Annotated in this window: 32 protein-coding genes and 1 pseudogene (1 of these 33 only partly in view); 21 read left to right on the top strand and 12 right to left on the bottom strand. The window is 53.5% G+C overall.

Features of this window, described 5'->3' with window-relative positions:
* Window positions 1-144: 144 nt before the first annotated feature.
* Together RJ38_RS18680 and RJ38_RS16430 are read right to left on the bottom strand one after the other, a co-directional pair.
* Window positions 145-900 (bottom strand): annotated as a pseudogene (locus RJ38_RS18680) (IS5 family transposase).
* Window positions 901-1,432: 532 nt separating this feature from the next.
* Window positions 1,433-1,624 (bottom strand): DUF1674 domain-containing protein, encoded by a 192-nt coding sequence (locus tag RJ38_RS16430; RefSeq protein ID WP_039019952.1) that lies wholly within the window; start codon window positions 1,622-1,624, stop codon window positions 1,433-1,435.
* An 82-nt stretch (window positions 1,625-1,706) separates the two neighbouring features.
* Between RJ38_RS16430 and RJ38_RS16425 the strand changes: the two genes are divergently transcribed.
* The 9 genes from RJ38_RS16425 (at window position 1,707) to RJ38_RS16385 (ending at window position 13,491) form a co-directional block, all read left to right on the top strand.
* Window positions 1,707-2,966, top strand: coding sequence for an RsmB/NOP family class I SAM-dependent RNA methyltransferase (locus RJ38_RS16425; RefSeq protein WP_039019951.1), 1,260 nt, complete (start codon window positions 1,707-1,709; stop codon window positions 2,964-2,966).
* A gap of 132 nt (window positions 2,967-3,098) precedes the next feature.
* Window positions 3,099-4,847, top strand: a complete 1,749-nt coding sequence (locus RJ38_RS16420; protein ID WP_039019950.1) for a heparinase II/III family protein — start codon at window positions 3,099-3,101, stop codon at window positions 4,845-4,847.
* Window positions 4,848-4,877: 30 nt separating this feature from the next.
* Window positions 4,878-6,467, top strand: a complete 1,590-nt coding sequence (purH, locus tag RJ38_RS16415; RefSeq protein WP_039019949.1) for a bifunctional phosphoribosylaminoimidazolecarboxamide formyltransferase/IMP cyclohydrolase — start codon at window positions 4,878-4,880, stop codon at window positions 6,465-6,467.
* 33 nt (window positions 6,468-6,500) lie between these two features.
* Window positions 6,501-6,974 (top strand): signal peptidase II, encoded by a 474-nt coding sequence (gene lspA / locus RJ38_RS16410; RefSeq protein ID WP_039019948.1) that lies wholly within the window; start codon window positions 6,501-6,503, stop codon window positions 6,972-6,974.
* 89 nt (window positions 6,975-7,063) lie between these two features.
* A complete protein-coding gene (locus tag RJ38_RS16405; protein WP_052245497.1) occupies window positions 7,064-7,606 on the top strand; it encodes a DUF3035 domain-containing protein in 543 nt (180 codons plus the stop codon).
* A gap of 76 nt (window positions 7,607-7,682) precedes the next feature.
* Window positions 7,683-9,017 carry a M16 family metallopeptidase gene (locus tag RJ38_RS16400; RefSeq protein WP_052245496.1) on the top strand — a complete coding sequence of 445 codons (1,335 nt, stop codon included), beginning with the start codon at window positions 7,683-7,685 and terminating at the stop codon, window positions 9,015-9,017.
* Window positions 9,014-10,315 carry a M16 family metallopeptidase gene (locus RJ38_RS16395; RefSeq protein ID WP_039019947.1) on the top strand — a complete coding sequence of 434 codons (1,302 nt, stop codon included), beginning with the start codon at window positions 9,014-9,016 and terminating at the stop codon, window positions 10,313-10,315. The genes RJ38_RS16400 and RJ38_RS16395 overlap by 4 nt, the downstream gene beginning before the upstream one ends.
* Window positions 10,316-10,381: 66 nt before the next feature.
* Window positions 10,382-12,271 carry a DNA mismatch repair endonuclease MutL gene (gene mutL / locus RJ38_RS16390; protein ID WP_039019970.1) on the top strand — a complete coding sequence of 630 codons (1,890 nt, stop codon included), beginning with the start codon at window positions 10,382-10,384 and terminating at the stop codon, window positions 12,269-12,271.
* Window positions 12,268-13,491 (top strand): DNA recombination protein RmuC, encoded by a 1,224-nt coding sequence (locus tag RJ38_RS16385; RefSeq protein ID WP_039019946.1) that lies wholly within the window; start codon window positions 12,268-12,270, stop codon window positions 13,489-13,491. The genes mutL and RJ38_RS16385 overlap by 4 nt, the downstream gene beginning before the upstream one ends.
* Before the next feature lie 49 nt (window positions 13,492-13,540).
* Here RJ38_RS16385 and RJ38_RS16380 read toward each other — a convergent pair whose 3' ends face one another.
* The 10 genes from RJ38_RS16380 to RJ38_RS16335 all read right to left on the bottom strand — a co-directional run bounded on the left by RJ38_RS16380 (window position 13,541) and on the right by RJ38_RS16335 (window position 31,578).
* Window positions 13,541-14,383: a DUF481 domain-containing protein gene (locus RJ38_RS16380; RefSeq protein WP_039019945.1), complete on the bottom strand. Its 843-nt coding sequence runs from the start codon at window positions 14,381-14,383 to the stop codon at window positions 13,541-13,543.
* Window positions 14,384-14,908: 525 nt separating this feature from the next.
* Complete coding sequence (locus RJ38_RS16375) at window positions 14,909-15,181, bottom strand: hypothetical protein (protein WP_039019944.1); 273 nt, start codon at window positions 15,179-15,181, stop codon at window positions 14,909-14,911.
* Window positions 15,178-15,666: a helix-turn-helix domain-containing protein gene (locus tag RJ38_RS16370; protein ID WP_039019943.1), complete on the bottom strand. Its 489-nt coding sequence runs from the start codon at window positions 15,664-15,666 to the stop codon at window positions 15,178-15,180. Before RJ38_RS16370 ends, RJ38_RS16375 begins: the two co-directional genes overlap by 4 nt.
* Window positions 15,667-15,693: 27 nt before the next feature.
* Entirely contained in the window at window positions 15,694-16,491 is a 798-nt protein-coding gene (locus RJ38_RS16365; RefSeq protein WP_039019942.1) for a helix-turn-helix domain-containing protein, read from the bottom strand.
* 469 nt (window positions 16,492-16,960) lie between these two features.
* Window positions 16,961-20,536 (bottom strand): TonB-dependent receptor, encoded by a 3,576-nt coding sequence (locus tag RJ38_RS16360; protein WP_052245495.1) that lies wholly within the window; start codon window positions 20,534-20,536, stop codon window positions 16,961-16,963.
* Between the two features lie 21 nt (window positions 20,537-20,557).
* Window positions 20,558-27,706, bottom strand: a complete 7,149-nt coding sequence (locus tag RJ38_RS16355; protein WP_082005808.1) for a DUF7507 domain-containing protein — start codon at window positions 27,704-27,706, stop codon at window positions 20,558-20,560.
* A 277-nt stretch (window positions 27,707-27,983) separates the two neighbouring features.
* Window positions 27,984-28,832: a metal ABC transporter permease gene (locus RJ38_RS16350; RefSeq protein ID WP_039019940.1), complete on the bottom strand. Its 849-nt coding sequence runs from the start codon at window positions 28,830-28,832 to the stop codon at window positions 27,984-27,986.
* The gene (locus RJ38_RS16345; RefSeq protein ID WP_039019939.1) at window positions 28,829-29,713 is read right to left on the bottom strand and encodes a metal ABC transporter permease; all 885 of its coding nucleotides are present in this window, start codon (window positions 29,711-29,713) and stop codon (window positions 28,829-28,831) included. The genes RJ38_RS16350 and RJ38_RS16345 overlap by 4 nt, the downstream gene beginning before the upstream one ends.
* Window positions 29,713-30,621, bottom strand: coding sequence for a manganese/iron ABC transporter ATP-binding protein (locus tag RJ38_RS16340; RefSeq protein ID WP_238321743.1), 909 nt, complete (start codon window positions 30,619-30,621; stop codon window positions 29,713-29,715). Before RJ38_RS16340 ends, RJ38_RS16345 begins: the two co-directional genes overlap by 1 nt.
* A 54-nt stretch (window positions 30,622-30,675) precedes the next feature.
* On the bottom strand, window positions 30,676-31,578 hold the full coding sequence (locus RJ38_RS16335) for a metal ABC transporter substrate-binding protein (protein ID WP_039019938.1): 903 nt from the start codon (window positions 31,576-31,578) through the stop codon (window positions 30,676-30,678).
* 335 nt (window positions 31,579-31,913) lie between these two features.
* Between RJ38_RS16335 and RJ38_RS16330 the strand changes: the two genes are divergently transcribed.
* The 12 genes from RJ38_RS16330 to RJ38_RS16280 all read left to right on the top strand — a co-directional run.
* Window positions 31,914-33,410 (top strand): TolC family protein, encoded by a 1,497-nt coding sequence (locus RJ38_RS16330; protein WP_039019937.1) that lies wholly within the window; start codon window positions 31,914-31,916, stop codon window positions 33,408-33,410.
* Window positions 33,411-33,423: 13 nt separating this feature from the next.
* Window positions 33,424-34,320 carry an efflux RND transporter periplasmic adaptor subunit gene (locus RJ38_RS18310; protein ID WP_156121913.1) on the top strand — a complete coding sequence of 299 codons (897 nt, stop codon included), beginning with the start codon at window positions 33,424-33,426 and terminating at the stop codon, window positions 34,318-34,320.
* A complete protein-coding gene (locus tag RJ38_RS16320; RefSeq protein WP_039019936.1) occupies window positions 34,313-35,407 on the top strand; it encodes a BamA/TamA family outer membrane protein in 1,095 nt (364 codons plus the stop codon). The genes RJ38_RS18310 and RJ38_RS16320 overlap by 8 nt, the downstream gene beginning before the upstream one ends.
* 129 nt (window positions 35,408-35,536) lie before the next feature.
* The gene (locus RJ38_RS16315) at window positions 35,537-48,118 is read left to right on the top strand and encodes a calcium-binding protein (RefSeq protein ID WP_039019935.1); all 12,582 of its coding nucleotides are present in this window, start codon (window positions 35,537-35,539) and stop codon (window positions 48,116-48,118) included.
* A gap of 35 nt (window positions 48,119-48,153) precedes the next feature.
* On the top strand, window positions 48,154-48,453 hold the full coding sequence (locus RJ38_RS16310; protein ID WP_162183587.1) for a DUF3467 domain-containing protein: 300 nt from the start codon (window positions 48,154-48,156) through the stop codon (window positions 48,451-48,453).
* Between the two features lie 54 nt (window positions 48,454-48,507).
* Window positions 48,508-50,124 carry an efflux RND transporter periplasmic adaptor subunit gene (locus RJ38_RS16305; RefSeq protein WP_156121912.1) on the top strand — a complete coding sequence of 539 codons (1,617 nt, stop codon included), beginning with the start codon at window positions 48,508-48,510 and terminating at the stop codon, window positions 50,122-50,124.
* Complete coding sequence (locus RJ38_RS16300; protein WP_039019933.1) at window positions 50,097-52,091, top strand: site-2 protease family protein; 1,995 nt, start codon at window positions 50,097-50,099, stop codon at window positions 52,089-52,091. The genes RJ38_RS16305 and RJ38_RS16300 overlap by 28 nt, the downstream gene beginning before the upstream one ends.
* Before the next feature lie 145 nt (window positions 52,092-52,236).
* Window positions 52,237-52,815, top strand: a complete 579-nt coding sequence (locus tag RJ38_RS16295; protein ID WP_052245492.1) for a DUF4178 domain-containing protein — start codon at window positions 52,237-52,239, stop codon at window positions 52,813-52,815.
* Window positions 52,812-54,113 (top strand): DUF4178 domain-containing protein, encoded by a 1,302-nt coding sequence (locus RJ38_RS16290; protein WP_039019931.1) that lies wholly within the window; start codon window positions 52,812-52,814, stop codon window positions 54,111-54,113. Before RJ38_RS16295 ends, RJ38_RS16290 begins: the two co-directional genes overlap by 4 nt.
* A 1-nt stretch (window position 54,114) precedes the next feature.
* Window positions 54,115-54,273 carry a hypothetical protein gene (locus RJ38_RS19130; protein WP_202903901.1) on the top strand — a complete coding sequence of 53 codons (159 nt, stop codon included), beginning with the start codon at window positions 54,115-54,117 and terminating at the stop codon, window positions 54,271-54,273.
* A gap of 15 nt (window positions 54,274-54,288) precedes the next feature.
* Window positions 54,289-54,513, top strand: a complete 225-nt coding sequence (locus tag RJ38_RS16285) for a DUF350 domain-containing protein (protein WP_039019930.1) — start codon at window positions 54,289-54,291, stop codon at window positions 54,511-54,513.
* Window positions 54,510-54,536: the 5' portion of a polyamine aminopropyltransferase gene (locus tag RJ38_RS16280; protein WP_039019929.1), read on the top strand. Its footprint extends 1,512 nt past the window's final position; the window shows 27 of its 1,539 coding nt (coding positions 1-27); the start codon lies at window positions 54,510-54,512; its stop codon lies beyond the right edge, outside the window. Before RJ38_RS16285 ends, RJ38_RS16280 begins: the two co-directional genes overlap by 4 nt.

The raw sequence follows: 54,536 nt of genomic DNA, 5'->3' as shown, positions 1-54,536 counted from the left end.
GCTCCAGCACATGCAGAAAGGAACTTCTATGACAGCCTGAACACTGTTACTCTCGCCGCAGAATAGGAACTCAACTGTCTCCGATAAACCCGGTCTGGTTCAGTCTGATGCTAATTTATCAGCAGATTCTTGTAGGTTCAGGACTCATAACCAAAACAGCACGGTAGCTGCGAGCGCAATTGCGGACATAAATACGTTGGGGCCGCGATCATATCGAGTGGAGATCCGCCTCCAATCTTTGAGTTTACCAAACATACGCTCAATACGGTTACGCCGTTTGTATCGACGCTTATCATATTTCACAGGTTTTTTGCGTGACTTTCGCCCTGGGATACAGGGCTTAATATCTTTATTCGACAATGCCTTACGGAACCAATCAGCATCATACCCTCGATCTGCCAGCAGAAATTCGGCTTTGGGCAATAGATCAATCAAAGCGGCTGCACCTTTGTAGTCACTGACTTGTCCTGCAGTCATGACAAATCGTATGGGCCGTCCTGCGGTGTCGGTAACTGCGTGCAGTTTTGTATTCATACCGCCATTGGTTTGGCCTCTCAGCCTTTGACGCCCCCCTTTAAAGTCGCAGACTGGAAGCCGCACGGTGTGCTTTGAGATAAGTAGCGTCCATAGAAATGGTCTTGTTGTCAGGTGCTTCGGCCGCCAGGCCATTCATGATGTTCACAAAGACCCCAAGATCACTCCAACGTTTCCAGCGATTGTACAACGTCTTTGGTGGGCCATATTCTGCAGGTGCATCGCACCATCGTAAACCATTGCGATTGATGAATATAATGCCGCTCAAAACGCGACGATCATCAACCCGAGCCTTCCTCGGCTCTTTGGGAAATACGGCCGTAACCGTGTCATTTGTTCCTCGCTTAGCCAGTAAAGATTACTCATCAGCCCCCCCAATCAATAACAGAGGTGAATCACGGCCAAGCCTAAGCTGCAAGATAATTAATGGGTCCTGAGCCTAGGCAAACGAGGCCACATACGGCAAAAACGAACTGCAAATTGTCTGCAGACCCGAACCGTACCATGAGTGCGATCACCCCTGCCACATCCGGGATAGATTGAAAACTTGGGGTCAGATGCAACGCTTACGTTCACTCAGCCCAACACCTAAATCTGATGCAACCCTTCGGTCTGGTCAGGCCGCCGCCAATTGACCGGATTGCCCAGATCGCAGCGGCCCTATGATCCATCCATCGCACGGTGTGAATATTTACGTCGCTTGGGCGGATTATATCGTTGTGAGCGAGACGGGCATGTGGTGATTGATGGGGTGCACAATCTGTTTACACAAGCGCCAATTTGCCAAAAGCTAACGGCTGTGAGATTTATATATCTCGGCTGTCCAGACCCGATCAGCTATTTTGCACCCAGCATCTGCGGTGCGTGGGCAGTGACATCGGGTTGGGGGCAAGCTGCCTTAAAAATCGACCGCAATTCCCTTCTTTTCCCAATCGCCATAGCGGATGGGTTCTGGCCCTTCGCGTCCACCCAATTCTATCGGTAGTTCGGTGCGTTCTGCGGCTTGCTTGCGCGCTGCTGCTTCGGCGAGCGCACGGCCTGCGGGGGTGGAAAGGTCAAATTCTTCGGGTGGGGTGTCGGTCTCTGACATTGTGGTAACCTTTGTGCAGCTTGTGGTGTTGGTCTCTGTCATATAGGGAAACAAGCCTGACCGGCAAGCAAAGGGCACGGATATGGCAGAACAGGGACTCGCAGCGAGACAGGCGGCCGCAGCATTGTTGCGCGGTGTGATTATTGATGGGCGCCTTTTGTCAGAGCTGCCCGCCCCAAAGTTTGCCGACCCCGCGGATCTTGCGCGCGCGCAACGGCTTGCGATTTCCACTTTGCGTTGGGTGGACCGGGCGGATCGTCTTCTTGGGCGATACCTGCGCAAAATGCCTGCCCCTGAAGCGATGGTTTTGTTGCGTTTGGGTACGGTCGAGATCTGTGTTGAAAACGGTGCAGGGCATGGCGTGGTGAATGCAATGGTAAGCCTCGCACAGAAACATAATGACACCCGCCATTTCAAAGGGCTGATCAATGGGACGCTGCGCAAAGTGGCCGCAGAAGGCCCTGAGAAATGGGACAGTCTGCCAACCCCGCAGCTTCCAAAATGGCTGCGCAAACCGTTGATCGCCGATTACACCAAGCCAGTGATTGCACAGATGGAGGCCGTCCAAGCCACGCTGCCACCGTTGGATTTGACTCCAAAGGATGGGAACAGCGCGGCGCTTGCGGAACGATTGGGCGGCGAAGTGATGCCGGGCGGTTCCGTGCGCCTGCGCGCGTTTGCGCAAGTAAGCAAAATGGATGGTTTTGCGGAAGGCGATTGGTGGGTTCAAGACATGGCAGCAGCCTTGCCCGTGCAGCTGTTACAGCTGAAGCCTGGCGAAAAAGCGCTGGACCTTTGTGCTGCACCTGGTGGAAAAACCATGCAGATGGCAGCACTTGGGGCGGATGTGACGGCGCTGGATTTGTCCGAAAAACGGATGGCGCGTGTTCAGGAAAACCTTGATCGTACCGGGCTGAAGGCAAATTTGGTCACAGGGGACGCATTGGAACATCAAGGGCAATATGATGCGATCCTTTTGGATGCGCCGTGTTCTGCAACAGGAACGATGCGCCGTCACCCGGATCTGCCGCGTGCGAAAGATGGATCTGAATTCCCTGACCTTTTCGCCCTTCAAGAGAAGATGATTGATCACGCTGTGACGTTGCTAGCACCGGGGGGGCGTTTGGTATTTTGCACCTGTTCCCTTTTGCCAGATGAGGGCGAAATTCAGATTGAGGATGCCTTGGCGCGCAATGAGGGCCTTGAGGTGGTTCCAGTCGATCTGCCAAATCTGCCGTCAGATTGGCGCAGCGCTGAGGGCGGGTTACGGCTGCGACCTGATTTTCTTGCGGATCAAGGTGGGATGGATGGTTTTTACATGGCGGTCCTACGCAAGGCGTAATGTGTTTTCCCGGTGACAGGCCGTAACCTGAGGCTTATGCTGGCATAGCGGACGACATTTAGTCCGCATGATTCATTTATATTCATCGCAAGAGGCAAAACGCCCGGCGAGCGCAGGAAGACAGGCAGGCGCGTGGCAAGAAGCGAAACACTCAGTTCCAAATTGGTTCAATTGGCGAATCGATTGCAAGCACGGCGGGCCTCTCGGTCACGTCCAGCGACGGGATTTGTCTCGCAGCCTGAACCACGCACATTGGGGTCGTTTGCCAAGGGCCGGCAACTTTGCGCCGGTAACTTTCTGTTCGCAGGGCACCTGGTGGAAGCGCGCGATACGCTTATCTGGGACCTTGAAATGCCCTCGAAAGGGTTCGAGGAACAGCTGCATGGGTTCACTTGGCTTGATGATCTTGCAGCCGTCGGCGATCTGAATGCACGTAAAAATTCGCAGGCTTGGTTGATCGCTTGGATCGAACGCTATGGCGATGGAAAAGGTGCAGGCTGGACCCCGGATCTAACCGGTCGACGCATTATTCGTTGGATCAACCACGCGCTGTTTTTGCTAAATAGCATGCCGTCTGATCAGACGGACCAGCTGTTTTCTTGTATGGGACAGCAAGTGATATTCCTGTCCAAACGCTGGAAAGCCGCAGCCCCAGGCCTGCCGCGTTTTGAAGCGCTGACCGGGCTTGTTTATGCTGGGTTGGCTCTCAGTGGAATGGATCACTTGGTGAAGCCCGCAGTTGAGGCCTTGGCGAAAGAATGCGCTGCACAGATTGATGTGCAGGGTGGCATCCCGACCCGCAATCCCGAAGAACTGCTAGAAGTTTTCACATTGTTGACTTGGGCTGCTGCTGCCTTAACCGAAGCCGGGCGTTTGGCCCCCGCAGAACATATTGCCGCGATTGAACGCATTGCCCCAACTTTGCGCAGCTTGCGCCATTCTGATGGCGGCTTGGCAAGGTTTCATGGTGGCGGGCGCGGCATGGAAGGGCGCCTGGATCACGCTTTGGCATCTTCCGGGGTGCGGGCCAAAGCGCGCAATGGCCTTGCGATGGGATATGCCCGCTTGCAAGCAGGGCGGACCAGCGTTGTGATTGATGCCTCAGCCCCACCGCAGGGTGAGTTTTCGGCCAATGCGCATGCGTCAACTTTCGCGATGGAATTGACGTCTGGTCGTCGGCCATTGATCGTGAATTGTGGCTGTGGTCAGTGTTTCGGTGACGATTGGCAGCGCGCGGGCCGTGCAACGCCGTCTCATTCGACCCTTGGGCTTGATGGGTATTCTTCGGCCCGCTTAGGGGCACCCGGTTTTGTCGGCGGGCAGCGCCGCGAGCTGCTGACACAGGGGGCAAAAGATGTGCTGCTTGAAAATGCCAGCGGCCTTGAGGCGATCCATTTTCACGGCGGTCACGACGGCTATCGCAACAGCCATGGGCTGACTCATGTGCGTCAGTTGGACCTAAGCCAAGATGGTCGTGCCTTGATTGGTGAAGACACTGTGACCACCATCACCGATAAAGATAAGCAGTGCTTCGATGCGGCGATGGATCTTGTTCAGCTGCAAGGCATCGGTTTTCATCTACGGTTTCATTTGCATCCAGAGGTCGACGCGACGCTGGACATGGGGGGGAACGCTGTTTCCCTTGCGCTGCGCAGCGGTGAAATTTGGGTGTTTCGCCAGACAGGCAGTCATGGAATCAGCCTTGAACCCTCTGTCTATTTGGAAAAAGGCAGAATTAAGCCACGTGCGACGAAACAAATCGTTCTATCTGGTCGTGTTATGGGGTATGCCGCCCGCATAAGCTGGACCTTGGCCAAAGCACAAGACACGCCTACGGGGGTGCGCGACCTGCAGCGGGACGAGGCCGACTTCGATACGTGACCTTGTTCTGACCCAAGCCAGGAAACCCTGATGACCGATCTTTCCCCTATCCGCCGCGCCCTTATTTCTGTTTCTGACAAGACCGGGCTGATCGACCTTGCCCGTGCTTTGGCTGATCGAGGTGTTGAACTTTTGTCTACGGGTGGTTCTGCCGCAGCAATTCGCGACGCGGGTATTGCTGTGAAGGACGTTGCTGACATTACCAATTTCCCGGAAATGATGGACGGTCGCGTTAAGACCCTACACCCAAAAGTGCATGGTGGTTTGCTGGCTTTGCGTGACAATGACGATCACGTCGCCGCAATGGAAGAACATGGCATTGGCGCGATTGATCTGCTGGTTGTGAATCTTTACCCGTTCGAAGCTGCATTGGCACGTGGTGCAGATTACGCTGAGATGATTGAAAACATCGACATTGGCGGCCCTGCGATGATCCGCGCCGCTGCGAAAAACCACGGTTTTGTCACAACCGTTGTGGATGTTGAAGATTACGCTGCTTTGCTGGGGGAACTGGACAACAATGACGGCGCGACGACATATGCCTTCCGTCAGCAGCAGGCCCAGATCGCTTATGCACGCACCGGCGCTTATGATGCGGCTGTGTCCACTTGGATGGCCTCTGCGATTGGCAATGAAACCCCGCGTCGCCGTGTCTTTGCAGGTGAGCTGAAGCAAAGCCTGCGTTATGGCGAAAACAGCCACCAACAAGCGGCGTTTTATACGGATGGGTCTGCGCGCCCTGGTGTTGCGACCGCCGTTCAGTTGCAGGGCAAGGAACTGTCTTACAACAACATCAATGACACGGACGCGGCCTATGAATTGGTTGCGGAATTTGACCCGGCTGAGACCGCTGCCGTGGCAATCATCAAACATGCAAACCCCTGCGGTGTAGCAAAGGGTGCAACCCTGACAGAGGCTTACCAAAAAGCATTTGATTGCGACCGCACTTCTGCTTTTGGTGGGATCGTTGCGCTGAACAAACCTCTGGATGCCGAAACTGCCGCCAAAATCGTTGAGATCTTCACCGAAGTTGTGATCGCACCGGGGGCCTCTGAGGAAGCAAAAGAAATCTTTGCCACCAAGAAAAACCTGCGCCTTTTGTTGACCGATGCTCTGCCAGCGCCGCGTGCGTCTATCACCTCATACCGTCAAGTGTCTGGTGGCATGTTGGTGCAAGACAAAGACGTAGGGTATGTCGGCATGGACGATTTGAAGGTCGTGACCGAAAAAGCCCCAACAGACGCGCAAATGCAAGATCTGCTGTTCGCGTGGAAAGTTGCGAAACATGTGAAATCTAACGCGATCATCTATGTGAAAGATGATGCGACCGTTGGTGTTGGTGCTGGCCAAATGAGCCGCCTCGATAGTGCAAATGTTGCCGCGTCCAAAGCGCAACGTATGGCCGATGAATTGGGTCTTGATGCTAGCTTGGCTAAGGGCGCTGCCGTGGCATCTGACGCGTTCTTCCCATTTGCAGACGGATTGCTGGAAGCCGCCGCCGCTGGCGCAACTTGCGTTATTCAACCAGGTGGATCCATGCGCGATGATGATGTGATCAAAGCCGCAAATGATGCGGGTTTGGCAATGGTCTTCACCGGCATGCGCCACTTCCGTCACTAAGTAATTACGATCAACGGCCAGGAGTCCGACACAATGAAACGCATGTTTATCGCCGGGTTCCTGACCTTTCTGCTGGATCAGCTGTCCAAGCAATATGTCGTCGAATGGCTGGGTCTGAAAACCATCGGCGTGATGGAAGTTTTCCCGCCTTATCTGAATTTCCATATGGCCTGGAATTACGGCATCAACTTTGGCCTGTTCAGTGGTTCAGATTCCCGCTGGCTTCTGATTGCTCTGGCGCTTGTGATTTCTGCCTGGGTGGCCTGGTGGGTGCGCAGTGAGGGTGACAAAAAATGGATGCAGATTTCCGGCGGCATCCTGATTGGCGGCGCGCTGGGCAATGTAATTGACCGGGTGATTTACGGCGCCGTTGCAGATTTTCTGAACATGTCATGTTGCGGGTTTGAAAATCCCTATTCATTCAACTTTGCAGACATCGCAATTTTCATCGGTGCATTCGGGTTGGTGATGTTTTCTGGGGAACGAAAAGTGAAAAAATCCGCCTGAACGTGCCAGTATTTGCCGATGCCGCATAACAGCAGGTGACGTGCGTTGCTGTGCAGGGTATAGAACGAGAAAGACGCCAGGAGAGATCAATGCAGACCACTTTCATCAAGACCGCCTCGATTTTGGCTTTGCTGATGCTTCCGGCCGCTTGTGGTGGGGGGCGTGGCGAAGGCCCAAACCTGATGACATTGGGTGAATCAGGGCCTGGCCCAGATGAATTTTCGGTTCTGCCAACACGGCAATTGGAAACGCCCGAAGACCTGGTCACACTGCCAACGCCGACCCCTGGTGGAACAAATGTTACAGATCCGAACCCGGTGGCAGATGCTGTTGTGGCTTTGGGTGGGAGCGTGAATGCCCTGACGCCCAACGGTACAGTTGGGGCCGATGGCGCGCTGCTGTCTCATGCGTCACGCTTTGGTTATTCCCCAGATATTCGTGCGGTGACGGCGGCTGAAGACTTGGAATTCCGAGGTCGCAATCGCGGACGTGTTTTGGAACGTGCTTTCAACGTGAATGTCTATTTCCGCAAATATCGTCGCGAAGCGCTTGATCAACACGCTGAGCTAGAACGTCTGCGTCGCGCGGGCATTCGGACCTCCTCGGCGCCTGCGACTGGACCTGAAGAATAACGTGTTCGTGAAAGCGGAGACCTTTGAATTCTGTTCGCCTGTGGTTACCTTAGTTTGACGGATATATGAGGTTTTTATGCTCAATCGGATTTTGAAAGCTCTGGGTGTGGCGGCGTTGCTGCCCATGCCCGCCTTCGCTGAAACCACCACCAGTTTCACCCTTGATAATGGCATGGATGTTGTTGTGATCGAGGATCACCGCGCGCCCGTTGTCGTGCAAATGGTCTGGTATAAAGTTGGCGCAGCGGATGAACCTGCCGGCAAATCCGGCATTGCACATTTCCTGGAACACTTGCTGTTTCGAGGCACAGAAAACCTAGCCCCCGGCGAGTTTTCGGAAACCGTTGCTGCGAACGGCGGATCTGACAATGCTTTCACCAGCTGGGATTATACCGCTTATCACCAAAGGGTTGCTGCGGATCGTCTTGGTTTGATGATGCAGATGGAAGCAGACCGGATGCGCAACCTCAAAATCACCGAAGCAGACATGCTGGTGGAACGTGATGTCGTGTTGGAAGAACGCAACCAACGTACGGACAGTGATCCTGGGTCTTTGTTCAGCGAACAACGCAACGCCGCGCAATATTTGAACCACCCTTATGGTGTTCCGGTTATCGGTTGGCGTCATGAACTTGAGAAATTGAACGCACAAGACGCGCTTGATTTTTATCAAGAGTATTATGCGCCCAACAATGCGATCTTGATCGTTGCCGGGGACGTGAACCCGGATGAAGTGCTTGCGATGGCGCAAGAACATTATGGCCCGCTTGCGCCAACAGAAGGCTTGGAAGCACGCGTGCGCCCGCAGGAACCGCCGCAACTGTCGGAACGCCGCCTGACATTGGAAGATCCGCGCATTGGTCAAAGCTATCTGTTGCGCAGCTATCTTGCGCCGGAACGCGATGCGGGGGATCAGAAGACAGCTGCTGCCCTGACGATGCTGGCTGAACTTTTGGGCGGCAGTCCAACGACATCCTACATGGCGAAGCGTTTGCAGTTTGACGAACAAATAGCGGTGTATACCTCTGCTTGGTATAATGGCATGTCCTATGACGACACGACATTCGGTATGGTCATTGTGCCAGTTCCGGGTGTTTCCTTGGATGAAGCCGAGACCGCAATGGATCGTGTGCTTGCAGAATTTATTGCGGATGGCATCGATGCGGAACATTTTGAGCGTATCAAAATGCAGTCGCGTGCCGGGCAGATTTACGCGGATGATGATGTCGCATCCTTGGCGCGTAGATATGGCCAGGCGCTGACAACGGGTTTGACACTTGCGGATATCGAAGCTTGGCCAGAGTTACTGCAATCTGTCACCGCCGAGGATGTGCTTGAAGCGGCGCAGACCGTTCTTGATCGAAACCGCGCGGTTACGGGCCGTCTTGTCAAACCGGAGATCCTGCAATGATCCGATTTTTATCTGTTATCATGGCGGTTTTGTTGAGCGCCTTGCCTCTGCGTGCCGAGATCGCGATTCAACAAGTGACATCCCCCAGCGGAATTAAAGCTTGGCTGGTGGAAGAACATTCGATCCCCTTCACGGCTCTTGAAATCAGTTTCAAAGGCGGTGCCAGTCTCGAAGCGCCTGAGAAACGCGGTGCAACCAATTTGATGATGGCGCTGCTTGAAGAGGGCACTGGTGATATGGATGCTCGCGCGTTTGCCGCGGCCCGTGAAGCGCTTGCCGCAAGTATGAGTTTTGACGCGGGAGACGACAGCGTGTCGATTTCTGCGCGCTTCTTGTCCGAAAACCGTGATGAAGCGATGGCTTTGCTGCGTGGTGCAATTGTTGCGCCTAACTTTGACCAAACTGCGATTGATCGTGTGCGCGAACAGGTCTTGTCGAATCTTCGGTCGGACGATCAAGATCCTGGTAAACTGGCTGCGGCTCGCTTTGATGCATTGGCCTTTGCGGGCCATCCATATGCGACCTCACGTGATGGCACGCAAGAAACCGTAAGCGCATTGGTGCGCGATGATCTGATCGCGGTCAAAAATGGGTCGATTGCACTTGATAGGGTCTATGTCGGCGCGGTCGGGGATATCACAGCCGAAGAACTTGGGGTGCTGCTAGATACGCTGTTGGGCGACCTTCCCGCAGTGGGCGCGTCCATGCCTGATCATGTGGATTTTGGCGCAAATGGCGGGGTCGAGATTGTCGAATTCAACACCCCGCAATCCGTTGCCGTGTTTGGTCACGCGGGTATTAAGCGTGATGATGATGATTTTTTCCCAGCCTTTGTGATGAACCGCATTCTTGGGTCGGGGGGCTTTGCCTCGCGCTTGACGGAAGAGGTGCGTGAGAAGCGTGGACTGACCTATGGCATTGGGACGTATCTGGTGCCAAAGGAACACGCTGAATTCGTGTTTGGTCAGTTCGCGTCATCCAATGATCGGATGGCAGAGGCCATTGACGTTGTGCGCAGTGAATGGGCGCGTATGGCGCAAGCTGGTGTGACAGACCAAGAACTGGAAGACGCGGTGACTTATCTGACCGGTGCCTATCCTTTGCGATTTGACGGAAATGGGCCGATTGCAAACATCCTTGTGGGCATGCAGATGCAGGGGTTGGATGTTGATTACATTGCCACCCGAAACGACAAAATTCGCGCGGTTACACGTGAAGATATTGCGCGCGTTGCGGCGGAACTTCTTGATCCCGATGCCTTGCTGTTTGTGGTCGCTGGACAACCTGAAGGCTTATAATTCTTCTGTGGATTAACCACGCTTTAACCTGGTAGAATCGCGGGTGTTCATGCTATGTCTTGTGGTATGTCTGTGTCCGACCCCAACATAAGCCCTGCTTCCGTGCAGCCTGTGATCCGTCAGCTTGATGATGCCGCAATCAACCGTATTGCGGCAGGTGAAGTGGTGGAACGCCCCGCCAGTGCCGTGAAGGAACTGGTTGAGAACGCGATTGACGCGGGTGCCACGCGCATTGAAATAGCGATTGCGGATGGGGGGAAAACCCTGATCCGTGTGACGGACAACGGCTGTGGTATCGCGCCGGATCAGCTGCCTATGGCCCTGTCGCGTCACGCCACCAGTAAGATTGATGGCTCAGATCTTTTGAACATTCATTCCTTCGGGTTTCGCGGCGAGGCCCTGCCATCCCTTGGCGCAGCGGGCCGTTTGACGATCACATCGCGCGCTAAGGATCATGATGCCGCAACCATCCGCGTGGCGGGTGGGGCGTTGGATCCGGTTAAACCCGCCGCCCTTAATCAGGGCACAGTGGTTGAATTGCGCGATCTGTTTTACGCAACCCCGGCACGTTTGAAATTTATGCGCACGGATCGTGCCGAAAGCCAGGCGATCAATGATGTGATCAAACGTTTGGCAATGGCGGAACCCTGGATTGGGTTCACCTTGCGTGACGTATCCGGTGGCGGCGAAGGCCGTATTACATTTCGCGCGGATGCGGCCAGCGGTGACCTGTTTGAAGCGCTACACACGCGTTTGACCAAGGTAATGGGCGCGGAATTTACCACCAATGCGCTGAAGATTGATGCGGAACGCGAGGGGCTGACCTTAACCGGATACGCCGCTTTGCCGACCTACTCGCGCGGCTCTGCTGTGGCGCAGTTTCTGTTTGTGAATGGGCGTCCTGTGCGGGACAAATTGCTAATCGGTGCTTTGCGCGGTGCTTATGCGGATTTTCTGTCGCGGGATCGTCATCCGGCGGCAGCTTTATTTCTAGAATGCGAACCAGATCGTGTGGATGTGAACGTGCACCCGGCAAAATCCGAAGTCCGCTTTCGCGAACCAGGCCTTGCGCGTGGCTTGATCGTATCTGCGGTACGCGCCGCGTTGACCGAGGCCGGGCATCGCGCGTCAACCACTGTGGCGCAAGCAACGCTTGGTGCGATGCGACCTGAAACGTTCCCCCCGACGGCCCAAGATCCGCGCGTTTACCAGATGGATCGCAGGTCAGGTGGATATTCATCTTACACGCCATCGCCTTTCGCCCGTGAAGCCGCATATGCTGCCCAAGCACCGATGATGGACACGCCGGGATTTGCTGAGGCATCCATGCCATCAGCGCGATTTGAACCGGTTGCAGACCAACCCCAAACAGAGGCCCTGCCCTTGGGGGCCGCGCGCGCGCAGGTGCATGAAAACTATATCGTGGCCCAGACCGAGACAGGCATGGTGATCGTTGATCAACACGCCGCACATGAACGTCTGGTCTATGAAAAGTTGAAACATCAAATGGCGGAAAATGGTGTGGCATCCCAAGCGCTTTTGATCCCTGAGATTGTTGAGCTGTCAGATGGCGACGCGGCGATGCTTTTGGCGCGCTCTGATGATTTGGCGCGTTTCGGATTGACGATCGAACCCTTCGGCCCTGGTACAATTGCCGTGCGCGAGACCCCGGCCATTCTGGGAGAAATCAACGCGGGCAATATGTTGCGTGATATCTTGGATGAATTGTCCGATCTGGGCGAAAGCCAGCTTGTACAAGAACGTTTGGAAGCGATCCTGTCGCGTGTTGCCTGTCATGGATCCATTCGATCCGGGCGCCGGATGCAAGCAGATGAGATGAACGCACTGCTGCGCGAAATGGAAGCCACCCCACATTCAGGCCAATGCAACCATGGGCGGCCAACCTATGTTGAATTAAAATTGGCAGATATTGAAAGATTGTTTGGACGCACATGATCACCATCGGCGACAATACCTATTCCATCTCTGATCCTGCTGTTTTCGGCACGGTTTTACTGCTGCTTGTGGTGATCTTACTGTTTATCATGCTGAAACGCGCTGGGCGTTCCGGCGAGATGGCTGAGCAGCTTACGCGTCAATTGATGCAAATGAACGAAGATGTACGCACGCTTGGCAGCAATCAGCAGCATCTTGGCGGGCAGTTGCAATCTGTGTCGGATGTACAAGCAAACGCCCAGCATATGTTAAACCAGAAGCTCGATACGCGCATCGCGGATATGCAGCAATATATGGCGGATCGCCTGTCAGAAAACGCCTTGAAATCAGCGAATTCCATGTCTGAAATGCAAGAACGTATGAAAGAAACACTGCATGGATCGTCGAAACAAACCACGGCATCTCTGACGCAATTGCAGGAACGTTTGGCGACGATTGATAAGGCGCAAACCAATATTGAAAAACTGTCAGGCGATGTGTTGGGCCTACAGGATATCTTGTCGAACAAACAAACACGCGGGAATTTTGGGGAAATACAGCTGAATGACATTGTAACCCGCGCCTTGCCCTCGGACGCCTATACATTTCAGGCGACGCTTTCCAATGGCAAACGGGCAGATTGTTTGGTGCATCTGCCGAACCCTCCTGGGCCAATCGTGATTGATTCGAAATTTCCCCTGGAAGCCTATGAGGCCTTAGTAAATGCCGCCGGCGATAAAGAGGCGACCCAACGTGCATTAAGTGCGCTGAAGTCTGCGGTGCGCGTCCACATCAAAGCCATCTCAGAAAAATATCTAATTGAAGGCGAAACCGCCGATGGTGCGTTGATGTTTTTGCCTTCGGAAGCTGTCTATGCAGAACTTCACGCCCGTTTGCCTGATGTCGTGCGTGAAGGGTTTTCAGCGCGCGTTTGGATCGTATCGCCGACCACCTGCATGGCAACGCTGAATACAATGCGCGCGGTTTTAAAGGATGCGCGCATGCGTGAACACGCGGGGCGTATTCGTTCTGAACTACAGGCTTTATCGAAAGATGTTGGACGTCTTGGGGATCGTGTTGTGAACCTTGACCGGCACTTTAGCCTGGCGCAAAAGGATATTTCCGAGATCAAGACATCTAGCGAAAAGGCCCAAAAGCGCGCGGTTCGTCTGGATAATTTCGACTTTGAGGAAATCGCACCTGAGGCCGAACAAACCGTTGTGCCTTTGACCCAGGGTTAAATGCAAAAGGGCGACCCGAAGGCCGCCCTTTCGTTCATCTGAGCTTAGATCAGTTGAATTTGTAAACCAGAGACACACCAAATGTGTTGCTGGTGCTTTTTTGACCAGCTGCTGGATCTGTGTGGTAATCTGTACGAACGCTTGTACGCAGGGACAGTGGGCCAGACAGGGATACGTTCACGCCAAGGTCGTTTGACACAAGCGTATCAGCTGAAGATGACAGAATGTCAGTGTCATTGGTCAAAGACACATTGTCGTTCAAGCTCCAATAGACGCGGGATGCGACAAGGCCAGCCGCTTCTTCTGCTTTGACGCCAGCTTGTGTGCGGGTCACGCGGTAGCCCGGACCAGCTTGTACGCGCCAGTTGAAGTTGTCGTTGTCAATCAGGCGGTAACCAATACCAGCACCGACAAATGCATCTTCTTCAAATGCGCCAAATTCGTCTTTGGCGTAACGCAATTTACCAAAGCCATAGAAGCGATCGTTGAAGTAACGGCTTACATCGTAGGCACCAAGGAATGTGTTGGCAGTCTTCGCGCCGTTGCTTTCGCTATAGTTCTGGCTGAGGGTGAAATCGTGATCCCAATCCTGTGTGCCATAGCCAAAACGCGCGCCGATGCCAACATCAAGGGTGTCGCTGTTGCCGCTGGTTGCATTTGCAGATGCCGCAACGGATCCGCGCCAGCCCAATGGGCGGCGGTTGTTGCTGAAGCGGTCGGCATCGCGTGAACGGTTATAATCATCGCGGATATTCGTTTCGATGTCTTTGACAGCGTCTGAAGCTGCGTCAGAGGTGATCGGAACGCCAGTTTCCTGAGCGACGGCAGCAACTGTGCTGCCTGCGAGAACCAGCGCCAAAGCGCCTGCGAATTTAACTGTTTGATGTGTCATCGTTACTAAACCTTCGTTGTTTCTGTGTGACCACTCGTTTTGAAAGCGACCGCATGAGAGACAGATGATCGTCGCACCACCATCGCAGCAGGGGAAGAAACTTGGGTTTTCCCCTTCCGTCGGCAATCGTGCAAATTCCTGCTTATGGCTTTCAAATATCGGTCAAAATCCGCTGATTTTGCGGTGAAAAATCACATTTTGTTCATAGGGCTGGAATTCGGATCAGTGCATTCCTAGGGGTCAAATACGCGCTAGTGAAAGTCGCGAATGAGACACAAGCGTTTCGCCTGTTCGCGCGGCGCGTCATCCATTGGGCGGTCAAGTTCTGTCAGGCGATGGGACATGTCCCCCCTCCCGCACATGCAAGCGTGCCCTGCTGGGCATTTGAACGAAAGACGGCATAATTGAGCCGGGCGACCGGAATTTAGGCGGGACAGGACCACATCTCAGAAAAATCGATGCCGGGTGGGCAAGGCTGGTGACGCAGTTCGGGCGCAACGGAACTCACTACAGGAAGGGTAGAGACTACGTAGCCTTTTGTTGAAGCATGTTTTGTATCAGTGGATGGATCTCTGAGAGGGGGACGTCACCGATTTGGCGCTTGGCTTTCATGATGTCTGTAAATGTGTCGGCCAGTTTCTCCCAGACGACCATGACCTGATTTTTACCACCAAAAAATACGTCACGGGGCTGTTGAATATTCACCCCAACCATCAACACGTGATTGCGTGCAGGAACCGACGAGTGATGCAGCACGCTGAAGGAAAAATCCTGCAAGGTGGCAGCATGGCGGATCACAGAAAGGGTTGATTGCCATGAAACCGGGCCGTGGTGCGGGTGCCTGGGCCGGCATCTAGGTTGTGCTTCCACTCAATTCCGGAAAAATGAGATGCTTTTTCATGATGTTGCACCCGCATGAGCGAGGCCGAAACCTTGTTCACATCCGTCGCAGAGGCGCGCCATTCCAGATAATATCCACCCGGAAGCGCCCGAGGATCTACGGTTAGGACACGTGCCGGAAGATGCAGGATGTCAGAAAACGCATGAGAGATATTTTGGCTGTCGCCTTCCAAATCTGACAGGAGCGAAAAGAGAATACGTGCATCAACGTTGAAATGTCGGGTGATCCGGTAAAGAACATCACTGCGTGGCGTCATCGCACCATCTAGGTATTTCTGCAGTTGCTGTTTGCTGATCCCCAGGGCCGCGCAGGTTTTGACCAGATCTTTATCGCCCTTGATCGTGGTCAAAGCCCGTAGATTTTCTGCAAAGATCGTTGACATATCGCAACCTCAATTAAAAACGTCTTGTTAGGCTTTCAAAGCCGCCTGCAACAGTTCCTGTATATTTATAGGAAGATCTGCTGTGTGCTTACGCCCGCATTGGCGTGCGGCGGCTAGAATGCCGGATGTTGTTTGGGAAAGTCGTTCATAGACGATGCCCACCGCACCAGATGTGACCATAGTTGAATCCGATGCTGTCGTTGTACAGACGCCAAAAAAACTGCCCTCGCTGGACCGGTATCCAAGTTCGGGACGCAAAATAGTGCAGGTCAAGTTACGACGCCGTGCCATGCTAAAAAACGCGACCACCCCGCCTGCATAATCGCATAAAACGCCGGAATGCTCGCGCAAGCTGATCAATCTAGAGTTGCTTCCGGCGTCATTGTGAAACGCGGTTGGGTCAATGCCGCGTGCCACCTTAATACCTGATTGTGAGGTCACCGTCACAAGCGAGACATTCATGGTGTCCTTGAAGGCAAATGCGGGCTTCCAGACACGGTAAAACCCATCTTCCATACTGACGTTCTTGGGTGACAGGGCTGCTGCTGGCAGGCCCAAGGCTTGATTTAAAGGGATTTCAGGCGTGTCAATGCGATCGAGAGGGTCAAATAATATGCGCGCATCGGTTCCGAAGTATGCGCAGATCTCACTTAAGCGATCAGGAATAGGGGAAGACGCACCCGACAAATATCGAGATATTTGCTGGCGGGGAATGCCCGTATCCTCGCTCAATTTGGTCGCAGTGATGCCTTCGCGCTGAATTAGAACGCGCAAATTCGCGGCGAAAACAAGCTTATCTTCGGTTGAGAATATATCTTGCTTCATCGAATACCTGCGCAACTAGAAAGTGAACCTATTCTGAATTTATCACTTCTTTTAAGTTTTTAAACAGACGTTTTAAAGCGTGTAGCATATTTTATTACAAACATTCGCCTTATTCGCAATTGCGCCACAGAAAATACGTGTCTGGTCATGTTAGCACACGTTGAAAATCAGGGGTTTACGGGGCAATTTAAATTTAGAAAACAAATTCAATCTATGGACAACATCATGCGTAGAACAGACAACAACCAGCAACTGACACCCCTACATTCTTCCTGGGAAAACGGACAACGAGACGATCAAGACCCTGATCAAGACTCAGGTGGTCGCAACTGTGACGGATATGGTTACATATCTGCCTAAACACCGCGCGCACCCGGCCAGTACGTCCCCCAACGTTTAGGCCAAAGTTGCGCTTGATGCGCTGAACGGCAATTCACAATCTCAACCCGGCTGAGATTGTGAGTGCCGATCAAAATTTGGCGATGAGGTTCAGGAAGACACCACGGTTGTTATATTCAATATCCGTCAGATCATCTGAAACATTGCCCCATTCGTACCCAATGCCGATCTTGGCGTTGTTGCCCACGTGGCGATAACCCGCCAGCAATGCGCCGGTTTCGCGTGTATCACCTTCGGTGTGTAGAATGCGGCCTTCTGCCATCACGTCCCATTTATGTACGACGTGCCATTCTAACCGCGCTATCCCAAGGTGGGCGGTGGAAGAGCTGGTAACGTCAGTGGCGCGATCCGTGATTTCCGAAGATCGGTAACCATATTTCCCGCCAAGCGTGAACTGATCGTTTAGGTCATAATTCGCATCCAAAGACAGGATGTGGCTGCGCTGTTTAGGCCCGCTGGTGGAGCCCGAGACATTCACCTGATCAACACCTGGAAGATCATGCACAAATGCGTAGCGCATCAACATATTCAAGCGGTCATTCTCAGCAGGGCGATAGGCGTATCCAAGGCTGAATTCTGCGAATTCACCATCACGAAAATCACCGTCCGCACTGTCGGAAAACAGCGCATCCAGATTCGCCAGCAAGCGCCAATCATCAGAAACGCGGTTTTCGTATCCTGCGGATAAGGCCCAGGTCTCGCGGTCTTGCTTGATGCCTTCACCGTCATCTGTGCGATATTCCAAGCGCAAGCGCGCGTTTTGGTCGTCATGTCCAGCATAGGCAACACCAGCGGAATAGGCGCGGCGTTCAAAGTTACCATTGATGCTGTCGCGCACATCCCCTGCCTCAACTGCGGCAGACAGCGTCCAGGTGCTGTCGGGCGTGTAGTTCACGCCGTAAGCCCGCGTCAAAGATCGACGTTCCCCAAAGAGATCCCAGTTGTTTTCCATATAGGTCGAAACCTGTTCGGAAACGCGGTATTTCCCACCCAGCACCACTGTGCCCCGATCCTTGCCCGCAAGGGTATAACCAGCGCCTGTGCGGGTGGGATCAAGTGTATATCCAAGGTAGATTTCATTGTCAGCGGTTGGGGCATATCGCAGCCGCAATTTCCCACCAGCCCCCTGATCGCCACCGGAAACTTCGGCCAAAAGGCCGATTTTTTCTGACAGTTGGGCATCAACCCCGACGCCAATGCGATTGTCGCGGGCAAGACCGCCTGACCGAGAAACCGCCGCTTGACCAAAGCCATAGTAGGTGAGGTCTTCGGATGCTTCATAGCTGAGACGGGCACCCAGCTGGGTCAGGTGACCTGTACGGGTAGCGTTGCCAATGGTACGACGGTCTTCGTGGTTGATCCCGGTGGAAAGGGTCCAATGTTCATCGATGTCCCATGACAGGCGCAACTCTGCCTCGGTCAGGCGGTCTCCGCCTTCTTTTGTGAATTGTTCAAATTCGGCACCAAAACTTAAGCTGTCGCTTAGATCCGTTTCAACTTCAAAGCCAATCAGTTCTTGGTTCTTTGAAATCTCTTCGTTCAGCGTGCTGAAACCTGCGTCTTTGCGTTCATACCACAGATTGGTCTGTCCCGGCCTTTTCAAGCCAAGATCTGCGAAATCAAGCTGGGCGTTGAAGCGCAAAGCGTTTGCCGGGGCGCCGGTTCCTGCGGGCAATTCATCCAAAGTTAGGCCGCCATCTGTGGACACGGTGCGCGCAAACCCAGGACCTTCAGTACGGACAATTTCGGCTTCAACGAAGCTTTGGCCAAATTCATACCGCAGATCGGCACCTGCGGTTTTTTGATCGGCAGCACCGGTTTCGTCATTGCTGGCACTTACGCCAACCCGCAGAGAATCGTTGATCCAAGTTTCTGCACGCCCCCCAAAAGAGCTGCCGTCAAGTTTGGCACCACCCGGAGTGTATTCATATAGCGCAACGAGGTTCACGTCGTAATCACCTCCAGCACCCTGCACCAAACCGCCATCGGATGCCGAGGATTGCAGTGGTTTGCTAAGGACAACAACACCTTGGATGTAATCAATTTCGTAATCTTGGCCGGCAATCAGGCGTGTCGTTTTCACAACGCGACCTGTATCAGGATCGATGATTTGAACTTGCAGGCTTTCAGAGGCACCGTTGATATCTTGGTGTGACAGGAAGTAAACGGATCCGCCTGAGCCACGCAGAATATCACGTTGGGGCAGGGTATCAGGCGATGCGGCATAGACCGTAATCTGGCTGCGAGGCGCGCCATTTTCCGTGACTGATGGCGCGGTATAGCGCAGCTCGGCCCCGTATAAGTCACGCGACTGGGCCAGCAGGCTGTCTTCGTTCAGATTGTTGCGAAAATCGCCCCAGGTGAAGCGCAGACGATCATTTTCCGCCCGAACATAGAAACGTCCAGAGGTTGGCGTATTGTCATAGGCGCTGCTGTCATCACCATAGGTCGGATAAAGATCTTCAGGATCAAGACGTTGAATAACGTGACGCGGGTCTTTGTCGTTCAAGCGGCGGAACATATCCTTCAAGTCACCTTCACCGGTATCAAGCGATGATGTCACCCGCCAACCGCTTTCAGTACGGCCATCAACATAATATGCCAGACGCCCTTCGCTATAGTTCTGCTTGAAATCGGGGTCGGCCTCGGCGGCGTCATCGCGAATTTTGTGACCGAACGTAAGATCAGCAAGGCCGACATAGAACCATTCCGACGTTGGAATTTCCACATCACGGTGGATCACCTGATTGCCAAAGCTGAGATCCACCACATGGTCGCCTGCGGGTAAAATGCGGCTGACAACGAACTTACCGCTGCCATCAACGGGTACGTTATCGCCCATCACACGCACCATAGAGCCAGGCTGAAACCCTTCGCCATTGGCAATCACGCGGCCACCTCTGAGAGGGATGTTGCGCAAGCGGGTGCGATCTTTGCCTTCGCCCGCCGCGATCACAGGGGCATTGGTCTTGTGGGTTGGAAACGCAGTGCTGGCACGCGTTACAGGCAAGGGCGCTGTTTCATCAAAGCGCCCCTGAGCATCATAAACCCTTAGGGTATATGCGAAATCTCCGCTGCCATCTGCTGGCATGGACCAGCTGACACTGTCATTCGTGCCCGCAGGAAGTGTTGCGATGATGGGGGTGCCGCGCTGGGCTGTATCACGAATTTGTATTTCGGCACGCTCAATATAGGCGGGGTAATTGGTTGACGTGCGGAAGCGCACCACATCGCCCGCTTGGAACCCAGCCCGCAGATCTGTGGTCGCGACATTCAACAGGCGCTGATGTTGCAAACCATCATAGCGCAATTGCATGTCTGCACGTGCGATGTTCAGGTCTTGATTGCGTCGTGGGTTGACCGGGGGCGGCGCCCCGATGAAGGGTTCATTGTCGATCGAGATCGCGAAACCAACGGTATCGAAATGCTTGGTGGTGTGGATTTCACCCAGTTCGATGTTGCGCCCAGCCGACTGGCGCACGACGGAATTATTGACCGAACATGTGTCACCGTTATCCACGTCGCAGGGCGTCGCGGTCTGGGCATAACCTGCAACGGCAATCAACACAGAGGCAGTTACGGCGGAACCTGTCAGAAGGCCACGCAAGCGCGGCTTTGAGAGGGGGAGTGTTGGAATATGTTTCATAGATAATCTCCGCTTTCGGCGTTATTGCGGGCGTACAATGATGTGTTCAATGAGAAGCCGGACACGTCCGGTGCGACGCCATTCGCGTCGGATATGGCGTTCAACCATGCGGCGCAGAACACGGGCTTGGCGTATTTTTTCTACGCCTGCGTCCTCTGGCAGGTGGAAAGCCAAGCGCAGATGTACCCTTTCGTCAGAAATCTGTTGCAACAACGCAGAGATCCCACGGGTCACCTCAGGTTTCATTGCGGGCTGACCATCGGCGTCATTGGTGAACGCGTTGATGTTTAGATCCACCCGCACCACCCGTGACAGAGAAGCCCCGAAATTGATTTCAGACATTTTGCCAGGGGTCAGACGGATCACGCGTGGGTTTTCAGAAGTCACCCGATATCCGCTTGGCAGAGAGGCCGTATCAAGTTTCAGAATGAAGTTCGATCCACGGTCCGCAGGCAACATGGCGCATGGCACGTGGAAGCGGCCAAATTCATCCGTGGTGATTACGGTGCCATCTACGCCAGCCACACGCGCAGCTGCGATACCGGTCTCACCATCGTTTTGATAGCCATCGCCATTGCTGTCATCAAACACACGCCCAATCACGTCACCGCAATCAAAGACAGGTTCTGGCAAAATACGCACGGTCGCCGTGGCAGGTGCCGCAAGAAGCGAGTCATTTTCTGGGTGGCGGATGGTGGCGGTGTTCACGTGCTCGCCGACATCCGCACCAGACGTGACGCGGGCGCTTAAGGTTAAGGTGACGGTGGTCAATGGGGGCACAGGAATATCTGGCCAAGTGATGACGCGCCCCTCAACAATGACATCCGCTTTCACCCCATCTAGGGTGGCAGATCCTTCGCTATAAAGGAAACCAGCAGGCAGAATATCCATTGCGTTCAGCTTACCTGAAACAACGGGGTTTTCGTTGCGGATGGTGATCGTGTAGGGCACGGTGCTGCCGCGTTCAACGGTGCTGCGCGGCGTGGTTTTATTCACCGTCAGACCCGATGGTGCAAGAGATGACTCGATCGCGAATTCTGTGCGGTCGTCGTCGGAATTTCCGTCGCTGTCATCCCCATCATCAGATACGTCGTCGACGGGTTGTGGTGTGCCTGGTACATCTGCTGCGAAGATGGGAAGTGCAGATGCGGTGGCTGAGTTAGAGGTGCCTCCACCGCTGACGGCCGCAATGGAAAAGATGAAATCAGCGGTATAAGTCGCGGTTTCGCCCATCTCAAGGCTGCCTTCAGATGATCCGGCATCGGCACTGTCAAACACCGGGGGGTGATCCAACGTCAACGCAGAACCATCAATGGCGCGGAAGTCATCCGTCACGGCGACATCTTCGACAGGTGTGTTGCCAATATTGGTGATCGCGATTGTGTAAGTGATCGTATCACCTACGCCATCCACACCATCGCCATTGTCTGTAACGTCTTGTGTTTTTACCACATCTAGTCCCGCAATCGCGGCTTGGGTTACCGTTTCAGTGGTGTCGTCACAGACTGTTGGGAAGGCAATCGCACAGATTTCATAGCTGACCAGATAGGCGCCGGCGGGCATATCTGGCGCCAAGGTGATCAGGCCCGTTGTCGGGTCCAAGGTTAGGGCTGGGTCGCTGCTTAGCACGCGAATGCTGACATTGGTCAAGTCAGCCTGTTTGTTGATCACGCTGTCTGATTTCAGAACCGTAGTTGTCACACCGCCATTGGTTTCAATCGGGGGGAAGGTCTCAGGAAGCGCCTCAATTGGGGCGACAATGGCAATGTCGGAGCTGGTGTCGGTGACTTCACCTTCCATGCCGGTGCCAACGTTATAATGACCGGTTACGGTTGCCGTATTGTCAACTTGCCCGCGATCAATATCAGCCTGTTTCAAGGCATATATGCCGGTGATATCGGTGCTGATTACGCCCGGTTCTAGGGTGGGAAGCGGATTGTTCGTCAGAACCACGCCTGGCAAAATATCTTCAATCGTTACCGTCGTGAGGGTCACATTGCCGGTGTTGGTGATGGTGAATGTGTAAGGGATTTCATCCCCAACCTGCGCAACAGTGCTGAGGAAGGCGGAATCGTCGGCTTCTTTCGCAAGTGTGATTTTAGGGTTTTGGCTGAGTGTGATCGTGTTGGGCACATCATCCGTCAGTGTAGCACCAGAGATGTCACTGACCTCGGGACCTGTTGGCGGTGTACCAAAGGCAGTGGCGCTGTTTTCGATCTTCGCGGCATTGATTGCGCTTTGTGCAACGGGGTAGCTTGCTGTGAAGTTGGTACTGTCCGTTTCACCCGGAGCGAGCGTTGCAATGGGGCTGCCTGTCAGGGTTAAACCGGGCAGCGGGTCTTCCAGGCGCACGTTTGTCAGGGTGACATTGCCCGTGTTGGTGATGCTGAAGCTATAGGCAACTTCTTGGCCGAGCACGACGGGGGATGACAAGGCCGACGCATCTGCTGTTTTGATGATGGCAAGACTTGGTTCTTGCGCCAAGACTGTGGTCAATGGCGTGTCATTGGTGACAAGCGTGCCACTTAAATCACGGGCCTCTGTGTCGTATGGATCCGTGCCTACAACACTGGCTTGGTTGACCACTTCGCCCGCATCTACATCAAGCTGAGACAGCACATATGTCGCCGTGAAGGTGGTGTTGTTCGTCGCACCAGGGGCAAGCACAGGAATGGGGGCACCGGACATTTGAATACCTGTCAACGGATCGGTGACCGTAACATCATAGAGGTTCACATCGCCGGTATTGGTCACGGCAAAATTATAGGTGATCACATCGTCTTTCGCCGGGGGCGATGACAAGGCTGCGATATCTGCAGTTTTCACCAAAGCGATTGCCGGGGTAAAGGCGGGATTGACTGGGGTTGGGTCATCTTCACCGCTGTCACGACCGCTGCCATTGTTGTCGGCGTCGGGGTTTGTGCCATTGTCAGACAGATCGCTCAGCTCAACATTCCCGCTTTCATTTTGCGCCGACAGAACACCTTCGGCGGTAACGCTGGCTTGGTTTTGGAAGCGTCCACCGTGGGCCAAAACGGGGGGCAGGGGCGATTGTGGCCGGACACGCACAGACACATCAATTGTACAAGTTGCGCCTGCGTTCAGGCCAAAGGTCGAAATCAGCGCAGTGTTGGTATCGCCGTTAAAGCCTGGGTTGGCCGTACCACAGCTGCCGGACGGGGCGGACAGCAGGGTGTAATTGCCCGTGGCCAGCGTGTCACTGGCGGGTGTGCCAAGGGTTACATGCGTGCCAAATGCGGGGGTCGCACCGCTAAGCTGATCTGTGATTTCGATATTTGTCAAAGCTTCTAGGCTGAAATTTTCGGCCAAGATACGGAAGGTTACATTAAACGACCCATCAGGATTGGGCGTTGGCCCGGCTTGCACAGCTTTCGCCAAGCCGACACGGGCTTGGGGAACCATGGTAAACAGGTATCCTGTTGCATCCGTATTGCCTCCAAGGGCGATGCCCGTGATCTGCGCGGGGGCAGACGTGACACCACCTGCTGTGCCCACTGTATCCGTGCCATCATCGAGCCAATCTTCCGAAGGATCAGCGCGGGTGATGCTATACGTGCCCTCGGGAAGAAAGGTGAAGCTGAAAGCGCCGGTTGCATCTGTTGTGGTGCTGCGCGTTACTGGACTGCCATCCTGGGCCGTACCTGTTAGGGACATCGTGCTGCCAGCAATGCCAGTATCTGTTGCGGCTTGGGTGCCATCGTCATTGAAATCCCGGTACAACACGCCACTGATCGTAGAGGCATGCACCGTGACGGATCCGGTCGCGCTGTTGTTGGATGGGTCGATGTCCAACGAGGATGTAACAATACTGGCCGTGTTGCTTACGGTTTGCGGATTGCTTGTGACAGATGTCACACGGACAGGTGCCGTAATTCGAGCCGCGCCGTTCAGGCTGAGGGTTCCCAGACTACAGCTGAAGCTGGTTCCACCTGATGTGCCAGTACAGGTCGTTGTGGAAATACTTCCAGCCGTTGCGACAACAACGGGCGTGCCTGTCAGGACCATGTTGCTTGGTAATGTATCTGAGACGACGACGTCATCGGCCTCTCGTTGGCTTGGGTTGCTGCCCATAGGGTTTGCGACTTCGATAATGAAATCAAACGTATCAGTGACATTCACTTCAGTTGGGTTCGCGGTTTTAGACGTAACTTGCACATCTGCCCGTGTCCGCACTGTGGTGGTTTCCTCGGCCGTGTCATTCAGTGTGCTGGTATCAAACCCAAGCGCATGTTCGGTTGAGGTCACACTGGCTGAATTGCGCGCGACGCCTTTGTCGGAGCCATCCGCAACCACAGTAATCTGGCGCACTTCATTGCCCTTCAAAAGAGGGAAGGTACAGGTCAAGGTGCCACCGGTCGATCCAACCGCAGGCACAGAGGAACACGTGCCATCTGAAGGGACCGTATGCGACCGATACTGGACGTTTCCAGTCGGCATGGTGTCAGTGACCACGACGTTTTCCGCATGTGACGGACCCGCATTGCGCACAGTCAATGTATAGGTTGTGCTGTCGGGGATCGCGACGGGATCAACACTGTCCGTTTTGCTGATCTGAAGGTCCACAACCGGATCGGTCACATCGCTAGACGCACTGGTGGTATTGTTCGTGCTATCCAACTCGATGCTTGTGGTCGTGACACTGGCATTGTTGACAATCTGAGTGCCGCGCTCGGATGTTGTTGGTCGCAGAACGACTGTAACCGTGCGCTGACCACCGCTGACAAAATCGCCAAGGTCACAGACGACTTGATCGTTGCCGGGCCCGGTTGTGGAATTTGGGGTCGGCGACACAGAGCAGGTTCCGCCCGACGATGGTGTCGCGGACACAAACACCATGTTAGCAGGCAAGCTGTCTGTGACTTCGACATTCCTTGCGGGGCTTAGGTTAGGGGCATTGTTTCTTGCTGTAATGACATAGCGCAATTCTTGACCTGCAGGAACGCTTAGGCGTGACGCTTGCTTTGAAACAGTGACGTCGGCGCGTTCGGCGACGTCAAAAGAAACGCTGGCGCTGTTGTTGGTGAGATCTGGGTCTGCCACGCTGTTCGAAATGATCTCTGCGGTATTGGTGCGTGAGGTCGCGCCATGTCCCAGATGAACAGAAAAGGTGATGGTTGGACAATCAGTGCCGGGAGTACAGGTGGGTAGGCTGGCGATTGTACATCCCAGAAGTACACCGTTTCCTCCGCGCGCTGATGTGCTGCAATTGACGCCTGATGCGCTATTTTCCACAATGGTATAACCGGTGAAACCCGAGGTCGGCGTGCCTTGCGTGCTTGCCAACAGGTTCTGTATATTATCCGTCACGCTGATATTTGTAGATGTCGTCGCACTACTGTTGCTGATTTCAAGGGTGAAAGTCTGCAAGTCGCCCACGGCCAAGGATGCGATGTCACGGGTCTTCTGAATGGAAATATCAGCCGAGTCACCGCCAACGCTACCTGTGACTGGCACAACTGCAGTGTCATTCCCCGGGTTAACATCAGGAAGGTTTGGATCAATCAGGCTGACCGTCATGCTGTTCTCAATTTGCCCTGCATTTGTGACCGTAGTATTGATGACCACGGGGGGGGCGGATTGATTGGGCCGCAATGGGCTGCTTTCTTCATAAACCAATGTGCAAGTTAGCTCAGCAGGCCCCACCAAGGGGCCCGCAGGGTTACAGGTCCAACCATTCGCAGTTGTTAGTCCATTAAATGTCAGGCCAGCGGGAAGATTATCCGTCATAACCAGCGTGCCAAAGAATGGGGCGGTGCCCACATGGCGGGCTTGAATTTGGTAATCGTAATCATTCCCAACCACCACAAGCGCGGGCATGGGGCCAGATTTTGATGCTGCCAAATCAACATATGGATCGCGGATCGTTACACCGCCATCACCGCCGGTGTTGTTCGCTGGGTTCGGATCCGCCGGACCTGCGGCGGATATGGTTGCGCTGTTGGTTACGGTGCCGGCTGCGTTGGTTGTTGTTTCAATCAGGATTTCACCAAGGGAAACATTTGCCCCGGGCGCGCCGCCTGCGGGAAGATCACAGGTGACAGTTTGCCCAGCAACCGCGCAGGTCCAATCGCTGCCTGCGGGCGGGGTTACGCTGTTGATGGAATAATTGTCGGGCAGGGTGTCAACAATCTGCACACCTGTGGGTGAATCCCCGGTGAAGAAAGCAGAAAGGCGGAATGTCACATCATCGCCGGTCAGGACCTGACCAGACGGTGAACGTTGTTTTCTGATGCGCAGGTCGCTGCCTGCCGTGATGTTGATGTCATGTGTTGCGGTGTCATTGGTATTGATTGGGTCACTTGGACTGCCAGCAGAAGAGCTGACCAAAGCTGTAATCCCTGAGCCTGCGGTGGTTGTAACTTGTCCCAACATGGGAAACGAAACCGAGTCTCCCACAGCGATTGGACCTGCAATCGTACACAGATATGCGCCGCTGCTTAGCGAACACCCTGGCGCTGGGCTTGTGATCGTCATGCCTGTGGGAATGGGAAAACGCAACGTGGCGTTTAACAACGGATCTGGGCCAAGGTTTTCGGCGTTTAAAGTCAGGGGAATGATGTCGCCTGCCACGGCGCTGGCGGGCCCTGAGATGCTTACATCAATGTCGGATCCAAATTGGACCGAGGTGGTTTCTGTGGCGGTATTGTTGTCAATCAGCGGATCGCCAGCGGTGGGAACAGCCGCCGTAAATGCGACGACACCGTTTCGCGTTGCTTGAATTACAATGTTGCCAGAGACGGATTGATCCGCCGCGATTGCAGGCACATCACAAGTGACCGTGGCGGGCCCCGTCGCGGGTGTCGGCGTACAGGGGCCGATTTCGCCAGAGATGCCGGTAAATTCAGTGTTGTTTGGAAGGGTCAAGTCAACGGTCGTGACCGGTGATGCGGTTAAACTGCTGTTGGAAACTTTAAGAACATAGGTGATCTCGCCGCCGGCCGGAACTGGATCGACAAGATCTCTGAGGTCAACAGCCCAGTCATGGTTCTGGGCAAAGGCAGCGCTGGCACTGCCAATCACAATCGCTGAAACAAGTGAGGGGATCCCCAAACGATCCATAACGGATTTCGGCTTAACTTTCTTGAATTGATTGAAAGTCTTGAGATGCAATGCCGAAAACATTGCCCGAGATACAAGCCGGAATACCATATACTAAACTCTTAACTAAATTTCTCACACGCGTTAGTTGACTTATTGCCTTAAATTACAGGCGTTTGCCATTTCATCCGGCGAGTTTTTTTCAATTGAGGGTAAATGTGCAGCAATTTGGCACCAAGATACCCGGATGCCGGAGATGATTTCAATTTATGGTGATATTTGAAAAACGGATTGCACGTCAGGGTGGTTGTCGTGGAGGGGAATATCGTTTGATTCAGGTTTTGTAAGTCGTTGCGTCGCCGCCGCGCCTTACAATTTTGGCGTCAAATCACCCTTGCTTCATGCGCTGCATGGATGTGCGACGTGTGATGATTTGTCGGCGAATGAAGGCCACTATGAACAATGCTGTCATGATCAATATAATGGTCGGGGCGGGCGCGCTGTCTAGGAAAAAGCTGGCGTAGGTGCCAAGCAGCATTGAGGACATGCAGACGATAACCGACACCCACAGCATTGTTGAAAACTTGCGCACCACCAAAAATGCGATTGCGCCGGGTGCAATCAGCAGGCCAATGGCAAGGATTAAGCCTGCCGCAGACAGCGTCGCAACGATGGTGAGCGACAGCGCCGCCAATAACCCGTAATGCAGCCAATTCACCCATAGACCTGACGCGCGTGCTTGTGCGGGATCGAAACTGTGCAGCAGCCAATCCTTCCATTTCAACGCCAACATCAGGCCAACCCCGACTGAGATAACGCCAGCGGTCCACAGCTCGTGCGGTTCGACGCCCAACATGTTGCCGAAAAGAATGTGGTCAAGATGTGCGTTGGTTTCGACCGATACATAAAGCACGATACCCAAGCCAAACATGCCCGAAAAGACCACGCCCATCACGGTATCCTGTTTGACACGGCTGTTGCTGGACAGATAGCCGGTGGTCAGTGCGCAGATCATGCCAGCCGCAAAAGCGCCAATGATCAAGGGGATGCCAACGATATAGGCCAGCACAATACCCGGAAGAACGGCGTGACTGACGGCGTCGCCCATCAAGGCCCAACCTTTCATCACGAGAAAACAGGACAGCAGAGCAGTCGGTACCGAGACGATCATCGAGATCAGAAATGCATTCTGCATGAATGGAAACTGGAAAGGGAGCATCAGATTGTCGAGTGTCATTGCTTCATTCCTTGTGCCATGCCGCTTGGGCCGTGTTTCAAAGCTCGTTTGGCTTTGCGTTTCGTCGCCAGCAACCCATGCGTTGGGGCAAACACAAATGCCACAATGAAGATCACTGTTTGCAGGGTCACAATAATACCGCCGGTTGCGCCATCTAGGAAATAGCTCACATACGCCCCGAGAAAGCTGGTGATCGACCCGATTGCAACAGACACAATGATCAGACGCGGAAATCTGTCGCAAAGCAGATAGGCCGTCGCACCGGGGGTGACGACCAATGCGATGACCAAAAACGCGCCAACGGTTTGCATGGCCGCGACCACACATGCAGACAGCAGGATAAAGAATGTTGCTTTCAACAGGCCCGGGCGCAGGCCGATGGTGCGCGCGTGATTTTCATCAAAGAAGGTGACCATCAAGTCTTTCCATTTCGCCAGCAAAACGGCCAGCGAAACAAACCCGATGATGGCAAGCTGCAACGTGTCTTCTGGGGTGATCGCAAGGATATTGCCCATGGTGATGGTTTGGATGGACACAGACATTGGGCTAACGGACACGATGAACAGGCCCAGCCCGAAGAAAGACGTGAAAATCAGACCGATGATAACATCAATTTTCAAGCCAGAACGTTCTGACAAAAATAGCATTGCACCCGCCGCTAGTCCCCCTGCGATGAACGCGCCCAAGGCGAAGGGCAGCCCCAAAATATAAGCACCCGCGACGCCCGGTACGACGGCGTGTGACAGTGCGTCACCGATCAGGGACCACCCTTTCAACATCAGATAAGCCGAGAGAAATGCGCAAACGCCGCCAACAAGGGCCGAGACCCACATGGCGTTCATCATATATTTATAACCAAAGGGTTCGAGAAGATATTCCATCAGTCGCCTCGGTTCGTGTGCTGGGTTTTGTCGCCGTATTGCACAAGCGGGCGCTCATCATCAGTCAAGATCGTGATGGACCGCGCGTCTTCGTCATCGTGCAAAGCATCGCCGCCAAGGGTGAAGTGCCGCAACACGCCGCCAAATGCGTCTTCAAGATTTTCGCGGGTGAATGTGGTTTCCGTGGGGCCGTGGGCCAGCACGGTGCCTTTGACCAACACGGTGCGATCGCAAAATTCGGGGACTGAACCCAGGTTGTGGGTCGATACCAACATGACCCGCCCTTCGTCACGCAATTCGCGCAGCAAGGCGATGATCTGTTCTTCGGTCTTCACGTCCACGCCTGTGAAGGGTTCGTCCAACAAAATGACTTGTCCGTCTTGAGCCAAGGATCGGGCCAGAAAGACACGTTTGCGCTGACCACCGGACAGTTCGCCAATCTGGCGTGTTTTAAAGTCCTGCATATTGACGCGGCGCAGAGCTTCGTTCACTGCTTCATGATCCGCTTTCTTAGGGCGACGCAAGAACCCCATGTGACCATAGCGGCCCATCATGACGACGTCTTCCACCAGCACAGGGAAGGCCCAATCGACTTCCTCGGATTGTGGAACATAAGCCACCAGATTTTTGGCCAAGGCTTGTTTCACATCCAATCCAAGGATTTTGATGGCCCCTTTGGCGGCGGGTACAAAACCCATAATCGCCTTAAATAGGGTCGATTTTCCAGCGCCGTTCACGCCAACAAGGGCTGTCACCGTGCCGCGCGGAACCTCAAAGCTGGCATTCCAAAGGGCCGTATGACCGTTACGATAGGTGACCGTCACATCCTGAGCCGAAATGCCGATGCTGTCCTTGGTATCTGGGGTGGCGATATCCAAATGATCGGTTGAAATTTCGTTGTCACGCATTGTGTTTCCTTTGGCGGATGTCTTGGCGGTGTGGGCGCATCGAGTAATAGGTGTTTAGTTCGTCGCAGAGGTGAGGCCATCAGCCACTGTGCGCGCAGTCACGCGCAACAAATCCAAATATGTGGGCACTTCGCCATCTGGCTCGCTTAAGCTGTCGACGTATAAAACGCCGCCGTATGCCACACCGGTTTCACGCGCAACCTGTTCAGCAGGGGCGGTGTTTACAGTGCTTTCGCAGAATACAACGGGGATGTCATTTTCCCGCACGCCATCAATGACTGCGCGGACCTGTTGTGGGGTGCCGACCTGGTCTGCGTTCATGGGCCAAAGGTAAAGTTCCTTCATGCTAAAGTCGCGGGCGAGGTAGCTGAACGCGCCTTCACAGGTGACCAGCCAGCGGCGATCCTCGGGGATTTCCGCAATGGCCGCGCGCAGGGGTTCGATGGTGGCGCGAAGCTGTTCTTTGTAGGTTTCGGCGTTGGTGGTGTAGATTTCAGCGTTGGCAGGATCATGTGCGATAAAGGCAGCAAGAATGTTGTCGACATAGATTTGGGCGTTGTCCAATCCCATCCACGCATGCGGATTAGGTTTGCCTTGGTAGCTGCCAGAGGAAATCGAGATGGGGTCAATGTGGTCGGTTAGCGTTGCTGATGGAACATCTTTCATATTTGTTAGAAACTGTTCGAACCAGAGCTCTAAGTTCATGCCATTCCACAAAATGAGATCCGCATCGTAGGCACGCACGATATCTTGTGGTGTTGGCTCATAGCCGTGAATTTCAGCGCCTGGCTTGGTGATGGATACCACATCTGCCGCATCCCCAGCGACATTCGCGGCCATGTCAGCAAGCACGGTAAACGTCGTGACAACTTTCATCCGGTCCTCAGCATAAGCAGTCGTAACACAGAGAGCCGCTGCCGTTGTGAGTGCGGTTGTCTTAAAGAAACGAGATAGCATTTGAGTCCCCTACGGCTGCAATGTGGTCTGTGTAAATGCGAATGGTTCGCAACAGTCAAGTCTTTTTGAGAATAATTCGCAAAAAGGACGTGTCGCTCACGTTTCAATCGGGCCTTGATAAGATTTTTGCGTGTAGTCGCGCGTATGATTAGGTTGAGATCGGATTTCGTGTATTTCGATGAGTGAAATTGAAAGATTTTTGGGTTGCTGGATTTTTTTTGCAAAAAAACACGCAGCTCTTCCTATAATTGTGCTATAGATTAATTGCCGTAAAATTGTCACTTTTTGTAGATAGGCGGTTATTGGCTTATTAGTATTAGCTTCTGGGGAAGATTATGAAATTCGACGCGCCAAAGTCTCTGGTGCCCTTTGCGGGCATTTTTGTACTAATCCTTGGGGTCTCTGGCTGCGAGAATGCCACGACAAAGGCATCGGGCGAACGCTTGGACGGCTTGCTGGCAACGGGTTTGGATGCCGCGGCCGCAGAACGCGCCCAAACGCGTTTGGCTTCGACGCTGGGGCGCGACAATGCAACTGGGGCTCTGTCAGATCAATATGCGTCGATCAGCGAAACCACCGGAAGCGGCCAATTGTCCGCGCTGCTTTCATCCGCGCTTGAGCGAAATACCCGCATAGGTACAGCCGCACAGCAAATTAATCGCGCAGACGCAGAGCGACTGAATGCGATATTTGGCTATTTACCACAAATTAATGTGACTTTTTCGCGTGACCAAATCACCCAGCGTGTAATTGAGACAGATAACGCCGTATTTGAATTGGGCGAAGCGAAATACCCCGTGACGACAATACAGGCACGGATTGACCAACCTATTCTTGATCTCAGCCGGATCTTTGGCATTCAGCACGCGACGAACGCGCGCAGCATCTCTGAGGTGGAATATATTCGCACTGTGCGCGATGTCGTTTATGAAGTGTTTGATGCTTACTTGGTCGCAAACCAAGCCAAGGCGCGTTCCGGGGCATTGCGCCAACGCATGGGATTTTTGGCACGTCAAATCAACAGTCAGGATGCACTGAATGACAGCGGAATTGGCGATGTTATCGAGGTATCATCCTTGCGTTCGGAACGCAGCAGCATCGCATCAGAAGAGGCCTTGGAATCCGCGCGTTACATCGAAGCGCTAGGGGATCTTGCCTTATTGACTGGCGCGAGCGTGTCTGAAATTGCGCCTCTCAGGTTCCCGCAAGGAATTGGCCAATCAGAACGCCGCATTTCAGCAGATCAAGCTGTCGCGACCGGGTTGGAGCAAAATCCAGTGGTGATGGCTGCCGCGCTTGGCGTGGTCGGTGCAGAACTTGATCGTCGTCGCGCTTTGGCGGCTGATTTTGCCCCGGTTTTGGCGGCCTATGCCATGCTTGAGCGTGAAGATCGCGCGAACAGCCGCTTTGGTGGTGGATCGCTTACGGAAGACACAACTGTTGGGGTGCGCCTGACGATTCCGATCTTTAATGGCCGTGGTCGTGGGTATGAAACCCTGCCGGCGACTGTCGGTGTACGTGCTGGGGCTTTGGATTATTACGCGCGCCGCCGCCAAGTCGAGACCCAGATCCGTGCAACACACGCACGCTTGACTGAATTGTCGCGCGCTATGGGGCAATCCAGCAATGCAGCCCGTCAATCCGCCAGGGCCTTGGGATCCGAACGGGATCGTTTGGCGACAGGTCAATCCGCAGATCTGGCCGTTGCCGCGCGTGAGATCCGACTGTCCGTTGCGCGTGAACGCAACGCGTTTTACCAGACCGAATATTTGCGGACTTGGGCGCGCCTGCAATATCTGATGGGCGCTGATCTATCGAAACAGGGCTTCTAACGTGCATGCTTTGATGAAATATATGCTGATTGGCGTTTGGACGTTTTGCCCAAGCGCCATTTTGGCACAGACGGTATCTGATGCAGGTGTCACGGATCCTGCAACATTTGCAGCGCTGCGCAATGATGTGTCGCCCGCGTCTGGTGGGTTCTCAGTGAATTGCACCATCAAGCCGCTTCAAGCGGTGGAAGTCTCTGTGCCGTTGCCTGGTATCGTATCAGAGGTTTTCGTACGCCCTGGAATGAAGGTCGAAGTTGGCGCGCCACTGTTGACCTTGGATGACACGATGTTGCGCCGTGAATTTGCCTTGGCCGAGGCACGCGCAAGCGCAACAGCGGTAATGGATGCGGCCACCACCCGGCGGGATGGGTTGGCACAAAAAGCCCGGCGTTTGGGCCAGGCCCGTGCGCGCAATGCGATTTCTGTCGCGGAACACGAGGCGGCGGTTCTGGAATTGGCAATTGCCGAGGGCGATATTTCGCGGGAACGCGAGGCCTTGGCGTTGGCCCGCCTAGAGACAGAACGTGTGGGTGCTATGCTTGATTCGCTGGTGATCAACAGCCCGGTGTCTGGCGTTCTGGGCGAAGATCTTATCAACACAGGCGAAGCCGCGGGTCGCGAACATGTGGCCACGATTTACGTCAATCAGCCGTTGCGCGTTGAGGCCTTTGTTCCGTCGGCGCGCTTTGGCGGCTTTGTAGAACAGGGCGAATATTCGATCGTCGTGAATGGCGATGCGTTCGATGCGCGTCGCGTCGATTTTGATTATGCAGCGCAGCTTGCAGATTTGGCATCCAATACAATCAGCGTGTTCTTTCGATTGAATGCACCGGACGTATTGCCTGGCAGTAAATGCACGATGGCAACAATGGCAGTGGCCGATGCGCCAGGGGGAGACGCCGATGGGTAAATCTCAGAAAATATGTGCAATTTTCACGGCTGCAATCATGCTGTTTACGGGCAGTGCTTGGGCGCAAAATGGGCCGGGTGGCCAATTGTCCACAGGGCTAAGCTATTCCAGTAAATATGGTGCCACGAGTTTTGTTACCCTTGAAGGGCAGGACATTTTCAAAAGCGGCATCAGTGCACGGTTGAATTATCGCGCGGGCACTGAAGGCCATGGCGCTGGGTTGCGTTTGGCAAAACGTTTCGAACTTGGCGACCGCTGGCCTGGGCTGTCACCTGAATTAACTTTTGCGATTTACGGCAAATCTGCAGATTGGGATTTCCAATCCTACGCTGAGAAAACACAAGGGTTCTCGGTGCTTTATGGTGCTGATCTATCGCCGCAGCTTTCGTTCGAAACCGAGCTGTTTTTTCATCGGGATGAGTTGGATAATCTTTCCAGCGGCGTGTCACCGTTGATTGCGGCAGACGCAGGGCGCAGTGATGTGTTGGGCGCGGGCATTGATCTCAGCTGGAGCAACCGCAGTGGCTCAGGCCTGTTGGACAAGGGAACCCAGCTTAGCTTTGGTATCGCGGCTACTGTGTCGGGCACTGGAAACCGTGGCTGGCATAGATTTTCCGCAAAGCTAGACAGCACGCATGGTTTCGTTGGTGAATCTGTTGTGAATTTTTCCTTGGGCACGGGGGTGATCCGGGGGCAGGGCAGCAATGGCTATGTGAATATATTGGATCGGGCATTTTCTGGGGATGGCGCGCCGCGCGGATTTGCTTGGGGGGGCGCAGGGCCCGTTGCGCCTGGCACCGATGAGGCCTTGGGCGGCACCCGCTATCTTAGCGGTTCCGTTGAGGTCAGAACACCTTTGGCGCGTGATGGCCTATCTGCGGGGGTGTTCTTTGATGCCGGTTCCGTATGGGACCTTCCTGGCATTACGGGCGTGGATGATGACATGTACATGCGTACAAGTGCTGGGGTTGCTGTGCATTGGCAAACCCGGTTCGGACGTCTTGAGGCTGCGTATGCGGAACCTTTGAGGACCCGCGCAAGCGATAGAACACAGCGTTTTTCGATTTCGCTGAGCGCTAAGTTTTAAGCCCAGGTTGGGCAAGCAGCAGAAAGCTGCGTTGTGATTTTTTGAGCTGTCCGTGTTTTGGGGCACAGTGCTGGCGCTTTCGTCAGTGGTAAGGATTTATCTGCCGCTTTTGTGGCAATGGAGGACGTTATGGGAAAGAATACGCCAGTCTTAAAGCAAGGTGCCGATGCGGTTGCCAAGCCTGTGAATGTTCTGTCTGATCGAAACCAAACGCCAATGTTGCCGATTGATTTGCGCGCGGTCCCTCTTGAACCGCGTGTCATGCTGGATGCCAATCTGGAATTTGATATCAATGCATCTACGGCGCTGACCTCTGTTTTATCGAGTGTCGCGCAATTATTTGACGAGCAGATTGCCGACATCACGGACTTCTTAGATACGTTCGACGAAGCGGCTGGGGCTGCTTTTGATAAGATCAGTGCGATTGTCGATACGGTAGAAGGTGTGTCCAGCCAAGCGGATTCGTCAGGTGTTCTCAGCGGTGATATCGTCGATCTAAGCGTCGCCGCGGAAACGGTTCAACGTATCCGCGATGCGATTGATGCTTTGCGCAATGGTGTGACTGACACGATCACGGATCTAATCGCGGATGATTTTTACGCAGATTTGGCGGCGGATGTGCGCAGTCAATTGGAAGTCCTGAACAATGACGTGCCGATGCCCCCGGATCCACCTTTCGTAAGCACTTTGAGCGTCGCGGATGTTACAGGTGTTTATACTGTCGATAACTTTTCTAGTGGGGCGGTGGACAGCACGCTGGATACGCTAATTTCCGGCATGGATCTTGGAAATGCAACCGAGGCACAGGTGAAATCCATCTTCCACGACGCGGTTGCAACTGCCATGGGGGTGGGCACAGAAAATTTCTCGGTTACATTGAATGACATCGCTGTCGGTGGGGAAACCTTGGTTTCCTTTACGCAAGATGGGGATTTTGCGGTCGATGTTGCAGTGAATTTGCCGCAAGCGTTTGCAGATTTTCAGGCAGTCTTACAGGCTGCGATCCCTGGGATCAGTTTGCCGTTTGACGCGTTGTCACAGGGTGCCGGGGGCAGTCTGGTTGAATTCGAAATTGAGACGCACACCACATTTTCAGGTGATATCCTAACAGGTTTGGCTGTTGATATTCACGAATTCGCTTTTGCACCGCTTTTGGAAGTTGGTGGAACAATTGGTGGAGTTGCTGGTGCTGGTTTTAACCTTGGCCTATTGGCACTTGAGGTAACATCCCTTGAGACCGCGAAGTTTGGTTTGTTTGTTACTGCGGGTGACACCGGTGGTGGTGGCATGAACCTCGGCGGCAGCATTGATGTGTCCGGCACGCCTTCTGTCACTTGGGCGGGCAGTTCCGCAACCCTTGATGTCACCGCACGTATCCAAGAGATCGGCGCCACGGGTTACAGTGATATCGTGGCTGATCAAGTTTATGACTTGATTGATCTTGATCTGGAAGGTGAACTTGATTTCAGCGCCATAACACAGGAATTTACGGCGGGCATTACTTTGACGTCGGTTCTGGACAGTACTGATGCGGCGGGGCGTTTGCGGGCCTTCATTGATAAAGCAAGTTTTGATTTCACGCTTGATCTTGTGAACACAGGCTTGGCTGCGGATCAGGAAAAAATTCTTGAAGATTCGCTTGTGACGCTGGCAACGATGGGCACAGAGCAGATCGTCCAGTTCCTGAAAGATATCGGCGAAACCGTGACTGGCGCATTAAGTGACAGCGCCTTTGACATTGCAATTCCACTGACAGATGTGCGGTTTGGCAATCTGATGACAGAGCTATCCAGCTTTTTCACAGACCTTGCCAGCACCTTCAGCATCGATAAAGGCGCGTTGGGGCTAGACACCGAAACGAGCAGTGGCCCCGAGTTGATTGACACGACGTTGACAAGTGAAATCGACACACAAAGTGGCGAACGAATGAGCCTTGGCCAGTTCACCAAACTTCTAGACTACAATCGGTTGTCGCTGTCTGTGACCTCCCCTGGTGGGACACCTGTTGATGTGGACATCAACCTCACAGGTACTGAAGTACAAAATGCATCCCTTTCGCTTTCAGCGCGAATGACGGCCCTTGCCGATTTGTTGAGCGTCGCCCTATCAGGTCATGGAATTGCGGTTGCACTTGGGCAGAGCGGGGGCCTATCGGTAACCGGAACTAAAACCCCTGGTTCTGGGGGGAACCCAGCGACGTTCAATACTTTTACCGTAAAAAGTGCCCGCAAGATTTCAGGAAATTCGGAAGATGACACGTTTTCGCTGTTTGATCTGGGTTTTGATACGAGCAATCTGACGGAAGTTACTGAAGTCTTCGGTGAGGGTAGTACAGAATTCGTCGCAACTTTTGCAATTGAGGCGTCGGCATTCAATCTGGGCGCTCTGGCGCTGGATGCGCTTGATGGCGTGAAAAACCTCCGTTTCACGTTGCATGTGGATGGTGAGGATCAGCCACTTGATGTGAAATACAGTGGTTCCGGTACAGGATGGACATCGCTTGCGGAATTGATCGATGATCTGAATGTTTCCCTGGATGGCAAAGGTATTGGCGTCACGGCCGGGACAAATACGGGTGGTGATGGGCTTGGCTTCTCGCTTGATCTGGGCGAAGGGCGCAGTTTTTCACTGTCCGCTGATCCAGACGATCTGTTGCGGGCCCTTGATATCGCGAGTTTGATGAATTGGGTCAATTCCGAACTGGACAGCAGTTTCCCTGGTGCCGCGCTTGAGTTGACGGACGACGGTGAATTGATCTTCAGCTTCCCTGACATCGAAGCATCGCTTGCGATTTCGACAGACGATGGCATTGGGTTCTCAGCCAGTGATCTGGGCCTTGGTGTTCTCGGAGATTTGGATCTGTCCGCGCAACTTTCGGCGCAACTGAATGCGGTCTTTAGTTCCGCCGTTGGGATTGATCTGGTCGGTTTTGGCAAGACTATCATTGGTGATTCCACTGCGCCCGATGCCCCTGCCAATGCGTTGGAAGGAAAGAATAGCTTTACCGATGATCTGAAAGATGCGGTTCTAGACAATGTGTTTTTCTCGGATCTGTCGCTAGAGGCGTCTGCCAGCGCGTCAGCAACGGAAATCACGGGGTCTGCCGACATTGGATTGATTTCTGTCGCGATTGGTGCGGATGATGCAGCACAGAACTTCCTGCATGCGAATGCCCAGTTTGAAGCGAATATTCTGGGTCGTAATGTGGATGGAGAGTTCAACGAAAAACTAACATTCCGCAATCTGCGCGATGCAGTTGCCGATAAAGTTGAAATGTCAGGCGGTGAACCGGTTGTCATAGCAGCGCCGGGGATTTCGACCCTGTTGGGTCGGTTTGAACTGTTGGGCGGCATCGTCGTGAATGGCGATGGCGAAGGCCTTGCTGGCAGCGGTGACACGGTCATGGTTAGTGGTGACGTCGTCACTGAAGATGCCTTTGAATATGCTGGTGATGACGAACTGGCGCAGCTTTTGGTCCGCATGGGGGACGTGAAAGTCACCGTGGCAGGCATCAGTGGCATTAACGAGAACCTGATTGATGGGGTCAGCCTGTCGGTGATTGATCTGTTTGATCTTACCAACACATGGGACGTGGCCCTTCTGAGTAACGATCCAGCGGCGCTTGAGGCAATTGAAGGCCTCGCGAATTTGGAAAACGGTGACATTCTCGATACGCTGGCAGCCATCGGGAATGTGTTGGTGGTGGTCGGTGAAACCCTGTCCGACAAACTGCCATTCTTAGCGGCTGATATTCCTCTGCTGAACTTTTCGGTTCTGGACCAGATCAACTTTGCCTCAGACTTCCTGAATGCGTTGCAGGAATTACGCAATGACCCGCAGTCCGGCCTCGATGTAATTGAAAACCACCTTGAAGGTGTGTTCGGCGAGGACACGGTTACACTAACGTGGGACGCGGATGAGAAAACGATCTTGTTTGATCTGTCCTTCAAGTTCCTAGAAGATTACCAGAAAACCGTGCCGTTCCAACTGGATCTGGTTGAGCTTCTGGGCGATCAGCTGGCGGGTCTCCTGGGTGAAGACCTCGCGGATGTTGTCAGCGGTCTGGTTGATGTCAGTGGCGACGGTGAACTGATCTTTGATCCAGAACTATCGCTAGATTTCTCCTTCGGGATTGATCTGTCGCCGACCCTGATTGAGCCAACTGTTATTGCGCCGGGTACAACTGGCCTTGGGGCGCTGTCCACTGTTTCATCCCTGAATTTCCGCCCGGGTGGCGGCAATGATCTGCGGGTGAGCTGGACAGATGCAGAGACGGGTACGACAGTTCAGGTTGAGGTCGAACTTGATGGAAATGCTGATCTTGATACGAATGGTGATGGCGAACTCTCGCTGGATGAAGCCGTTGTAGCGATTGATGAGGCGGTCAAGGAGGCGATCGCAGATAGGTTGGCGGAGACAAAAGCTGAAATCGCCGCAGAGTCTGATCCAGATGCGAAGGCGGCGCTTCAACGTGCTGAGATCGCACTTGAACGTGCTGATGTCAGTTTTACCTATGATGTTGCCACGGGGCAGATCACCCTATCCGACACGGCAAGTGAGATTATCGTCACGACTGGTGTAAATGCGCTGTTTGGCTTGGATGAGGCGGATTCTGAAGAAGATGACGGCAAACAGGTGATCGCGCTTAAAGCCGGTTTTTCTGACTTTGCTGAAGAACATATTTTCACCATTTCCATCAATGGCAGCCCCGTTAAAGTTACTATTCCGGCTGCGGCTGGACGTGATAGCGACGGGTTTGTGATCGCTTTCAACACAGCCCTTCAGGAAAGTTCCGTCAGCCGTGGTGCGATTTCAGACTCGGCAGCCCCGGGCATCACAATTGCCCTAAGCAATCTGATGGATGTGATTGAAGACGCAGGCGAAATCCGTCTGCAGGGCACCGACTTTGCAAGTGCGGCAGGATATGATCCCGTGACCTTTGCTGTGAGCGGTGAAGATCAGTCCCAAAACATCGAATTCCGCGTGACGGATCTGGGCGGCGGCAATGTTGCACGCGCGCTTGGCTTTGAAGACGGCAGCAGTGCATCTGATGGCGATATGGTGTCTGAGGTGCTGTTTGAAGCGGTCACCGCTGGCGCGCCACGTGTTTATTTGGATACGGAAAAAACGGGGATTACAGCAAGCTTTGTTGCTGGTGTGAATGATGGTTTGAACATTAAGCTGGGCCTTGGCCCGGTGGAAGTGCAGGTGCAGAATGGTAAAGCGCTGATCAATGCCGGTGACGGCACGGGTGACCCAGCGTTCCTGAAATTCCTGATCAATGACATCGATGGTGACGACAACGAAGATCAATATGATCTGTCGCATCTGTTCGACATTCCAGGTGACGCAGACCTTGGGTTTGCGGATCTCTTTGGGTTTGACGCCAAAATTGGCGTGGACATCGAATTGCCGCTGTCTGACAGTCTGGGCTTGTTTGACCCGGCGGTGAATAAATTAAGCTGGAAAGCGGATTTATTGTCACTGAAAGATGGGGTGACGCTGAAATCTATTGATCTCGGAGACCTTGGCGCAAGCTTTGACGGCGATCTGGTGTCTCTGCATCTGGGTGACGGCATTGATATGTCGAACTTTGAGTTTGGCTTGCCCGATCTGTCGGACTTCCTGTCAAACCTGAATGTTCTGTCCCTGCTTAATAACCCGCGCCTTGTCTTGGGCGGGCTTGATCTGTTGATGGATCAAATGCAGACCCAGTTTGATGATTTCCTGGGTGGGATCACCCTGCCCGTCGTCGGGGATGCGATTGGGGCTGGCGTCAGCTTTTTCCAAGATTTCCGTTACAACGTTCTGCAAGCCGCGCTTGATTACGCCAATCAACCCCTTGAAGACGGCAGCCTGCCCACAACTGTCGATCTGCTGACAGGCTTTGTAAATGATGCGTTGAATGACCTGCTGAGCACCAGTGGCGTGGAATATCTCCAGGCCCATTTGAACACAGACGGCAGCACAGAAGACAGCTATATTTACGGGGTTCTGAACTTCAATGCGATCATCTTCAACGAGATGATGGACATTGATTTTGACTTTGGCATTCCGGGGTTCAACATGGAAGTTGAGCAAGGGTCGCAGATCAAGATGCAGCTGGACTATGCCGTGAACATCGGTTTTGGTTTTGATAAAAACGGCTTCTTCCTGTTGAATGACACCGATGACGCAGAGATCGGAATTGACTTCACCGTTGATGCGGGCACGTTTGAAGGTTCGATGAGCGTCTTTAACATTCTGGGCGTCAGCGCGAAGGCTGTGACCTTAGATGGCGATGGCAACATTGACGAAAGCGCCGGTGGTACTGCGGAACTTACCGCATCACTTGAAGCAGACCTGTTTGGGGACTCTGGCCTGACCATCGTCGACCCGACAACTCTGGCTGCCGGCGAAGCTGCGGTCACTGCGACGCAGGCTTACCGGGACTTCTCGGGGGTGGACCCTGTCGATGGCGGTGGCGCGGAACTTACTTGGGAAAAAGTTGTGTATGTTGCACAGCTTGATACGGCCAACCTGATCGCCTTTGAGTTTTCAGCTGAAATTGATGTCGCGATTGGCATCGAGGCCAATATTCTTGACCCCTCCTCGGGTGAGCCGGTGAAGGTTGCCGGGGCTCAGGTCATTCCAAGTGTGAATGCTGAACTGGTCTTTAATGGCGTCTACGACACGACCAATGGTTTGCAGCTAGAGAAGTTGCTCTTCAACAATGTGCGTTTGGATGCCTCTGTTCTTTATGATGCGTTGATCAAGCCTATTCTTGATCCGATCATGGCGTTCATCGATCCGTTGGCGGATGTCTTTGCCTTCCTGAACAGTGAGCCGATCAGCTTTATTGTGGATATTCTGGGCAATGTGTTCCCGATTATTAAACTGGCCGACACGGTTGCGACGGTTGTGGGCGATATTTTAAACTTCGTTACAACGCTGCATGACAATGATGGCATGGTCCTGTTCGGCACGTTTGATTTCACCAGCAGCCTTGGCGATATGTCATCCGGTGAAACGACCCTTTCCGACGTCGATAATCGTGACATGAAGCGTACCGGCACGACGACTGCTTCGCAGCAGGGTCCAGGAAAACCATTTGGTGTCTTTGGGGATACGAAAAGTGGGTTCTCTCTTGAATTGCCACTGCTGACGGACCCGTTCTCGGCCATGTCGATCCTGACAGGGAATTTCGATCAAGTTGACTTGGTGCGCGCGAAATTTACGCTGTTCAATTTGAACACAGGCGTGATCGATATTGGTGATTTTGTTCTTAGCTCGATTGGTGCGCCGGGTTGGGTGCGCGATATTATCAGCTCCGTCTTCTCAGCCACGATTGAAGCGCGGTTGATTGCACAATTTGAAGCTGGTTATGACTTAAGTGGCATCGTCAATTTTGCGAACTCGCTTGACCCAGAACGCCTGTTGGATGGTGTATTTATCAATGCTGAACCTGGATCGCTTGTGGATGTGTTCATCGGTGCATCCGTTAATTTGAATGCGGGCATCGCGGGGCTGACCGCACGCGGACATGCTGGGGCGCAACTTAGCTTTAGTGACCCAAATAACGACGGGAAATTGCGCATTCCTGAGTTGATTGCGTTGGTCGAAGCTGCTGCAGATGAGATCGCTGGCGGTAATCCTTTGGGGGCGCTGGAAACGGTCTTTAAGGGGAAACTTGATTATGGTTTCTATCTAAGCGTTTGGGCCGGGATCAGCCTGCCTTGGCCATTGCCGGATTTGAAATGGTCAACAACCGTGTTTGATTTCGGCGATACCATCAACTTCGGTGGTAAACCCATTCCCGCCCGGATGAGTGGAAGTATCGGCAGCGGAGAGACCGCGATTTTGAATATCGGTGCGCGCGCTGGTGCGAGCATGTCGTTGATTGAGGGCGACGGAAATGATGTGGTCACCATTTCAGGTCCGAATTCGCCTTACAACGTGAGCTTGACATCGGGTGGCCGTTCAATCAGCGGCACAATTGATGAACATGCCGGGGCATTGGTCATTCCGGCTGGTGAAGGAAACAACGTCATCGACATGACTGCGATGACGACGCGGACTGCTTCGGATGGAACTGCACGCAGTGTGCCAACGATCACATACACAGGTGGCGGGCGTGATGTTATCAAGCTTGCGAACACTGGACTGCATGTTGTCTTTGCCGGGGATGGTATCGACGAAATTACGGCCGGTGCGAGCGCCACTGGGACATATATTATCTTTGGCGAAGGTGACGCGGATACCGTGGATATCCAAGGTGGCAATGTCATCTATTTTGGCGATCAAGACTTTGGAATGCGTGACGTGTTTCTTGCCAAATTTGCTACGGGCGATGTGACGGAAACTGAAATTCTCAATCTGCTTGGTATCAACTTGGATGGTACTGTGAATGAAACAGCCGCCGCACATTACACCTTTGGCGGTGAAAAAGTGAATTTAGCAACGCTGCAAGATGAATTCACTGCGGGCACTCAGCTGAAGGCGGCGAAAGATGTTGAAACTGTAACCGTTGGCAATGGTAACCATTTCATTATGACCGGTAATGGTGCCGACCAAATCAGCACGGATCTGAATGGCACAGGGACGGTCGTGGTACTGTCAGGTGGCGGCGCGGATACGATCAAAGCAGGTGGTAGCGATGTATTTGTTGAAGGTGGCGCGGGGCGTGATCTTATTCAGGTTGATGGCGCTCTGACCGAGGTCTGGGGCTGGGGTAAAGCTGCGGGTGCAGAGGGGCTTACGGCAACTGATGTGAACTTGAACAGCCTTGCATTGCAAGACGGGGCCGATGTGATCATTGGCGGGTCAGGCAGTGACACAATCTACGGACAACTTGGGTCGGACATCATTGAAGGCGGTCTTGGCGAAGACAGTTTGTTTGGCGGCTTTGACGATGATTTCGTAACCGGGGGCCGCTTTGACATGAGCTTTATTGGCGGCAGCTCTATCGATATCGCAAACTTTGATATCAACGGTCCGCTGACGCGTGGATTGCTGATTGAAACCGCACATCTTGCGGATGGTGATGACACTATTGATGGCGGCAAAGGCGCGGATGTGCTGCTGGGCGGGGGCGGTTCAGATACGATGACCGGTGCCTCTGGCAATGACATCTTGATCGGTGATTTCGCCGAGGTCAGATTGTCATCCAATTTGATCGCCGAAGGGGCGATTACCACGCAGACGACAAGCACTTTGTCCGGCACCGACGATCTGTCTGGCGGGATGGGAAATGATATTCTCATCGCGGGTGCAGCTTTGCCGAACATGAGTGAAACCCTGGTGGATCTATACGGCGATAACATCTTCTTGGGTGATTTCGGCGAGATCAAAGGGGCGCGCATCCTTGAGGCCGCGACCCAAGTTATTTCCATAGCATCGACTGCAGGTGGTGCTGATATCATCACAAGTGGGCGTGGAAATGATCTGGTGATTGGCGGCGAAGGGGCCGATATAATTGATACGGGCCTTGGTGGTGATTTGATCATCGGGGACAATGGCACCTTGGACATTACGGCTGGCACCATCAGCTCTGTTGGGCTGGATACGGATGGCGATGACGTTATTACATTGGGTGTTGATACGCCTAATGCATATAAAACAGATGAAACACCGCCTCAGCTTGTTCCGGCGCAGCCTGATCTGAAGGATCTGGTGATCGGTGGTCGTGGCAATGATACGATCACTGCAACTGTCGGAGGCTTGGTGGCCATCGGTGATGCGGGCGTAATCGGGCTGAATCCGGTTGCATTGAACGCATTGCGCAGCTTTGCCCCTGCGCCTTCTGGTGCAACGCAAGACCAACTTGATGCTGAAGCGCGTTCGCTTGAACTGATCTCTGCGATTGCGGAATCCGTGGAAAGCACCGCGCATGCGGACGATGGAAATGACCGCATTACAGCAACCGGTGGCGAAGTCATCGCAGTGCTGGGCGGCGGTGCCGATGTGGTCGATCTGGCGGATGGTGTGAACTATATTTTGGGGGACGACGGACGTATTACGATTGATCCCAATAGTGAGTACACGGGTCGCCTGATCGGGATGACAACTGCTGAAAGCCTTGCATCTGACAATGATGATACGTTTGAAGCCGGAAATGGCGTGAATATCCTAGCCGGAGGTGAAGGCGCAGATGGCATCACGCTTGGCGATGGAAATAATGTCGTTTTGGGCGACAGCGGCACGATTACCCATGATACGCGCGGCGCAACGCCTGTGATCACGGCGACCTCTCGCACCCATGGAGACGACGGCGTTGATATCGTTGAACTCGGGGCGGGCGACAATATCGTGATCGCCGGCGGAGCAGGGGATACAATCACCACCGGTGCCGGCAATAATGGTATTGTTGGGGACAGTGGTTCTCTGTCTCAAACATCATCACAGACTGTGATCAGCAGTTTGGATCCTTCGGTTGGTGGCAACGATACCGTAACGACCCTTGGCGGTAATGACGCGGTTGTCTTGGGCTTTGGTGACGATATTGCCAATCTTGGAGAAGGCGACAATCGCGTGCTTGGTGACAATGGTGCGATCACGATGACGGCGACAACAACCCGTCTTGAGACCAGCGATGATGCTGTGGGCGGTGACGATACTGTCACGACCGGTGCGGGGCATGATTTTGTGGCCCTTGGTGCAGGCGCGGATACGGCGAATCTTGGGGCGGGTGATAACCTCGCGCTGGGCGACAGCGGCGTGATTAGCGTTGCTGGCGGAACGACCACATTGACCACAACCACCGCAAGCGCTGGTGGCAACGACACGATCACGACCCTTGGCGGTCATGATTCCGTCGCGCTGGGGTCTGGTGACGATATTGCCGATCTCGGCGATGGCGACAATCGCGTGCTTGGTGACAATGGTGCGATCACGATGACGGCGACAACAACCCGTCTTGAGACCAGCGATGATGCCGTGGGCGGTGACGATACTGTCACGACCGGTGCGGGGCATGATTTTGTGGCCCTTGGTGCGCGTTCTGACACGGCAAATCTTGGTGAGGGCAACAATCGCGTTTTAGGCGACAGTGGCGTGATTTTCGCCAGCAATAGCAGCAATGGGACTGTTACGACGGGCAGCTCAGTGGCCAATGGTATTGACACAATTACCACGCTTTCCGGTTCAGATGTTGTCATCGGTGGATTTGGTGGTGATGTTGTTCATGCCGGTGCGGGTGACAATGTTGTTATTGGCGACATGGGGCAGGCCGTCCTTGACCCTGGGCTTGTGAATGTCATTGGGCGCCAGGCAGAAACGCTTCACGCCGGGGCAGGTGGCAATGACGATATAACCACGCTTGGTGGCAGTGATGTTATCCTCGCTGGGGGTGGCAGTGATGTCGTCAAAGCTGGGGATGGCGCTGATGTTATTCTTGGTGACGACGGGTTGTGGGGATCATCCCATATGGGTGGTCTTGGAGTTGTTACAGCCGAAATTCTAAGTGCAGGCGGCAATGACCACATCACCGCTGGTGGCGGCAATGACATTGTGATTGCAAATCAGGGCGATGATTATGTTTCGGTTGGTGAGGGCGAAGATGTTGCGCTTGGCGATGATGGCATCATCACCTTCCGGAATCGCACCGACGTTGAAACTGTTCTGTTGACTAATTTGGTGCGTGGCGGCGAAGATGTGATTACGGCCGCAGGCACCGTGGGTGACAATATTCTCATCGGCCAAGCAGGTGCTGATACGATTACAGGCGGTGTCTCTGATGACATGATCGTGGGCGACATTGCGACGATATTGCTGGAACAATATCAAAATGTTCTGCCAGGCCAGTCGGCACAGGATCGTGTCATACATTTGACAGGCTTGCGCAGTGATATCGCTTATGACGATACGCTGAGCGGTGACGCCGGAAACGATTTCATCATGGGTGGCTTTGGAAATGACCTGTTACATGGCAATGATGGGCAGGATTTCTTGATCGGCGATACGGTGATCATGTCGCGTGGTTGGGTGGCCTTCTCTGATGGATCTATCCTAGAAGAACTCAAAATTGACACCAATTTTGCATATCTCACCGGCGGTTATGATGTGATCTTTGGGGATGATGGCCCGGATATTCTTGTTGGGGGGCTTGGCCCAGACCTGTTCCATGGGAACACGGCTGATGATTTGATCTATTCTGACGGGTATGCGGGTCTCTTCCGTGCCGAATGGGGTGTGCAGGGGTTTGTGGGCGTCAGTGGGCAACGCTTCTTATATACTTCAAACTTTGCGGGACCTGGTGCAATTGACGTTGTCTCAGCAGCCCAGCAGAAAGATTCGATAGGGAGCCCGCTTGATCTGTTCGCACAGGAAAGCGCACAGTTTTCCGTGGCCGGATCGATCATTGCCCAGCAGTTCTTGTCTGATGGATATGCGGTGCAAAGCTATGGCAGCCTGACGGATCCACATTTTGTGAGTCGGGTTTTGGATTATCTGGAAAGCGATACCTTCATTCGTTCCGTTGCAGAATTGACGGCTACGGGGGCTGATATTTCGGTGATCAAAGCCGCGATTAGGGCCGCGCTTCTGGCTGATTTTGGCGCCTTCTGGGAGGCCAGCGCACCAGCGCATGAGCTGCTGATCGAACAGCTGATTGAATATCTTCTGTCCAGTATTCAGCCAAATGACGAAACAGCGGCCTCAGATGCACTTGACGACGTGTCGCCAAGCGACGAAACTGAAATCGAATATGCAATGCTGCGGATGGCGGCTGAGTAACCAATTGAAAAATAATAATATACGGGAGAATGGCGATGACTGACAAAGTTGAGGGCGCGCCACGAGTGCTGAACGATAAAACAATCAACTGGGACGACAGCGAAATGCAAAGCGTCTATGCCAACATTGGTACGGCGACTGCTAACCGCGAAGAATTTTTCTTGCTGTTTGGCACGCACCAACATTGGCGTGGCACTGCGGAAGAAACCACATCCGTTGACGTAAAACTGGGCAATCGCATCGTGATGAGCCCATTTGCCGCTAAACGTTTGGCTGTAATCCTGACCCAATCTATTTCGGCTTATGAAAGTCAGTTTGGTAAGATCGAAACCTAATGCGTGACAGGTTCAAGCTGGGTTTTCCAACAATAGAACAAAGTGGGTTTTCCCTTGATTGATGGCGTCATCGTGGCGTTGCGCTTGCTCAATTCCGCAGGGGCAGCGCCACAAATCTTGTTTGGGCAACTGCCAGAAGGCCAACCCCTTGAGGCGTTGCACGCCTTGTGTACGGATAAAACGGGCATACGAAAAATAGGTGACCGTCTGTGTGTGACCCTGCCGGAAACCGTGGGACTTGAAGATACATCCAAGGCGTCTTGGATCGTTTGGCTGTTTGATCATGTTCCGCCAGTAACGGAACTTCCGGGCATCATTGAACAGCTTCGAACTCATTCGGCGGGCTTTTCTGCCCCATCAAACAATAACGAGGCATCGGACGAACCCCTTGCGTTGAATTTGGCGTTGAAGCAGTTGAATGGTGCCACACGGCGCAATGCTTCGGCCTTGTTGCAGGTCGCTGTGAACGTCTGTGTTGAAGCCGGCTTGTGTGAAAATGCGATTGCGGCCCAAACACAGGGCGGCAAGGTAGTGCGCCTTGAGGTTTCGGATCAAAACCTGGCTCCGATCACGGGCGAAATGAAGTTTTTGCTTCAAAGCCGGATGACTGCCGACCCCACAAGTGAAGTGATCGATCGGCAAAACTTTGATGAAGCAAGTTTGGATGCGTCTCTCGTGGCGGATATGGCGAAAAGCGACGGTCTAATGTTGGATCTGCCCTGCAAAGACGAGGATGGTTTCGCCTTTATCCTGCTGGGGCCCGCAAAAAATTGTGACGCAGAGATCGCCAGCCTGCGGGATCTTTTATCCGTGGTCCTGAACCGGAAAAAACGATCGGGGTTGCGCGCGAAGATCATGCGTTATGGCGGGATCGCGGCGGCGGTTGCCCTTGTTGTTTGGCTGTTGCTGCCCGCGCCCATACGCATCACGGCGACGGCGCTTAGTCAACCTGCACATGCCTATTCCGTGGCCTTACCCTTTGAAGCATTCGTGGAACAGATCTTCGTGCAGGTCGGAGACCAAGTCGACGAAGGGGACGTGATCGCGCAATTTCGGTCCCCAGCACTTGAAGAACGCCGTGAAGAAATGGTGCTGCAGACCGAGACAGAAAAGATCGCGGCACAGGCGGCGTTGTCGGCAAATGATTATGGCGCCTATGTATTGGCAGAACAGCGGATCGCGACAAATGAACGCCAAGTTGCGCATCTGGAAGCCCGTATTGATCGCCTAGAAGTGAAAGCGCCACACAGTGGTCGTATTATTGCGGCGATGGGGCGTGAAATCATCGGGGCCTTCGTCCCCCCCGGAGAAGCCATTGCGACCGTGCAGCCCCGGGCGAACTTCAATTTGCGTCTTTCCGTTGGACGGGTTGATGCGGCTCAACTCAGACCTGGACAGACGGGGGACGTTTGGTTCCGCGGTATTTCTGGGCAGGTCTGGCCGTTGGTTATCACAGCACCTGCAATGCAAGAAGTTGATCCAAACACAGGCGAAGATCGGCTGATCTTTATGGCGCGCGTTGAAGGTGACACGCAGGATGACCTGTTTGTTGGACTTGCAGGGTTTGCGAATATTGAAACCGGGCAGGCAATGCGTGTGAAAGTGATGGGGCGTTATGTCACCGAATATCTGAGGATGAAGGCATGGACCTGGTTCGACCTGCGGTTCTAAAGCAGATCTCGGTGCGCCTTTCATCAGAAGGGGGGCGCGCATTGTATCTGGCGCAGGATCGTTCAAACGGAAAGATCTATACGTTGCCCAGTCGCGTTGCCTATGCTGTGCACCGGATGAAAGCCGCTGCCACGTCGAAAAACCCGCTTACCCGACAGGCGGCACGGTCGGCGATGGATGAGGACGGCACCAAAGAAGCCTACGGATTTTTGCATTTAATACAGTCGATGCGCGGCGCAGAAACCCTTCAGAAAAAACCGTTTAATCCCGTTTTTGCCTCTATTCCATTGATGGATGTGGGTCCGTGGCAACCTAAATTCAGGCGGCTGTCGCATATCTTGGTAAGTGCTTGGCTTTTGGGTGTTGTCGCGATGCTGGCGTTGCTATCTGTCATTCTTGGCGTGCGCAATGACTGGGCAATCATGGGGGCCTTTGACAATGTGTTTTCCCTAGAAGCCTTGCTAACCTTCGGTTTGATCGCCCCGTTTTTGAAGGTGATCCACGAGTTTGGGCATGTCCTTGCCGCAACGAGATTTGGCGTGCGCGTGCGCAAGGGCGGGGTGTTTCTTATTGGGATGTATCCGATGCCCTTTGTGGATTGTACGGATGCGGACGTTAGCGCAGGTCGCATGCAACGCATTGGCATCAGTGGTGCAGGGATTGTGACCGACGTCATCATCGGGCTGGTTGCATTTATTGCGTGGCACTTCACGGAAGGCAGTTATTTTCATACGCTTTTGGGCAATATATTTGTATTTTCGACCCTGAATTCAATTGTGTTTAATGCAAACCCGCTGATCAAGTTGGATGGGTATTACGTGCTAATCGACGTGATCGGCAAACGAAACCTATATACACGTGCCAGCGCCGTGATGAAGGACACACGCATATGGATTGCTTCCTTTGGGCAAGATGGCGTTCGGCCAAAAGGTTGGCGGCATTGGGGGTTGCTGACCTATGCGATTTTGGCTCTGATTTACCGGATCAATATTCTTTGGGTGATTGGATCAGCGCTGTTGCCACGTTATCTTGGTGGCGGGGCGGTGCTGACAATTTGGGGGGCAATTGTAATGTTCTTGATACCTGCAATGCGTGAAAAGCCGGCCCAAGCCAGCCCAACTCGACAACAACTGCGCCGACGCTGGTTCTGGCGGGTTGGCCTGGTCGGCGGGGCCGTATGTGCACTGATGTTTGTGTCGATGCCATTTCGAATTGTGGTGCCCGTGACATCCGATGGGACGGGGGCGTATCAAGTGACAATACGCAGCCCAGGTTTTGCTGATCGCGCAGTGGTCAGCGGCGAATTGCAGGCCGGGGAGATTTTAACAAGTGTTAACAATCCGATCTTTGACGAGCAAAGGGATCTTCTGACCCTGCAGCTTGAGGGCGCGGTTTTGGTATATGACACCGTCCAAGGCGAAGACCCCGCAAAGGCGCTGGCGGCGCAAAAGCAGGTTGAAAGCTTGCTTGCACAGCGCGCAATATTGGATGAACAAATTGCAGGGTTGCAGCAAGCTGTATCGGAAAGTGGAACTTTCTTGCAGGACCGTGAGATCAAAACGGGCAGTTGGTTGGAAGCTGGGCAGCAGGTGGGGTTGTTCTTGCCTTCTGCGGGGGCTGCGCGTCTGTCCGGTGCGTTTCCCGAACGATACGTCACGCTGTTTCGTGGTGGCATCGAAGGGCTAACCCTGCGCAATCGATCAGGATATTTTGACCTTGATCCATCGGTTGCGACCATTCGTGAGATCTTACAATTTGACCAACAATCGGGATCCCGGTCATGGCAGCTTAACGTTGCTTTCGAGGCGCAATCCGCAGCAGACCTTGCCGGGGTTCCTGGAGATGTGAGGGTGCGTTTTGCATCGGCGCCTTTGTGGCAGCATGTGCAATTTGCGGCGCGCGGGTTGCTTGCCAAATACCGCGAAGCCCAGCTGGTTGATCGCAGTGGCTTCCTAGACGGTGAGTAAGGAAAACCGGTTACACACGGATCCTGTCATCAACCGGTTGGCGGCAGGAATGCGTCGTGATAGATATATGGAAATACGACATCCAATTTAAAATATTGCCCCATAAGGAATACTTAGTTTGAATTGCCCTAATTGTGGAAGCGCATTGATTGATTCATTTGTTTCCGCGAAAATGACCACTTGTGAATCTTGCGAAACCACTCTTTTTCTGGATGGCCAACAAATGGCGATGGCGGGAAAAAGCGGCGTGATGCATGATATTCCGCAATTGTTTCATTTGGGTGAAACTGCGATTGTTGATAATGATGAATACCAGATCGTCGGGCATGCGCGTTTTGAGTATGGACCGGGTTCGTGGGACGAATATTGGGCTTTGGATGAAAATGGCACCGGACGGTGGATATCCGTCGATGAGGGAATCGTCATTTTACAAAAACGGGTGTCCTCTGATGGGTTACCAGCGTTCAATCAAAAACCTAAACTTGGCGAGACCTTCCGGGCGTTTGGTGACACTTATCGGGTTACCGAGGTGGATCAGGGCATTTGCGTCGCTTTGCGCGGCAGCTTTCCCAAGGTGATGGCATTGGGGGAAACCTTTGAATATGTGAATTGCCTTGATGAGTATGACGAACAGCTATCTGGCGAATTCTCGGGCGGGGAAGTGGACTGGTTTCGTGGAGTGTGGTGTGACCCATTTGAAGTGCGGGTGGTATCGGGACCATGACACGCACAAATGAACTGAAATCTGTTAACTGTACATCCTGCGGGGCGGGCCTTGATATTTTGGGCGGTGGTCGCGTGCAGGTGCATGCTTGCGGGTATTGTGGTTCTGTCTTGGATGCACAGGAGAACTACAAGGTTATCAAGCAATACGCTGATCTAAAGCGCCCGGAAAGCCCGTTTTCCATTGGTATGTCGGGTATCATCCAGGGTGTCGAATTTACGATCATTGGCACTTTGGGTTTTCAGGAAAGCTGGGGTGGGCGGCGATGGACTTGGACAGACCATCAATTGTTTTCCCCAACGCATGGATATGCTTACCTGACTGTCGAGCGCGGGCATCTGACTTTTACGCGCGCGTATCGCAAGGGAACGCGGCCCAATTGGATCACGTCCAAAACAGTCGAGATTGCCGAGAGCAGGCCGTCGGCTTCCAGTAATGGCGATCGCTATCAATATTACGACACATCGACATCGCAGCTGACGTTTGTTGAGGGGGAATTCAATTGGCACCCTGAGATCGGTCGCGCGACGATGAGCGTAAACATGATGTCAGAAGACGCCATGCTCGCTTTCACCGAGACGACAACAGAACGCGAAGTGCACAGAACGATCTATCTGCCGTTTACGCCGACATGCACAAGCTTTGGTATCGCGGATGCGCTGGCCCCAAGTGATGTGCACAAACTGATGCCCTATAAAGCCGGCCAAAACGAAGGCTTTTTGCGAAATGCAAGTTTGATATTTCTTGCGGTGTCTCTGGTTTTGACGATGTTTCTCTTGGGGCAATCGAAGGGAAGCCATGTCTTTCTAGAACGACTGTCCGCAAATGATCTTCCCGCTGAATTAAGTATCGAAATTTCCCGTCCGGATCAGTTGGCGCGGATGAGTTTATCTGCTGATGTTAATAACAGCTGGGCTTATTTGGATGTTGCGTTGAGCGACCCCAACGGTGACCCTGTATTCGAGGCAGGTCGCACGGTTGAGCTTTATCGTGGAACCAGTTCTGACGGCGCTTGGCGCGAAGGCAACAAACAGACCACGATCAGTTTTCGCCCCAAGTTGGCGGGTGCCTACACGCTTGAAATTGGTTCCAGTGAAAGCGGAAGATGGGGGAATACATCTGGGCGTGCGTTTGGCGCGGTCACGGTGCGTGTGACCGACGGGGCTGCAACCACACGCTGGATGCTGGGCTTAATGCTTGTTTTCGCAGGGATTTCAGCATACCAGATCGCCCGACCAATGCTGCATTCTAGACGGCGGTGGTGGGGCAGTGATTGGGTTGACGAGGACGACGATTAATATGAACATCATGCGCATCATTTTCATCACAATCAGTCTGTCTGCGATCGGCGGGTTTTATTACCTGTCGTATATGGGGGTCATGGGTGAAAGCCGTGATTTGGACCGGTCTGTACGTTTGGGCGGCCCGTCGGGCGTGTCAAACGGACGGGTCAAATAAATAAGAGGTACTAAAATGGACTTATTCTCAGCGATCTCCCTGGCGGAAGTTGTCTCGACCATCGTCTTTTCGATGATTGGTATTGTTATCCTTATGATCTGTTGGTGGGTGATAAAAACCTTTTCGCCGTTCCCGATCATCAAGGAAATTGAACAAGATCAAAACACAGCGTTGGCGATTTTGATCGCCTCGGTGTTCTTATCCTTGTCGCTTATTATCTCGGCAGTCATTCTATCATGACATCAACCGGGGCGTCTGATTTG

Source organism: Halocynthiibacter namhaensis, assembly GCF_000812685.1.
Taxonomy (GTDB): domain Bacteria; phylum Pseudomonadota; class Alphaproteobacteria; order Rhodobacterales; family Rhodobacteraceae; genus Halocynthiibacter; species Halocynthiibacter namhaensis.
The sequence above is the reverse complement of the archived record's forward strand: the minus strand, read 5'-3'. Positions and strand labels throughout refer to the sequence as shown.

Bases quoted from the DNA above. Each gene is read 5' to 3' on its own strand.
- RJ38_RS19130 (WP_202903901.1), top strand. From the start codon at position 54,115: ATGAACATCATGCGCATCATTTTCATCACAATCAGTCTGTCTGCGATC.
- RJ38_RS16330 (WP_039019937.1), top strand. From the start codon at position 31,914: ATGAAATTCGACGCGCCAAAGTCTCTGGTGCCCTTTGCGGGCATTTTT.
- RJ38_RS16385 (WP_039019946.1), top strand. From the start codon at position 12,268: ATGATCACCATCGGCGACAATACCTATTCCATCTCTGATCCTGCTGTT.
- RJ38_RS16370 (WP_039019943.1), bottom strand. From the start codon at position 15,666: ATGTCAACGATCTTTGCAGAAAATCTACGGGCTTTGACCACGATCAAG.
- lspA (WP_039019948.1), top strand. From the start codon at position 6,501: ATGAAACGCATGTTTATCGCCGGGTTCCTGACCTTTCTGCTGGATCAG.
- mutL (WP_039019970.1), top strand. From the start codon at position 10,382: ATGTCTGTGTCCGACCCCAACATAAGCCCTGCTTCCGTGCAGCCTGTG.
- RJ38_RS16395 (WP_039019947.1), top strand. From the start codon at position 9,014: ATGATCCGATTTTTATCTGTTATCATGGCGGTTTTGTTGAGCGCCTTG.
- RJ38_RS16380 (WP_039019945.1), bottom strand. From the start codon at position 14,383: ATGACACATCAAACAGTTAAATTCGCAGGCGCTTTGGCGCTGGTTCTC.
- RJ38_RS16310 (WP_162183587.1), top strand. From the start codon at position 48,154: ATGACTGACAAAGTTGAGGGCGCGCCACGAGTGCTGAACGATAAAACA.
- RJ38_RS16320 (WP_039019936.1), top strand. From the start codon at position 34,313: ATGGGTAAATCTCAGAAAATATGTGCAATTTTCACGGCTGCAATCATG.
- RJ38_RS16350 (WP_039019940.1), bottom strand. From the start codon at position 28,832: ATGACACTCGACAATCTGATGCTCCCTTTCCAGTTTCCATTCATGCAG.
- RJ38_RS16365 (WP_039019942.1), bottom strand. From the start codon at position 16,491: ATGAAGCAAGATATATTCTCAACCGAAGATAAGCTTGTTTTCGCCGCG.
- RJ38_RS16360 (WP_052245495.1), bottom strand. From the start codon at position 20,536: ATGAAACATATTCCAACACTCCCCCTCTCAAAGCCGCGCTTGCGTGGC.
- RJ38_RS16430 (WP_039019952.1), bottom strand. From the start codon at position 1,624: ATGTCAGAGACCGACACCCCACCCGAAGAATTTGACCTTTCCACCCCC.
- purH (WP_039019949.1), top strand. From the start codon at position 4,878: ATGACCGATCTTTCCCCTATCCGCCGCGCCCTTATTTCTGTTTCTGAC.
- RJ38_RS16315 (WP_039019935.1), top strand. From the start codon at position 35,537: ATGGGAAAGAATACGCCAGTCTTAAAGCAAGGTGCCGATGCGGTTGCC.
- RJ38_RS16405 (WP_052245497.1), top strand. From the start codon at position 7,064: ATGCAGACCACTTTCATCAAGACCGCCTCGATTTTGGCTTTGCTGATG.
- RJ38_RS16335 (WP_039019938.1), bottom strand. From the start codon at position 31,578: ATGCTATCTCGTTTCTTTAAGACAACCGCACTCACAACGGCAGCGGCT.
- RJ38_RS16300 (WP_039019933.1), top strand. From the start codon at position 50,097: ATGGACCTGGTTCGACCTGCGGTTCTAAAGCAGATCTCGGTGCGCCTT.
- RJ38_RS16425 (WP_039019951.1), top strand. From the start codon at position 1,707: ATGGCAGAACAGGGACTCGCAGCGAGACAGGCGGCCGCAGCATTGTTG.
- RJ38_RS16285 (WP_039019930.1), top strand. From the start codon at position 54,289: ATGGACTTATTCTCAGCGATCTCCCTGGCGGAAGTTGTCTCGACCATC.
- RJ38_RS16355 (WP_082005808.1), bottom strand. From the start codon at position 27,706: ATGGTATTCCGGCTTGTATCTCGGGCAATGTTTTCGGCATTGCATCTC.
- RJ38_RS16400 (WP_052245496.1), top strand. From the start codon at position 7,683: ATGCTCAATCGGATTTTGAAAGCTCTGGGTGTGGCGGCGTTGCTGCCC.
- RJ38_RS16345 (WP_039019939.1), bottom strand. From the start codon at position 29,713: ATGGAATATCTTCTCGAACCCTTTGGTTATAAATATATGATGAACGCC.
- RJ38_RS18310 (WP_156121913.1), top strand. From the start codon at position 33,424: ATGAAATATATGCTGATTGGCGTTTGGACGTTTTGCCCAAGCGCCATT.
- RJ38_RS16340 (WP_238321743.1), bottom strand. From the start codon at position 30,621: ATGCGTGACAACGAAATTTCAACCGATCATTTGGATATCGCCACCCCA.
- RJ38_RS16290 (WP_039019931.1), top strand. From the start codon at position 52,812: ATGACACGCACAAATGAACTGAAATCTGTTAACTGTACATCCTGCGGG.